The sequence below is a fragment of the Mucilaginibacter sp. GW822-FHT03E02 genome (assembly GCF_058801545.1).
The window spans coordinates 4439240-4496910 of the sequence record NZ_JBXANJ010000001.1 but is presented as its reverse complement, the minus strand read 5'-3'; the positions used below and the strand labels follow the sequence as shown (position 1 = coordinate 4496910).

Annotated in this window: 56 protein-coding genes and 1 pseudogene (2 of these 57 running past the window's edge); 19 read left to right on the top strand and 38 right to left on the bottom strand. The window is 43.9% G+C overall.

Features of this window, described 5'->3' with window-relative positions:
- A protein-coding gene (locus tag AC1RM2_RS18775; protein ID WP_492986701.1) for a glycoside hydrolase family 43 protein crosses the window boundary here: on the bottom strand, positions 1-114 show its 5' end (the start). The gene continues 996 nt to the left of window position 1, outside the view; 114 of the gene's 1110 nt are visible here — the first part of the coding sequence; the start codon lies at positions 112-114; its stop codon lies beyond the left edge, outside the window.
- Positions 115-137: 23 nt separating this feature from the next.
- Positions 138-2321: an alpha-glucuronidase family glycosyl hydrolase gene (locus AC1RM2_RS18770; protein WP_492986700.1), complete on the bottom strand. Its 2184-nt coding sequence runs from the start codon at positions 2319-2321 to the stop codon at positions 138-140.
- 344 nt (positions 2322-2665) lie between these two features.
- On the opposite strand from AC1RM2_RS18770, the gene AC1RM2_RS18765 reads away from it, so the two are divergent.
- A complete protein-coding gene (locus AC1RM2_RS18765; RefSeq protein WP_492986699.1) occupies positions 2666-3727 on the top strand; it encodes a LacI family DNA-binding transcriptional regulator in 1062 nt (353 codons plus the stop codon).
- Between the two features lie 6 nt (positions 3728-3733).
- Positions 3734-4480, top strand: coding sequence for an SDR family NAD(P)-dependent oxidoreductase (locus tag AC1RM2_RS18760; protein ID WP_492986698.1), 747 nt, complete (start codon positions 3734-3736; stop codon positions 4478-4480).
- 100 nt (positions 4481-4580) lie between these two features.
- Here the strand turns inward: AC1RM2_RS18760 and AC1RM2_RS18755 are convergent, their stop codons facing one another.
- The 12 genes from AC1RM2_RS18755 to AC1RM2_RS18700 all read right to left on the bottom strand — a co-directional run bounded on the left by AC1RM2_RS18755 (position 4581) and on the right by AC1RM2_RS18700 (position 18810).
- Positions 4581-5378 (bottom strand): polysaccharide deacetylase family protein, encoded by a 798-nt coding sequence (locus AC1RM2_RS18755; protein WP_492986697.1) that lies wholly within the window; start codon positions 5376-5378, stop codon positions 4581-4583.
- A gap of 24 nt (positions 5379-5402) precedes the next feature.
- Positions 5403-6932 carry a glucuronyl esterase domain-containing protein gene (locus AC1RM2_RS18750; protein WP_492986696.1) on the bottom strand — a complete coding sequence of 510 codons (1530 nt, stop codon included), beginning with the start codon at positions 6930-6932 and terminating at the stop codon, positions 5403-5405.
- Positions 6933-6953: 21 nt separating this feature from the next.
- On the bottom strand, positions 6954-8894 hold the full coding sequence (locus tag AC1RM2_RS18745) for a sialate O-acetylesterase (RefSeq protein WP_492986695.1): 1941 nt from the start codon (positions 8892-8894) through the stop codon (positions 6954-6956).
- Between the two features lie 362 nt (positions 8895-9256).
- The gene (locus AC1RM2_RS18740; RefSeq protein WP_492986694.1) at positions 9257-10018 is read right to left on the bottom strand and encodes a tetratricopeptide repeat protein; all 762 of its coding nucleotides are present in this window, start codon (positions 10016-10018) and stop codon (positions 9257-9259) included.
- A gap of 1 nt (position 10019) precedes the next feature.
- Positions 10020-11852 carry a BatD family protein gene (locus AC1RM2_RS18735; RefSeq protein WP_492986693.1) on the bottom strand — a complete coding sequence of 611 codons (1833 nt, stop codon included), beginning with the start codon at positions 11850-11852 and terminating at the stop codon, positions 10020-10022.
- Between the two features lie 18 nt (positions 11853-11870).
- On the bottom strand, positions 11871-12647 hold the full coding sequence (locus AC1RM2_RS18730) for a tetratricopeptide repeat protein (protein ID WP_492986692.1): 777 nt from the start codon (positions 12645-12647) through the stop codon (positions 11871-11873).
- A complete protein-coding gene (locus AC1RM2_RS18725; RefSeq protein WP_492986691.1) occupies positions 12644-13690 on the bottom strand; it encodes a vWA domain-containing protein in 1047 nt (348 codons plus the stop codon). Before AC1RM2_RS18725 ends, AC1RM2_RS18730 begins: the two co-directional genes overlap by 4 nt.
- Positions 13691-13693: 3 nt before the next feature.
- Positions 13694-14695, bottom strand: a complete 1002-nt coding sequence (locus tag AC1RM2_RS18720; RefSeq protein ID WP_492986690.1) for a vWA domain-containing protein — start codon at positions 14693-14695, stop codon at positions 13694-13696.
- Complete coding sequence (locus AC1RM2_RS18715) at positions 14692-15648, bottom strand: hypothetical protein (RefSeq protein WP_492986689.1); 957 nt, start codon at positions 15646-15648, stop codon at positions 14692-14694. Before AC1RM2_RS18715 ends, AC1RM2_RS18720 begins: the two co-directional genes overlap by 4 nt.
- Complete coding sequence (locus AC1RM2_RS18710) at positions 15645-16520, bottom strand: DUF58 domain-containing protein (RefSeq protein ID WP_090641767.1); 876 nt, start codon at positions 16518-16520, stop codon at positions 15645-15647. The genes AC1RM2_RS18715 and AC1RM2_RS18710 overlap by 4 nt, the downstream gene beginning before the upstream one ends.
- A gap of 350 nt (positions 16521-16870) precedes the next feature.
- Positions 16871-17926: an AAA family ATPase gene (locus tag AC1RM2_RS18705; RefSeq protein WP_147053654.1), complete on the bottom strand. Its 1056-nt coding sequence runs from the start codon at positions 17924-17926 to the stop codon at positions 16871-16873.
- Positions 17927-18264: 338 nt separating this feature from the next.
- On the bottom strand, positions 18265-18810 hold the full coding sequence (locus AC1RM2_RS18700; RefSeq protein ID WP_492986688.1) for a YciE/YciF ferroxidase family protein: 546 nt from the start codon (positions 18808-18810) through the stop codon (positions 18265-18267).
- 285 nt (positions 18811-19095) lie between these two features.
- Between AC1RM2_RS18700 and AC1RM2_RS18695 the strand changes: the two genes are divergently transcribed.
- The 5 genes from AC1RM2_RS18695 to AC1RM2_RS18675 all read left to right on the top strand — a co-directional run bounded on the left by AC1RM2_RS18695 (position 19096) and on the right by AC1RM2_RS18675 (position 23007).
- Positions 19096-19914 (top strand): alpha/beta fold hydrolase, encoded by an 819-nt coding sequence (locus AC1RM2_RS18695; RefSeq protein WP_492986687.1) that lies wholly within the window; start codon positions 19096-19098, stop codon positions 19912-19914.
- Positions 19911-20534 carry a 1-acyl-sn-glycerol-3-phosphate acyltransferase gene (locus AC1RM2_RS18690; protein WP_492986686.1) on the top strand — a complete coding sequence of 208 codons (624 nt, stop codon included), beginning with the start codon at positions 19911-19913 and terminating at the stop codon, positions 20532-20534. Before AC1RM2_RS18695 ends, AC1RM2_RS18690 begins: the two co-directional genes overlap by 4 nt.
- 64 nt (positions 20535-20598) lie before the next feature.
- Positions 20599-21264, top strand: a complete 666-nt coding sequence (locus AC1RM2_RS18685) for a 1-acyl-sn-glycerol-3-phosphate acyltransferase (RefSeq protein ID WP_492986685.1) — start codon at positions 20599-20601, stop codon at positions 21262-21264.
- A gap of 1 nt (position 21265) precedes the next feature.
- Complete coding sequence (locus tag AC1RM2_RS18680; protein ID WP_492986684.1) at positions 21266-22354, top strand: glycosyltransferase family 2 protein; 1089 nt, start codon at positions 21266-21268, stop codon at positions 22352-22354.
- Complete coding sequence (locus tag AC1RM2_RS18675) at positions 22351-23007, top strand: carotenoid biosynthesis protein (RefSeq protein ID WP_492986683.1); 657 nt, start codon at positions 22351-22353, stop codon at positions 23005-23007. The genes AC1RM2_RS18680 and AC1RM2_RS18675 overlap by 4 nt, the downstream gene beginning before the upstream one ends.
- A gap of 11 nt (positions 23008-23018) precedes the next feature.
- Here the strand turns inward: AC1RM2_RS18675 and AC1RM2_RS18670 are convergent, their stop codons facing one another.
- The 3 genes from AC1RM2_RS18670 to folP form a co-directional block, all read right to left on the bottom strand.
- Positions 23019-23522: a GtrA family protein gene (locus AC1RM2_RS18670; protein ID WP_492986682.1), complete on the bottom strand. Its 504-nt coding sequence runs from the start codon at positions 23520-23522 to the stop codon at positions 23019-23021.
- Positions 23523-23748: 226 nt separating this feature from the next.
- On the bottom strand, positions 23749-24240 hold the full coding sequence (locus AC1RM2_RS18665; RefSeq protein ID WP_492986681.1) for a GNAT family N-acetyltransferase: 492 nt from the start codon (positions 24238-24240) through the stop codon (positions 23749-23751).
- Between the two features lie 9 nt (positions 24241-24249).
- Positions 24250-25101: a dihydropteroate synthase gene (folP, locus tag AC1RM2_RS18660; protein WP_492986680.1), complete on the bottom strand. Its 852-nt coding sequence runs from the start codon at positions 25099-25101 to the stop codon at positions 24250-24252.
- A gap of 164 nt (positions 25102-25265) precedes the next feature.
- Here folP and AC1RM2_RS18655 point away from each other — a divergent pair, with 164 nt between their 5' ends.
- The 5 genes from AC1RM2_RS18655 (at position 25266) to AC1RM2_RS18635 (ending at position 29672) form a co-directional block, all read left to right on the top strand.
- Complete coding sequence (locus AC1RM2_RS18655) at positions 25266-25748, top strand: DUF1599 domain-containing protein (RefSeq protein WP_147053663.1); 483 nt, start codon at positions 25266-25268, stop codon at positions 25746-25748.
- Positions 25745-26896 carry a BT_3928 family protein gene (locus AC1RM2_RS18650; RefSeq protein WP_492986679.1) on the top strand — a complete coding sequence of 384 codons (1152 nt, stop codon included), beginning with the start codon at positions 25745-25747 and terminating at the stop codon, positions 26894-26896. The genes AC1RM2_RS18655 and AC1RM2_RS18650 overlap by 4 nt, the downstream gene beginning before the upstream one ends.
- Positions 26897-26898: 2 nt before the next feature.
- Positions 26899-27957 (top strand): ABC transporter permease, encoded by a 1059-nt coding sequence (locus tag AC1RM2_RS18645; RefSeq protein WP_492986678.1) that lies wholly within the window; start codon positions 26899-26901, stop codon positions 27955-27957.
- A gap of 152 nt (positions 27958-28109) precedes the next feature.
- Positions 28110-28622: a shikimate kinase gene (locus AC1RM2_RS18640; RefSeq protein WP_492986677.1), complete on the top strand. Its 513-nt coding sequence runs from the start codon at positions 28110-28112 to the stop codon at positions 28620-28622.
- A gap of 216 nt (positions 28623-28838) precedes the next feature.
- Positions 28839-29672 carry a maleylpyruvate isomerase N-terminal domain-containing protein gene (locus AC1RM2_RS18635; RefSeq protein ID WP_492986676.1) on the top strand — a complete coding sequence of 278 codons (834 nt, stop codon included), beginning with the start codon at positions 28839-28841 and terminating at the stop codon, positions 29670-29672.
- A gap of 74 nt (positions 29673-29746) precedes the next feature.
- Here AC1RM2_RS18635 and AC1RM2_RS18630 read toward each other — a convergent pair whose 3' ends face one another.
- A complete protein-coding gene (locus tag AC1RM2_RS18630; RefSeq protein ID WP_147053668.1) occupies positions 29747-29932 on the bottom strand; it encodes a hypothetical protein in 186 nt (61 codons plus the stop codon).
- Between the two features lie 91 nt (positions 29933-30023).
- Here AC1RM2_RS18630 and AC1RM2_RS18625 point away from each other — a divergent pair, with 91 nt between their 5' ends.
- Positions 30024-30962 (top strand): SPFH domain-containing protein, encoded by a 939-nt coding sequence (locus AC1RM2_RS18625; protein WP_477383997.1) that lies wholly within the window; start codon positions 30024-30026, stop codon positions 30960-30962.
- Between the two features lie 21 nt (positions 30963-30983).
- On the top strand, positions 30984-31535 hold the full coding sequence (locus AC1RM2_RS18620; protein WP_492986675.1) for a DUF922 domain-containing protein: 552 nt from the start codon (positions 30984-30986) through the stop codon (positions 31533-31535).
- A 91-nt stretch (positions 31536-31626) separates the two neighbouring features.
- Here the strand turns inward: AC1RM2_RS18620 and AC1RM2_RS18615 are convergent, their stop codons facing one another.
- The 7 genes from AC1RM2_RS18615 to AC1RM2_RS18585 all read right to left on the bottom strand — a co-directional run bounded on the left by AC1RM2_RS18615 (position 31627) and on the right by AC1RM2_RS18585 (position 40618).
- The gene (locus tag AC1RM2_RS18615) at positions 31627-34086 is read right to left on the bottom strand and encodes a PIG-L family deacetylase (protein ID WP_492986674.1); all 2460 of its coding nucleotides are present in this window, start codon (positions 34084-34086) and stop codon (positions 31627-31629) included.
- Positions 34087-34176: 90 nt separating this feature from the next.
- Positions 34177-35526 carry an exosortase N gene (gene xrtN / locus AC1RM2_RS18610; RefSeq protein WP_492986673.1) on the bottom strand — a complete coding sequence of 450 codons (1350 nt, stop codon included), beginning with the start codon at positions 35524-35526 and terminating at the stop codon, positions 34177-34179.
- Positions 35507-38005, bottom strand: a complete 2499-nt coding sequence (locus tag AC1RM2_RS18605; protein ID WP_492986672.1) for an XrtN system VIT domain-containing protein — start codon at positions 38003-38005, stop codon at positions 35507-35509. The genes xrtN and AC1RM2_RS18605 overlap by 20 nt, the downstream gene beginning before the upstream one ends.
- A 50-nt stretch (positions 38006-38055) precedes the next feature.
- Positions 38056-38358: a winged helix-turn-helix domain-containing protein gene (locus AC1RM2_RS18600; protein WP_090641804.1), complete on the bottom strand. Its 303-nt coding sequence runs from the start codon at positions 38356-38358 to the stop codon at positions 38056-38058.
- Positions 38355-38960, bottom strand: a complete 606-nt coding sequence (locus tag AC1RM2_RS18595; protein ID WP_492986671.1) for a hypothetical protein — start codon at positions 38958-38960, stop codon at positions 38355-38357. Before AC1RM2_RS18595 ends, AC1RM2_RS18600 begins: the two co-directional genes overlap by 4 nt.
- 153 nt (positions 38961-39113) lie before the next feature.
- Positions 39114-39572, bottom strand: a complete 459-nt coding sequence (locus tag AC1RM2_RS18590; RefSeq protein WP_492986670.1) for a GNAT family N-acetyltransferase — start codon at positions 39570-39572, stop codon at positions 39114-39116.
- Positions 39573-39643: 71 nt separating this feature from the next.
- Complete coding sequence (locus AC1RM2_RS18585; RefSeq protein ID WP_492986669.1) at positions 39644-40618, bottom strand: YeiH family protein; 975 nt, start codon at positions 40616-40618, stop codon at positions 39644-39646.
- 146 nt (positions 40619-40764) lie between these two features.
- Between AC1RM2_RS18585 and AC1RM2_RS18580 the strand changes: the two genes are divergently transcribed.
- On the top strand, positions 40765-41103 hold the full coding sequence (locus tag AC1RM2_RS18580) for a hypothetical protein (RefSeq protein ID WP_492986668.1): 339 nt from the start codon (positions 40765-40767) through the stop codon (positions 41101-41103).
- Positions 41104-41313: 210 nt separating this feature from the next.
- Here the strand turns inward: AC1RM2_RS18580 and AC1RM2_RS18575 are convergent, their stop codons facing one another.
- Positions 41314-42360: a hypothetical protein gene (locus AC1RM2_RS18575; RefSeq protein ID WP_492986667.1), complete on the bottom strand. Its 1047-nt coding sequence runs from the start codon at positions 42358-42360 to the stop codon at positions 41314-41316.
- A gap of 169 nt (positions 42361-42529) precedes the next feature.
- Here AC1RM2_RS18575 and AC1RM2_RS18570 point away from each other — a divergent pair, with 169 nt between their 5' ends.
- Positions 42530-42946 carry an acyl-CoA thioesterase gene (locus AC1RM2_RS18570; protein ID WP_492986666.1) on the top strand — a complete coding sequence of 139 codons (417 nt, stop codon included), beginning with the start codon at positions 42530-42532 and terminating at the stop codon, positions 42944-42946.
- A 185-nt stretch (positions 42947-43131) separates the two neighbouring features.
- Here the strand turns inward: AC1RM2_RS18570 and AC1RM2_RS18565 are convergent, their stop codons facing one another.
- Both AC1RM2_RS18565 and AC1RM2_RS18560 read right to left on the bottom strand, forming a co-directional pair.
- Complete coding sequence (locus tag AC1RM2_RS18565) at positions 43132-44280, bottom strand: AI-2E family transporter (RefSeq protein ID WP_492986665.1); 1149 nt, start codon at positions 44278-44280, stop codon at positions 43132-43134.
- A 291-nt stretch (positions 44281-44571) separates the two neighbouring features.
- A complete protein-coding gene (locus tag AC1RM2_RS18560; RefSeq protein WP_492986664.1) occupies positions 44572-46080 on the bottom strand; it encodes a hypothetical protein in 1509 nt (502 codons plus the stop codon).
- A 131-nt stretch (positions 46081-46211) separates the two neighbouring features.
- Here AC1RM2_RS18560 and yiaA point away from each other — a divergent pair, with 131 nt between their 5' ends.
- A complete protein-coding gene (gene yiaA, locus AC1RM2_RS18555) occupies positions 46212-46682 on the top strand; it encodes an inner membrane protein YiaA (protein ID WP_492986663.1) in 471 nt (156 codons plus the stop codon).
- A gap of 282 nt (positions 46683-46964) precedes the next feature.
- On the opposite strand, the gene AC1RM2_RS18550 is transcribed toward yiaA, so the two are convergent.
- The 3 genes from AC1RM2_RS18550 to AC1RM2_RS18540 all read right to left on the bottom strand — a co-directional run bounded on the left by AC1RM2_RS18550 (position 46965) and on the right by AC1RM2_RS18540 (position 50822).
- Complete coding sequence (locus AC1RM2_RS18550) at positions 46965-47723, bottom strand: hypothetical protein (RefSeq protein WP_492986662.1); 759 nt, start codon at positions 47721-47723, stop codon at positions 46965-46967.
- A 249-nt stretch (positions 47724-47972) separates the two neighbouring features.
- Entirely contained in the window at positions 47973-50027 is a 2055-nt protein-coding gene (locus AC1RM2_RS18545) for a Kelch repeat-containing protein (RefSeq protein WP_492986661.1), read from the bottom strand.
- 387 nt (positions 50028-50414) lie between these two features.
- The gene (locus tag AC1RM2_RS18540; protein ID WP_492986660.1) at positions 50415-50822 is read right to left on the bottom strand and encodes an EthD family reductase; all 408 of its coding nucleotides are present in this window, start codon (positions 50820-50822) and stop codon (positions 50415-50417) included.
- A gap of 349 nt (positions 50823-51171) precedes the next feature.
- Here AC1RM2_RS18540 and AC1RM2_RS18535 point away from each other — a divergent pair, with 349 nt between their 5' ends.
- Positions 51172-51651, top strand: a complete 480-nt coding sequence (locus AC1RM2_RS18535) for a transposase (protein WP_492986659.1) — start codon at positions 51172-51174, stop codon at positions 51649-51651.
- Positions 51652-51775: 124 nt separating this feature from the next.
- Entirely contained in the window at positions 51776-52234 is a 459-nt protein-coding gene (locus AC1RM2_RS18530; RefSeq protein ID WP_492986658.1) for a hypothetical protein, read from the top strand.
- A 246-nt stretch (positions 52235-52480) separates the two neighbouring features.
- Here AC1RM2_RS18530 and AC1RM2_RS18525 read toward each other — a convergent pair.
- The 7 genes and pseudogenes from AC1RM2_RS18525 to AC1RM2_RS18495 all read right to left on the bottom strand — a co-directional run.
- Positions 52481-52648: pseudogene (locus tag AC1RM2_RS18525) on the bottom strand (IS256 family transposase); the annotation flags it as partial.
- Between the two features lie 174 nt (positions 52649-52822).
- Complete coding sequence (locus AC1RM2_RS18520) at positions 52823-53809, bottom strand: toll/interleukin-1 receptor domain-containing protein (protein ID WP_492986657.1); 987 nt, start codon at positions 53807-53809, stop codon at positions 52823-52825.
- 58 nt (positions 53810-53867) lie between these two features.
- Positions 53868-54425, bottom strand: coding sequence for a TIR domain-containing protein (locus AC1RM2_RS18515; RefSeq protein ID WP_492986656.1), 558 nt, complete (start codon positions 54423-54425; stop codon positions 53868-53870).
- A 20-nt stretch (positions 54426-54445) separates the two neighbouring features.
- Positions 54446-55321 (bottom strand): macro domain-containing protein, encoded by an 876-nt coding sequence (locus AC1RM2_RS18510; RefSeq protein ID WP_492986655.1) that lies wholly within the window; start codon positions 55319-55321, stop codon positions 54446-54448.
- A gap of 53 nt (positions 55322-55374) precedes the next feature.
- On the bottom strand, positions 55375-56013 hold the full coding sequence (locus AC1RM2_RS18505) for a ribonuclease H1 domain-containing protein (protein ID WP_492986654.1): 639 nt from the start codon (positions 56011-56013) through the stop codon (positions 55375-55377).
- Complete coding sequence (locus AC1RM2_RS18500) at positions 56013-56744, bottom strand: TIR domain-containing protein (protein ID WP_492986653.1); 732 nt, start codon at positions 56742-56744, stop codon at positions 56013-56015. The genes AC1RM2_RS18505 and AC1RM2_RS18500 overlap by 1 nt, the downstream gene beginning before the upstream one ends.
- An 891-nt stretch (positions 56745-57635) precedes the next feature.
- Positions 57636-57671, bottom strand: partial view of a M13 family metallopeptidase gene (locus AC1RM2_RS18495; RefSeq protein ID WP_492986652.1) — the 3' portion only. The gene runs 1983 nt beyond the window's last position; only the last 36 of its 2019 coding nucleotides appear in the window; its start codon lies beyond the right edge, outside the window — the gene reads right to left on this strand; it ends in the stop codon at positions 57636-57638.

Here is a 57671-nt window from a genome sequence, read left to right as displayed (position 1 = left end):
TTTGCTGCTGTCTGCATCGGCGGCCTTTTTTGTGGGAGGGTCGCATGCACTTAACATGCCTGCGGCTATAAAAAGCGTAGTAATTAATTTTACGGTGGTAAATTGCTTGCTCATTGGCGTTTGGTTTATGGTGATGATTAATTGGTCATATAATTGTTGCCCCCGATACCCGGCACATAATAAAACTTCATTTCTTTATAGTAAGATAGCGGATGCTCCGGCTTAGGATATACGGCCCCGACAGGCATTTTTGAAAAGGCTTGAAAATATAAAACGCAGGCATCGCGCCAGGTAGTGGCTTCCGTTAGCTGAACTTTCATCAACTGCTGGACCTGGGCAAAACGCTCCGCATCTACTTTTCCCTGCATTTTATCCCAGGTTAAACCCATTTGCTTAACAGAATCGGCACCCATGTAGTAATGGTGAACCATCTCGTCCCATAATGACTTGCCAGAACGCATTTTATAAGTCCAGCTTAAATGGTGGAACCATAAAAGGTATTCATCGGGGCAGGTTTGCAGGTTTTCCCAATGCGATTGTACTGGCTGCGTATATTGCGACAGTGCATTGCTGCCTGTGCCTGTACGGTTAAAGCCAATCCCGGCCGAATCGGCCCTGTGGTAATAAGTGGCATTCCAATCGGGCCGGCCGGCATTATCAACCCATGGGCCGGGGCCATAATGGGTAGAAACACCCATAATGTGGTGCAAACCAAGCGGAGTCATATAATTAACTGTATTCTCCCTTGATTGTAGCATGACTTTTTTTATGGGTGATACAAAGCCAGCATCATTTGTAAAAGTCATTTTTAGCCAATCCTCGGCAATAGCGGCCGGTGATTGATCGGGGTTCCAGGCCATACGGCCAAAGGCGTACCAGTTGGCCTGTGCAAAGGGATGACCGCACCAGTTTAAATCTGTGCCAATATTGGCCACGCCGGCCATACCTGTTATTAGTTTTTTATTGAAATTACCCTGAAGGATACGCGATACGGTTGAACCCTTGCCCCGCGTATACGTATCTGATTGCAGGGCTTCGGCAAATAACGGCGCTTCATAAACCAAATGTGTCGAAAAGCCAAGGTACTCCTGTGTTAGCTGGAATTCCATCATCAACGCGGTATTGGGCATAGCACCAAATAAGGGGTGGAAAGGCTCCCTCGGCTGAAAATCAATCGGTCCGTTTTTTACCTGGATGATTACATTATCTTTAAACTTCCCATCAAAGGGCTTAAATTCATTATAAGCCTGTTTCGACCGGTCATCGGGCACGTTATTATCGTATACAAAAGCCCGCCACATAACAATGCCATGGTGTGGTGCCAGTGCATCGGCCAGCATATTGGCGCCATCGGCATGGGTGCGGCCGTAGGTTTGGGGCCCAGGCTGCCCTTCGGAGTTTGCCTTCACCAAAAAACCGCCAAAATCGGGAATGCAACGGTAGATTTCGTCGGCCTTATCGGCCCACCATTTTCTCACATCGTCATTAAGCGGATCGGCTGTTTTCAGGTGGCCTAATTCTACCGGACTGCTGAATTTTACCGATAAATAAATTTTAATACCGTACGCACTGAAAACATTGGCCAGCGCCTGAATTTTAATTAAATACTGAGGCGAGAGTATTAACGCGTCGGCATTTACATTATTGATAACCGAGCCGTTGATACCTACTGAGGCATTAGCGCGCGCGTAATCAATATACCGCTGGTCTATAATACCGGGCAGCTTGTGCCAGTTCCAGATAGACGAACCTGCGTAGCCACGCTCTACAGTGCGGTTCAGGTTATCCCAATGATCCAATACCCGGTACATTATGCGCGGGCGATCTGCAATATTAAGATTATTGATAGACTGCCGCGTTTGCAGCAGCTTTAAAAAATTGAAAACACCATACAACACGCCAACATGGGTTTTGGCTGTAATTAGGATACATTTTTGCTGATTAATAAGCGCTGTTTTTATAAGATACCCTTCGCTGCCCAAGCTGTCAGGAACCTGAACGGATAACCCTTTCAAGGATTGTGGTGTACCAATGATGATTGTTTGCCCGGCTGTTATATTTTTAGTATCGGCAGGAAGTATCGACAACATACCCTCCATACCCTTTAACAGCTCGGCTTTAGCTGCCTTTAGCTGATCAGATTCCGCCGGAAAAATCATATACTTCAATTGCTGTTTATAAACCGCTGCAGCCTGCCGATTGGCTATTTTGCTATATTCCAACCAAAGCTTATACCCATCATCAGCCGAGGCATTTGTTGCCGCTCCCAATAAAAGCAGCGCCAGCAAACACATATTTTTCTTTATAGAATATTTGGCCATGGCGTTATTAATTCAGCATCGGTGAACCTTTTTTCTGTAATAAAAAACAATAAAATGATGTATTAAAGTTTATGAAAGAACAGCGGTAGCACCTGCTCTATCCACAATGGTTTATAATGATTTAAATCTTATGCAATCGATTGCAAATATATAAACCTTTATTTATATTTAACAATTCAAAACCAATTATTCAATTATTGCTGAAATCATTTTGGTCAATCCCAGGTAATAGAACATAAATCGATGCAATCGATTGCCCTAAATTAGCTAAATAAGCATTTAATTTTTACATTTATCCATTAAATAATCCGGCAACCATCGTATGGTACGGCTACACAATTAATTTGAGCGCTTTAATTAAAACCATGCCCGGCAGCGACAAAGAGATCACCATTTATGATATAGCTAAAAAGCTCAATGTTTCGGCTGCCACAGTAAGCCGCGCACTCCAGGATCATCCGAGGGTAAACAAGAATACCAAAAAGACGATTGTTAAAGCGGCCGAAGAAATGGGCTACCGTTCCAACTCCTTCGCGAGCAACTTACGCCGCAAAAACAGCAATATTATTGGCGTTATAGTACCCCGGCTGAACAGCAGTTTCATGTCGGACGTGATAGCCGGCATGGAAAAGGTTGTAAATGATAACAATTATAACCTCATCATCAGCCAGTCGCTGGAAACCATGAAGAAGGAGATCGGCAACGCAAAAGCTATGCTGAACAACCGGGTAGACGGCTTGCTGGTATCGCTTGCTTATGATACTACCGGTGTTGAGCATTTTGAACCGTTTATAAAACGCCGCATTCCGGTAATTTTCTTCGACAGGGTATTTGAGCATGACCATTACCCGCAAATTTGCATTGATAACTACAAAGCGGCCTACGAAGTTACCAGCCATCTTATTGAACAGGGTTGTAAAAGGGTGGCACATATTACTGCCAACGTTTTAAGAAATGTTTACTCGGAAAGGTTACGGGGGTATAAAGCCGCGCTGGAAAAACACGGTATTGAATTCGATGAAAGTTTACTGTTCATTAATGATCTTAGCGCCAAAGCCTCTGCCATAACCGCCGAAGAAATGCTAAAAATGGGTCCGCTGCCTGATGGCATATTCTGCGCCAATGACGCAAGCGCGGTAAGCTGTATACAGGTACTCAAAAAAGCAGGAATAAAAATACCCGGAGATATTGCCGTTGCAGGCTTTAACAATGACCCGGGAGCGTGTGTAATTGAACCCAATTTAACCACCATTAACTACAAGGGATTTGAAATGGGCGAAGTTGCCGCCAATTTGCTCATCAATCATTTGGTAAACAAAAACGACCTGCAGCAAACCCACAGCCTGATATTAAGATCGGAGTTGATTATAAGGGAATCATCGGCCAGGAAAAGTAATGACCGCTAACAGATAATGGAATCAAAAACAAAACTCGCCATAGTTACAGGAGGCGCGTCGGGCCTGGGATTAGCCACGGCAAAAAAATTTATTGAACAAGGCATCAGGACAATCATTATTGGCCGTGATGAGCAGAAACTGGCCAATGTGGCTCATGAACTTGGCGAACTTTGCAGTTATAAACCGTATGATTTGAGCCAAACCGCCGGGATACCGGCTTTAGTAGCATCAATTGTGCAGGAGTTTGGTGCACCCGATATCCTGGTGAATAACGCCGGCATCAACCATAAAAAGGCGTTCGCCGAGGTTACGGACGAGGATTTTCTGCAAATTATACAAACAAACCTGGTGGCCGTATTTGCCCTGAGCCGCGAAGTTGTAAAAACTATGCTGAAGGTAGGCAGCGGCAGCATTGTTAACGTAAGTTCAATGGCGGCACAGTACGGCATTCCTTATGTGATAGCTTATACCGCATCAAAAACCGCTATTGAAGGCATGACCCGCGCCATGGCCACCGAGCTTTCGCCACAGGGCATCCGGGTTAATTGCGTGGCGCCGGGCTTTATTGCTACAGATATGTCGGCAAAAGCATTGGATAATGATCCCGCGAGGAAACAAAAAGTTTTAGGCCGCACCCCCATGGGCAAGCTGGGCGAACCTGCCGACATTGCCGAGGCCATTTATTATTTAGCCACAGATAGCGCCAAATATGTAACAGGCGTAATATTGCAGGTGGATGGCGGGAATTCGATTGGGTTTTAAATTATTTTTACCTTGCTGCCTTCGCCCCTGTTATTCAAGTTTGTTATATCATCTACATCAGCACACATTTGCAAACCTGCCCAATTGGGCAGCAGACTTATCATTTTTGCTGGCCGGTTTTGATGTACGTGGCAACATCAACCATTGGCGCAACCCAAATCTCCTTTTGATGTTGTTTAAGGTAGTGCAGCAACTTACTGTGCGCATCCAGGCTAACGTTTAGGTTATGCCCGCCCCCAACACCATGAAATAAAAACACCAGCAAAGTGCGCGATTGCATGGCCTGTTTAACCAGGTTAATCAAATAGTCGGCAGATTGGCCGTTAATCATGAAACTATCAATGTTATCCAGGTTTACCTGTTTTACTGTTTGCAGCCCTGTGCTAACGCCGCGTGCGCCTGCAAAATCGTTTTTAAGGTAATCGTAAAAATACTTATCTCCTATTTTAAGATCACCACAGGGGAATGCAAAGGTACGCGTCGTTTTGCCGTCAATAGCTTTAAGCAGGGTATTGGTTGCTTTTATTTCTTTAACGGCACGCTCAAGCGAGTATTTGCTAAGATCGGTTTCGGCGGTTACAAAGCTGCGGCCCGGCAAACTGCCATCGCAGGGATGATAAAGGGAATGATTGCCCAACTCGTGGCCACGCGCCGCTGCTTTTCGCCATTCCGCCATCCGGTTTACCACAACCGGCGATGAGCCGATGAGGTAAAATGTACCTTTCAATTTCAACGAGTCGAGCGCGGGCAGTACGTTGTCAAGGTCAACATCAATTGCGTCATCATAGGTTAAAACAACTGCGCACTGTTTATTATTCCACAAGGGCTTGTCCTGAGATTTGGAAGTAAGCGCAAGCAGTAATAAAGCTGATATGATAATGTATTTAACTGGTTTCATTTAATATTCCGTTTTTTGATTTAGTTATTTAGCTATGGGATTGCCGGCTTTCTCCTGTTCCATCATTTTTTTGGCCCATGCAATAAAGTATTTTACGTTGGGGGCATCGGTATGGCCGCCGTCGTGCTGCCGCCAGGCCAATGCCCCGTCCAGCATCCCGGTGTTAACGGGCGGCATTTTTTCTGTTTTATAATCGTTTGTTACGCCGATATCTTTTACCCCCAGTAATTTAAAAACCGACCCGGCGGCAACTGTAGCCATATAACTCCCCTGCTGATCCAGCCACTTGGCGTCGCCCTGTTCTGGAATGCCGTAGCTGATAAATGTAAGCCTTGGCGCGCAAAGGGCTATCAGTTCATGCGCATCTACGGGTAAGTCTTTTGCTGTTTTAGCACCGAAGGTGGCGTCGCTGGCCCCGTATTTCATAAAATTACCTGCCATCCAATAATACTCGCCGCCGGTTAAACTTTCAACCGCTTCGCCAAAATTGCGGCGGTGCAGCTTGGCGCCACCCTCACCAGACGAACCGATAAGCCCCATGGCAAAGCGCTGCTCAAAAGCCAGCGTAACCAATGCGGCTTTGCCATAGCGCGATACCCCTTCAATACCCACATGTTTGGCATCAACGGCGGGCTCGGTCTCCAGGTAATCCAAAGCCCTTGCTGCGCCCCATGACCAGGCGCGTAAGGCACCCCAATCGTCGGGCTTACGGGGCTGCCCTTTATTTACCAGGCCAATTATACCCTTGGTAAGCCCTTCGGCATTATCTACCTGTATCGATGAAGGATCAATCAGCACATAACCCCAGCCATTGGCTATCAGCTGCATGGCCGTAGGCGGATCGCCTTTTATTACCGGGAAGCCACCCGGCCCAAACGGCGATTGCTCGGGCACCGGATTATAAGCCGGATATTGCTCAAAAATTACTTTCAGCTCCGGGTGTTCTTTTACAAGTAACTCTTTCAAAGCGCTGTTTATCTTTTCCAGGTCAGCAGGCGATGGTTGCGCCGGCGCCGGAAGCGCACTGCGGGCAAACATCATTAGTACCGGAACAGGTCCCTTGGCAAAGGCCGGCAGCACCAGTGTCATTTCAATGTTGACGTTGATTGAGGGGCAGGCGGTATTATCAACATGACCTATCAGTTGTTTGGCTATCACAGGATAAAAACCCACACGTTCTTTATCGGTTACCTTAACCGTCCAGGTTACTTTGGGTACATTAGCCGGGATCCTGCCGTAAACTTCACGCTCCATATCCTCTATGATTTCGGGGCGGCGTTGTTTCCACCACATATCGGCAGTGGCCACTTTCTTACCGTTTTTAAGAGTAAGCGCATCCGGCAAATCGGGGAAAGGATTGGCCAAAGCCTCATCATAGTTAGCGTGGTTGGGGGCATTCTCATCACCACTTGGGCCGTTACGCAATGTTTTAATACCCAACTGTTTCATCATATCCTGATGATCCTGCTCGGCCGTAAAATTTACCGGGGCCGGGCTTTGGCCACTAACTACTACCGGTAATGCGAGTAAAAAGAAGAAAATGGCAGTTTTCATTTTTACGGGTTTTATAGTGAATTATGGTTTATCAGTACGAAAAGGCGATGCAGGCAAACCTTCTTTGTTATACAGGTTGGCCTCATCGGGATTATCGGCCCAGGCATACCTTACATATAATGGCGCAGGTACCTTATCGCTCCATACCAGCACTTTATCACCCTTAATAACGGCAGTGGCCCAAACAAACTTTTTATCGGCACCGGCTATAGCAAATTGCGATAGGTCATCCCCATTTTTAGCAACAAGCCCGGTGCCTGTATACTTAAATGTAAGTTCAATTTTATTACCATCTACCCGTGCCGATTGATAAACCGGGCCGCAAGGGATTATATCGCTATTACCATAAGCTACATTTTGGGCAGCTATGGCCAGGCGCTCACCTACCGTTTTTTTATTAAGCGGATGAATATCGTTCCACTCGCCCGCATCAATAGATACAGCCATACCTGTACCTGGCAAGGCAAGCGCCTCCAGTTGGCCCTCCCGTAATTCGGCCCAGTCACTTTCTGCCGGTGCATATTGCGCCTCGTTGAAATTAGGGAGCTGGGCATATACAAACGGAAGGTTGCCCTGTTGCCATTTATCGCGCCAGTCGGCAATAAGGGCTTTTAATAAAACGCCGTATGCTTTTGCGCTGTTAACGCTACTTTCGCCCTGGTACCAGGCCATGCCTTTGATGGTGTAATTAATAACCGGCGCAACCATGGTATTATAAAGGCCGGTGGGTTCATTTTGGGCAATAAATTCGGCAACGGGCTTAACCGGCTCAAACACCTGCCCTACCTTATACTGCCAATCGCCGCGCAGGTCGATGGTGTCTGCCGCCACGCCCAGGTAATATCTTTTATCGGGCACAAAACCGCCTTTGCCTGCAGTGTTTACCACCCGCACAATTATTATGTTTTTGCCCGGCTTCAGCACACCCGCCGGTACATTATAACGCCGGGGCGGATACTGGTAGGTAATGCTGCCTACAAGCCTGCCGTTAACATAAGTTTGATCGGCATCAATTATCCTCCCTAAAAACAATTTAGCTGCTTTGCCATCAAAAGATGCCGGAAGATTAACTTCTTTCCGAAACCACATCACGCCATTCAGGCCTTTAATGCCCTGGTCCGCCCAGTAACCAGGTAGCCAGTAGTGGTGCCAGTTATGCGGCACATAGGCGGTATCGTACCATGGTTTAATTTCTGTTAATCCTTTATCAATTCCGAAGGCGGATGTATTCAGCGGATTATTAGGCGGCAAATGCTTCTTCATGACACTATCTATAAAAACGGTATCGCCAAATTGCTTTACCCTGTCATTATAGGGTTTGATGTTCATGAGTCTCTGTCCACTAATCCAGGCTTCTATGGGTGTGCCCCCTACGCTTGAGTTAATGATGCCTATTGGCACATGGTATTTTTGATAAAGCCGTTTGGCAAAAAACCACGACGTAGCGCCAAAACCCAGCACCGTTTCCCGATCGGCCTTTACCCATTTCCCGGGCAACAGGTTGGTGTGTTGCTTGGTTACATCGACCTCGGTTTTCACAAAAAAGTTCCTGATTTGCGGGTAATTGGCAGTAGCTATCTCATCGGGGTATTTTTCCTTTACCCGCTCCATTTGTAATGCCATATTTGATTGGCCCGAACAAAACCAAACATCGCCAACTAAAATATCGCTGATGGCGATATGATTGTTGCCTTGTATATCCATTGTGTAGGGTCCGCCGGCAGGCATTGCCGGTAAAACCACTTTCCACGAGCCATTTTTATCGGTAACCGCACGAAAAACCTTATGCTGAAATTCAATGCTGATCTTTTCGCCTACCTCTGCCCATCCCCAGATATTCACATGTGTATTGCGCTGCAGCACCATGCCGTTTGCAACCAGCTGCGGCAGCCGCACCAAAGCATAAGTGGGCAGTATAAAACTGGTGCACAGCGCGATAAGCAATAGCTTCACTGATTTCATAATTTGCGGGAACTTTTAGTCTGGAGGTTTACTTTTACGAAGTAACAAATAAAAAAAGATTTGCGCAATCGATTGCACAAATCTTTTTTCAAAACCGGCTTGCACATTAATACATGGTGATTTTGCACGTAGCCAGGGAATAGCAGTAGGCATTGGCTTAACGGTAATTGACTCGGTTTACAAAAGATGTTGAAAAGATACCGAGGTTGAATCAGATATTCTTGCTACGGTGAAATCGACGACAAACAATTGACCATCAATAATATTTATCAACAAACTTTTCAGGAACGGGCGGGGCCTGCAATAATGCCTTGTGCTTAAAAAGTACAAGTGACTAATATGATATGCGTTTACCTGAAGGTCTATATCTCCCTTACATCAGCAGCACCAACCCAGCCTTCGTTGCCGTTGGCCAATTTAATTTTTATCCAGCTGGCGTTTTTATCAAGAATATTAACCTTGGTACCCTCGTGCAGTACAAAGCCATTTTTCGCGGTGTTAGAGGGTGCGTTTTTAACGTTTACCGATGAATTGAAGATAATACCATCATGATGGGCATCAAAGTAGGCTGCCTGCCTCCCCGAAATAAAAATGGTACCGATACCCAGCAGCAACAGCAAGATAGCCGAGTAAAACGATATCTTTTTTACGATCACAGAGCCCGAAAACCTGTAAAGGATAAGTAAGCCTGAAGCCCCTATAAAAAGCAGCACACTGAAAACTGCAAGTGTATTGGCTGGTAAAGCAAGTATAAAGCCAGTCCACCATTTGGTGATAAAGAACTCGGGAACTGCCTCAATTTTATCGGTAGTTTTTGAATTGGCAAACTGGATGTTTATACGGATATCTTCGTCGCCCGGCGATAGCCTGTGTGCTTTTTCATAATATAACAATGCGGGTGCTATATCGCCATTTTTATAATAAGCATTACCCAGATTAAAGTAAAGGCTGGCCGATTGATAGCCATCATCAACCATTTTTTGATAGGTTGCTGCAGCTTCTTTATAATTTGCTTTTTGGTACAGGTTATTACCTTTTTTAAACAAAGCCAGGCCCGCATCATTGCTAAAAGCCAGCAATGGCGCTACAATCAACAGCAACAGGTATATCAGGCGCTTTAGCATGTTATATTTTATCTTCAATGTTATTGATCATATTTTTTGCCTTCTCAAACACCTCCTGCTCCGATATGCCCGAAACCGGGGCAAAGCGGGCCATATCGCAAAGGTCTAATGTTTCCAGCAATTCGTTTATAGTTGGCTCGTCCAATTCCCGGGCCTTCAGTTCGGTAGCAATTTTTTCGCGGTTCAGGTCGGCGGCGGCAATATTCAGCTTGTCGCTTAGGTAGCCGTACAGCCCTTTAAACACATTTTCGTAAAATACCGGCTTATTATTTGCCGATAGCTGCGCTTTTGCGCTGGCCAGGTGTTTGGCAGCAATTTTGCCGGCCTTGCGGCTTTTTACCTTCACCACGTCGCTGTTGTTCATCTCGTACACCTTGCCAAATACCAAGGCTCCGGCAAATGCCAGCGGCCCCAGCAACAGCAGAAAATAATACAGACCGGATCCGTAAAAACCTTCTTCATCTTTGCTGATATCGCTTCCATCTGTTTTAATGTAGCGGATATCTTTATTCAGCAATTTAACATCCTGCTTATCGGCGCCAATGGAGGTAACGTTATTTTCGGTAGCGCCTTTGGCCACGTTAATAGTAAAGCCTTTGGTTTGCTGGCTTACATATTTGCCCGCTGCTAAATCGTAGTACGAAAACTTGATGGGGTCGATATTGAATTTGCCGCCATGGCGCGGGATCAACAGGTAAGTATACACACGGGTACCCGACTCGCCGTTTTCATTATCAGTTATGGTATCGGTTACCTTAGGGTCGTACTTATCAAAATCAAGCGGAAATTCGGGGGCCATTGGTTTCAGCAGTTTCAGGTTGCCCTTGCCACTTAGTATAATTTTGTAGTTGAGTGGCTCGTTGGATTTAAGATCTGTTTTATCAACCGATGTGCTTATCGAAAAACGGCCAACCGCGCCGCTAAAGCTTGCTGGCTTGCCGCTTTCGGGCAATGGTTTTACGTGGATAACCACGGGGCTGCTTTTTATTTTATATTTAACATCATTATAGCTGCCACCGCCAAAAAAGTTATCAAAAGGATCGGCCGATTGTACGGTTTCCCTTACTATAAAATCCATGATCATCGGGTCGATAGTGATGTTGCCGGCACGTTCGGGGAAAAGGATATTTTGCTTTATCTCGGTAACATTATATTTTATCCCTTTTACGGTTTCAATACGCCATTGAACAGCATTGGGATTATTAACGCTTTTAATTTCCTGGCTGTAAAAACCATTCTGGTCCGACATTTTCTCCAGTTCGCTGCCAACCAGTGCCACCCGGGTGTAAAGGCGGTAGCTTAAAGTAAGCTGCTCGCCTATGTAGGCATTGGTTTTATTTACATCGGCCCTTATAAAAAGGTCTCTATTGATATTTTTTGAGTGGCCGGCCACAATGCCCTGGCCCTGCACCTGCTGTTGTTGCTGTTGTTGCCTGGCAGCATTGGCTTGCGCTGCCGATGTGCCCTTTACCACTTTAATTTTAATTGGACTGGTGCTTAGCTGCTTACCGTTTACTACAATTGTTGCCGGGCCTATAGTGTAAGTACCTTCTTTTACGGCTACAAGGTCATAGCTGTAAGCCATACTTGCTGATGAAGCTCCGTTGATGATGGTCATGCTTTGGGAAACATTTGGCCCCGATTCCACTAAAAAGCCATTAAAGTTTGGCGGTACAAACCTTTCGCCGTTGCTGTTTATGGTAAATGTTACCTCGAATTGCTCGGTAGTGCCCACTTCGGTTTTATTAACAGAGGAGGTGAATTTTACACCCTGCGCAAAAAGCACGGTTGTACAAAACAGCAGGAACAACAATATGTAGTACTTTAACTTCATGTGCTATAAATATAAGGCTTACCAGTCTTTGGAGATATTGGTTCTGGCGCCTTTTAACTTTTTATTTTTCAGTTTGTCCTGCGTTGCTTTCTCGTCGTTTTTCAGGGCTTCCAGCATACGCTCGGCATCATCTTTTGATACATTGTTGGGCTGCGGCTGTTGTTGCTGCTGGTCCTGCGGATCTTTATTATCAGGCTTGTTCTTATCCTTATTGTCTTTGTCCTTTTTATCCTGATCTTTCTTGTCCTGGTCTTTTTTATCTTTATCCTTATTATCCTTATTCTTGTCGTCCTTATTTTTATCCTTGTTCTTGTCTTTATCTTTATTCTTATCGTTTTTGTTTTGGTTCTTTTTATCGTCCTGCTGCTTCTTTAGCATTTTTTGGGCGTATGACAAGTTGTAACGGGTTTGCTCATCATTAGGATTATTAAGCAACGATTTTTTGTAGGCGGCAATACTCTCTTCCAGTTTTTTGTTTTCCAACAGGGAGTTGCCTATGTTATGGTAAGCATTGGCCAATACCCGCTTGTCTTTTGATGTTGCTGCTATTTTGGTAAACTGCTGTTGTGCATCGTCAAACTTTTTTTGTTTGTATAAGGCATCGCCCAGGTTAAAATTACCTTCAACCGTTTTGTTGTTGGATTTAGCCAGTGCTTTACGATAGTTATCCTCGGCCTCTTTATAATTTTTAGCCTGGTAAAGCTGGTTGCCTTTCCTGATGTCTCGTTTTTCCTGCTGGGCAAAAAGGAATGAAGCCTGCAGTACTAATAATACAACTATAATTAATTGCTTCATGGCTTTTTAACTTCAAATAATTTAATCCCGCTTAAACGCATGTTTTTACGGTTTGATATAAAAAACTCAATCAACAGCAATACAAACGCAATGGCCAAAAAGAACTGGAAACGATCTTCAAAATCCTTGAACGACCGGCTATCAACTGTTTTGCGCTGCATTCTGTTAATCTGGTCCATAACAATGCCCAGGCCACTGTTGGAGTTATTGGCGCGTACATAAACGCCGCCGCCTGCGGCCGAAATCTCTCTGCACATATCCTCGCTCAACTTAGTTACTACCTGCTGGCCGGTCTCGTGGTCAACCCGGAACCCGGTTTGGTGCCCCTGCTCATCATACATTGGTATGGGGGCGCCATTGGCCGAACCAACGCCTACCACATGAACCGATACATCTTTTGATTTGGCTGCGGCAGCAGCCTCAACAGCATTATCCTCGTGGTTCTCGCCATCGGTAATAACAATCATAGCCTTGCCGGTACCGTTTTTAAAATCAAACGATTGCATGCCCAGTTCAATGGCTGCGCCAATGGCTGTACCCTGCGTTGGTACCATTTCGGTATTAATGGTACTCAGAAAAAGTTTGGCTGCCGAGTAGTCTGTGGTTATAGGCAACTGCACATAGGCCTGGCCGGCAAATACAATAATGCCAATACGGTCATCATGCATCCGGTCAATCAATTGGGCAATGGCTTGTTTGGCGTTCTCCAGGCGGCTTGGGGCCAAATCCTGGGCCAGCATACTATTTGATACATCCAGCAGGATCATCAAATCGGCGCCTTTGCGTTTTACTTCCTCGGTTCTTGAACCAATTTGCGGGTCGGCTATACCGATGATGAGCATGGCGTAGGCCAGCAAAAAGAAAATAAACTTAAGCCATGGCCTTGACAACGATACCTGCGGCATCATCATCATCACCACCTTTTTATCTCCTAATGACGAGATGGCTTTCTTTTTCCAGATGCTTACCGCCAAAAACGCGATGATAAACACCGGGATGATTACCAGCCCCCATAAATATTCTATATGTGCAAAACGTAGCATCTGTTAGGTTAAAGCCCCTTTAAACAGGGTGTTTTTTAATATAAATTCCAACGACAGGAAAGCCAGCGCTATAATTGCCCAGGGTAAAAACAGTTCTGTTTTTTTGTGATACTGGGTAACATCAATTTTGGCTTTTTCCAGCTTATCAATCTGTTCGTAAATATTTTTCAGTGTTTCGTTATTGGTAGCCCTGAAGTATTTACCACCGGTTAGGCTTGCAATTTTTGATAACGTACCCTCGTCAATTACCACAGGCATTTTTTGGTATTGTATACCTACCGGTGTTTGTACCGGGTAAGGCGCAAAACCATTGGTACCCAACCCCACCGTATACACCCTCACACCAAACTGGCGGGCAATTTCGGCGGCGGTTATTGGCGGTATCGAACCTGCGTTGTTTGATCCGTCTGTGAGCAATATAATTACCTTACTTTTTGCCTGGCTGGTTCGCAGGCGGTTAACTGCGGTTGCCAGTCCCATACCAATGGCCGTACCATCGGTTATCATACCGTTACGTACATCGGCAAAAAGGTTTATCAATACGCTGTGGTCAATTGTTAACGGGCATTGCGTAAAGCTCTCGCCGCTAAATATCACCAGGCCTATGCGGTCGTCCGGGCGGCCCTTTATAAAATCGATGGCAATTTGTTTACCGGCTTCAAGGCGATTGGGTTTAAAATCTTCGGCAAGCATACTGCCCGAAATATCTGAAGCAATGATGATATCAATCCCCTCGGTAGTACTGTTTTGCCAGCTTAATGACGATTGAGGCCTGGCCAGCGCAACAATCATAGCCGATAAGGCCAATGACCGTAGCACAATACCACTATGCCTGAATTTTGGCAGCATGCTTTTTTTAAGCGTAAAGCCCCGCAGGGTAGGCACATTAAGGTTGCCGTGCAGCTGCCGCTGTTTCCAAATATACCAGCCAACCATGAGCGGTATGCTGATGAACAGCCAGAAAAATCCCGGGTGGGCAAATTCTATTCCTTTAAACCAGCTCATTTACCCTCCTCTTGTTTATCGGCCAGTGGCTGGTATGCCTGCTGGGTTTTGTTTACAAAGCTGATGGCATTATCCATACTTTGTTCGTTTTCAAAATGCAGCGGTTTTTCCTTGGCAAATTTTACCAAATCGGCAAGTATCAATACCTGGCGCAGCAGGTTTTTGTTATCTTCTGTAATATCCAGCGTGCGCAGGCTTGCAAAAATCTCATCGGATGTTTGCTCATGGGTTTTAATGCCATAGCGCTTCTCTAAATATTCGCGCAGTATTTCACTCAGCTCAATATGGTATACTTTAACATCCTGCTCATAAAGTTTTTTACCGCGCAACTCCTGCAGTTTTTGCATGGCGATGATGTGCGGCGGTACTTTGGGTTTCGGCGGCTCAACTACCACTATCTTTTTAGGCCTGCTTACAAAATAGTAAATAATGCCCGCAATAATCAGCAGTACCAAAAAGCCAATGGTAACCCATTGCCAATTATCACGCAGCCAATCAAAAAACGAATAATTGACTACAAGCGGCTGTTTAATATCATAAAATGCCTTGGTGGTATCAACAGCAACGGTTTGCACGGTGAGTGTTAATGGTTGCGTATAAACCGGGCCAATTGTGGTTTTAAACGCATAGGACGGGATTACATAGGCCCCACTATCAAACGCCGTAATGTTGTAGGCGCGATGAATGGTTTCAATACTTTGATCCTGCTTGTCAAAAACAGTATCGGCTTTACTGCTTACAATCTGAATTTTACCGGCAATGGAATCAACCAGCGCCGGAAACTCTATTTTATCCTTTATGCTATGCCTGATGCTTAGGTTAAGCTTGGTTTGCTGGCCAATTAAAATGGTGGCCTTATCCAATTTTGCTTCGGCCTGCGGGGCCTGTGCAAAAGCGGAATAAAAAGTACCTGTAAGCAGCAATACCAGGAAATATTTAAAACACTTGATCATCTCCTGCCTTCCCGTTTTTTAAATAGTGTCATTAATGGTTTTACGTATGATTCGTGTGTGCCGATGCTGGTAAAATCAACACCGCATTTTTTAAAAGTGTCGCCCATGGCGATGGTGCGGTTGCGGGCCTCGAGGCTGAATGCGTAGCGCACCTCCTCATCAGCAGTATTTATCCACACCACCTCGCCGGTTTCTTCGTCCTTCATCGGGATAAGGCCCAGGTTAGGGAATACCTCTTCGTGTTTATCAAACAGCCTCACAGCAATGATATCGTGTTTTTTGTTGGCTATTTTCAGCTCGTTTTCAAACGCCGGGCTTATAAAATCCGACAGGATAAAGGCGGTACATTTCTTTTTAATAACGCTGGTAAAGTACTTTAACGCCACACCCACATTGGTGCCTTTGTTTTCGGGCTTAAAATCAATCAGTTCCCTGATGATCATCAATATGTGCGACCGTCCTTTTTTTGGCGGAATGAATTTTTCTATCTTATCGCTAAAGAATATCACCCCAACTTTATCATTGTTCTGGATGGCCGAAAATGCAAGCACGGCGCAAAGCTCGGTAGCCAGGTCCTGCTTTTGCTGACCCTGGGTGCCAAAGTTTTCAGATCCGCTCACATCCATCAGCAGCATTACTGTAAGCTCGCGCTCTTCGTCAAACACTTTTACGTAAGGGTGGTTAAAACGCGCGGTAACGTTCCAGTCGATGGTACGTATCTCGTCGCCAAGCTGGTACTCACGCACCTCGCTAAAGGCCATACCCCGCCCCTTGAACGCCGAATGATATTCGCCCGAGAATAAGTGGTTACTTAAACCCCTGGTTTTTATCTCAATCTTCCTTACTTTTTTTAAAAGATCCTTGGTTTCCATAAGAAGCGAAGCCCCCAGCCCCCTCTAAATCTCCCCCGGTAGGGGAGACTTTTGGATGCATGTTTTTTAAACTCTGTTATAAATTATAGTAATATTTTTCGTTACCAAAAGTCGTTTCATCAGCGTAATTCCTGAACGCTGGCTACGACTCACCCCGGCTACGCTTCGCTGGCCGCCCCTCTCTCCGGCTGCGCCGCATAGAGGGTAAGCCCATTTTTTTGTTTTTTCACCCTCTTTGCGCGAAAGCGGAGAGAGGGTGGTCGGGCGTAGCCTCGACCGGGTGAGTCGTTGCCGCCATGCTATAAACGTCGTGCACCCTCAGAGGCCCGGATTGTCGGCATATAGGCCCCTTACGGTACCTCTATCGCATTCAGTATCCCGGTAATAATATTTTCGCTGGTGATGTTTTCTGCTTCGGCCTCGTAGCTTAAGCCAATACGGTGGCGCATAACATCATGGCAAATGGCGCGCACATCCTCGGGTATTACGTAGCCGCGGCGTTTAATAAAGGCATAGGCCTTTGCTGCCAGCGCCAGACTGATACTTGCCCTTGGCGATGCGCCAAAAGTGATGAGGTTTTTATAGTGCGCCAGTTTATACTGCTCGGGGAAACGGGTAGCGAAAACAATATCGATGATGTATTGCTCAATCTTCTCGTCCATGTAAACTTCACGAACTATTTTACGGGCACGCACAATCTCTTCGGGTTTAATAACCGGCGATGGTTTTGGCATACCGCCCGGTAATATGCTGGAACGGATAATTCTTTTTTCTTCTTCACGCTCAGGATAAGTAATTACCACTTTCAGCATAAAGCGGTCAACCTGTGCTTCGGGCAGCGGGTAAGTACCTTCCTGCTCAATAGGGTTTTGGGTAGCCAGTACCAAAAACGGGTTTGGCAGCGGGAAGGTGTTATCGCCAATGGTTACCTGGCGCTCCTGCATGGCCTCTAAAAGCGCGCTTTGCACTTTGGCAGGCGCACGGTTAATTTCATCGGCCAAAATAAAGTTGGAGAATAATGGCCCTTTACGAACAATGAATTCTTCTTTCTTTTGGTTGTAGATCATGGTACCCACCAAATCGGCAGGTAATAAATCGGGCGTAAACTGGATGCGGCTGTAATCGGCCTGAATACATTTGGCCAGCGTATTGATAGCCAAAGTTTTTGCCAGCCCCGGAACACCTTCCAGCAAAATATGCCCATCGGCCAATAAACCGATCAGCAAACGTTCAACCATATATTTTTGCCCCACGATCACTTTATCCATCTCCATCTTAAGCAGATCGATAAAAGCGCTTTCGCGTTGTATCATTTCATTAAGCGCCCTGATATCTGTTGAATACGATGTGCTGCCGGTAACAGCCCCCGATGAAACATTTTCTGTACTACTTTTAAATTCTTCCATGAACCCTTTTTTATTTCGAGAGCAAACTTAAACACACAAACTTTTTTCTGCTAAAAAAATTCCACGTTTAATTGTTAAAATTTGTTAAATCTTTAAGTGTTAGCTGTAAATATAGGTTTTTTATCGGGTTGGGTTGCGTGGCGCGTGTTGCGGGTTGCCATGTTCGGGATTGTAGAGCGACGGACTTACTCTTCAAAAGACGCCGCTTATTTAACCTGGCACACATTTGCCCGCATTGTAAAACTTAAAAGCCCGCAAAGCAGGCTTCAATTTAAACCACAAAACGCCATTGTTTTACATCGCAATGGCGTTTTGTGTTATCAGTTAGCAAGAGGTTGTTAAGCCTTTTCTGTTTTTGATTTTTGGTTAATTCCGGCTTCGGCTATTTTGGTAAGTAAGCTGTCGCAGTTCTTTTCTTCCTGTAAGGTCGAGTCCAAAAGCTCGGCGGCTTCATTATAGCCTAATACGGTAGCTAATGTTTTAAGGGTTCCGTATGAGGCAATTTCGTAATGCTCAATTTTTTGGGCAGCCGAAATGATACCTACGTCGCGGGTTATGCTGCCTTTTTCGGTTTCGGCAATTATTTCTTCGCCTTCTTTAATTAAACCGGCCATCGCCTCGCATTTTACGGCCACTGCCTTTTCGTCTATCGATGCAAAAGCATCTTCCAGGCGGGTAATTTGCCTCTCGGTCTCACTTAAGTGGTTTTCAATAGCGGCACGCAATTCATCAGATGTTGCTGCTTTTGCCATTTTGGGTAAAGCCTTTGTCAAATGCTTTTCGGCCCAGTAGATGTCTTTCAGTTCATCTATAAATAATTCATTCAATGCCGAGTCCTGTACATCCAATGTTTGCTCAGGAGCCTTTGTTTTGGTAATTGCCATAGTAAATGTTTGTTAAGTTATGTGCCGATTTAAATACAAAGGCAATGCCAAGTTTAGTTATTTATCAATAATATTAATTACAATGAAATATTTTAACGTAAAAGCAGCGTTTTAAACAATACCTGTATAGTTTTGAAAATTACTGGTGTATGTAAATTAGTACCCTATGTAATTATGAAGCGTCAGCAACTAAACCCCGGCATTTTGTGCTATTGCACTAACTCGTAATTTGTGGTGTAAAACAGGAATCACATATATTCCTGTATAATTGTTATTATTGCGGCAATGGGTTTTTTACAACTACCCGGTTTGGGTAAAGTACATTTTCATGAATATGGTACCGGCCCAAAACCGTTACTGGCATTCCATGGTTATGGGATGACGGGGAGGCAATTTCACGTGCTCGAAAAATCGTTGTTAACCAAATACCACGTGTACGGCTTTGATCATTTTTTTCATGGCGAGAGCCGTTTAGATGGCTGGACAGATAAACAGATCCGCGCAGGCATGACGAAAGAAATGATGTACAATTATTTGCAGGAGTGGTTTAAAATTTATGGCGAGCAGCGCATTTCCGTATTGGGTTATTCACTGGGCGCCAGCCTTGCGCTTACCCTGGTTGAGGAATACGCCCATTTAATTGACGAAATAATACTGATGGCGCCCGACGGGCTTACCCCCCGTACCGGCTTTCATATGATAACACACAACCTGTTCGGCAAATCTATTTTTCGCGTGGCCACTAAAAGCAGCTGGCTGGCCCCGTTTTTATTAAAGGTTGTAAAAGCGGTTGGGGTAATTGATGAAAGCCTTTACCAGATAGCCTACAACGAAATTGATACCCCAAAAAAAAGGCTTGATACTTATTATACCTTAAATTTGATAAAGCTGCTAAACCCCGATGTACCAAAAATAGCAGCGCTTGTTAACCAGTATAAAATAAAATGCACGCTGATATTTGGTACAGACGACCATCTTTTCCCCAAATCAGTAGCTAAAGATTTTATAGCAACTGCGGAAAATATTGAAATCCATCAAGTTAAAATGGGGCATTGGCTGGTTACCAAAGCATTGGACGAATATTTAACAGGTGAAAACAGATGATAAAGGCCAAAAAATCCGACTCGTTAAGCGCACTATACCTGCGGGGTATAAGCTGGTGGCTGGGCCGCAATTTTAAGGAAATTAACATCGTGCCTTTTGAGGCAAAGCCCGGGCATTCGGTGTTGATGCTGTGTAACCATTTTAGCTGGTGGGAGTCGTTTTTATCAAATTATGTGGCTGTTAAAGGCATAAAACGGCGGTGGCATTTAATGATGCATCACGATCATGCCCTTAAATATACTTACCTGCGTTATGTAGGTATGTTTTCAATAATCAGGGGCGCGCGCCAAAGCGACTCGTCATTAACTTACGCGGCCGGGTTGTTGGACGATGCCCGTAACCTGGTTATGATGTGCCCGCAGGGCGAGATACGATCAAATCATGAAACTCATATTGAGATACAAAAAGGCACCTATAAGCTCATACAGCAAATTAAAGGCCCATGCCAGGTGGTGTACAACTGCACACTGATCGATTATTTTGAAAGCTTAAAGCCCCGGGCATACGTTCACCTTTTTGATTGTGGCATAGCCGGTGAGTTTACTTTTGACGAGTTAAAACAACGCGTAAACGATTTTCACCGGCAGGCACTTTTAAACCAGATAAATATGAAACATTAATTTGAGTCGGGAGTCTTGAGTCCGAAAGTCCGGAAGTCGGAAAGTTAAATCAAATTTTGGTAGCTTGGTTCAAAACACTCACAACTCGCCACTCACAACTCACCAAAAAGTGATCTACAATAAAAAGAATATTTTTATAAACCGCATTATCCATTATTACGTAAAGTGGATAGTAGCACGGCAGTTTCATGAGGTGTTGTTTAATGATGTCGAAATTGATAAAAACAAATCGATGCTGCTGATAGCCAATCATTTTAGTTTTTGGGATGGGTTAATATTATATTGCGTAACCGAAAAATTGTTAAAAAAGCGATACCATGTAATGGTTGAGGAAAAAACGGTACATATGCTGCACTATCTTAAATTTGCGGGGGCGTTTTCGGTCACCAAAAAATCGAGGGATATCATCCAGTCGCTTGATTATGCAGCCCGGCTTTTGGATGATTCGCAAAACTTAGTACTCATTTTTCCGCAGGGAAAACTGTTTTCAAATTATGTGGAGGATGTGCGTTTTGATAAAGGCGTATTCCGGATTATGCAAAAAGCACAAGGAAAATACCAATTGCTATTTGCTTCAACATTTATTCAGTACTTTAAACATAAAAAGAGCACGGCGACCGTTTATTTGAAAAGAGATAACAATAACTATACAAACATCGCCGGTTTAAAAGAGGCCTATCAGCAACATTACAGCAGTTCAAAACTGCTTCAAACGCAATTTGATATATAAAGTGACCGTAATTATATTAATCACCCTTTTCTTCATTATCCTGCGTTTTACAGTAACCCTGTTCAACTTTATATCCGATCCTAAATTACGGCGTGTAGCTAAACACTATACCGATAAGGTATCCATCCTGATCCCTGCCCGCAACGAGGCCGGCAATATATTAACCCTTCTGCGATCCATCCGTCAGCAGGATTATCAACACTATGAAGTACTGGTGCTTGACGATGGCTCGACAGATGATACCTATGCGGTGTGTGCAAAATTTGCCCAAACGCATCCTCAATTTAAAGTAATCAAAGGAGCGGAGTTACCTGCCGGCTGGATAGGCAAAAATTTTGCCTGTCATCAGCTTGCCTTACAGGCCGACGGCGATTACCTGCTTTTTTTGGATGCCGATGAGCAGGTACAGCCCGGTTTAATAAACAGTGCTGTACACCGTATGCACACCAGCAGCCTGGGCCTGTTAAGCCTGTTTGCTAACCAGCAAATGCAAACTTTAGGCGAAAACCTGGTGGTGCCGCTGATGCATTTTATTTTATTGAACCTTTTGCCTGTGCGGTTGATATCGCTGGTAAAAAATCCGTCTGTTGCAGCAGCCAGCGGGCAGTTTATGCTGTTTGATGCCCCTATTTATCACCAACAGCAATGGCACAAAGCGGTAAAAGATAAAGTGGTAGAGGATGTAGAAATTATGCGGCTTATAAAAGCCAAGGCTTATAACGGCGAGGCCCTGCTGGCCAACGGCATGATCAGTTGTCGCATGTACAAAAGCTATACCGAAGCACTGGCCGGCTTTAGTAAAAATTTCCTGGCGGCGTTTAACTATAGCATCCTGGGCTTTTTGATGTACCTGCTGCTGGTTATCATTTTTCCGCTGCTGTTGATCATGACGCTGAACCTGCCCCTCATCCTGTTTATGGGCGGCCTCATCATCCTTACGCGGATAATGATCTCGTTTACATCGGGACAAAATGCTTTGTATAACGTATTATTGCATCCGCTGCAAATGACCAATATGATGATTGTCGCTTTTATATCCATCCAAAAATATCTCACCAAAACCACCGTATGGAAGGGGCGTAGGATTTGAACACGCAATTATCAACCGGCAGCGTAAAAACCGAGCGTATTGCCATTATTATCATCATACTTTTTCACGCGGTAGGCACTGTTGGTTTTAACGTTTCGGGTATCGATACTAAATTTCTGGATCTGGTTCCCTGGCATTTATTGCTCATGGCGGGCGTTATCATCTGCAGTCATAACCGTCCCGATGCTAAATTCGGATTGTTTACCTTGCTGCTGTTTACGTTGGGTTTTGTTGCCGAGCTTATTGGGGTGCATACCGGCTGGCTATTTGGCAGCTATGCGTATGGCGAAACGCTGGGCGTTAAATTATTGGGTGTTCCGCTGATGATTGGTATCAACTGGTTTTTGCTTATTTATGCTACCGGGGTACTTATGCAGCGCAGCCGCATCAAAAATATTTACGTCCGCATTTTTGCCGGGGCATTGGTGCTGGTTTTACTTGATATCTTCATTGAACCCGTAGCTATCCATTTTGATTATTGGCATTGGGCAGGCGATACCATCCCCATAAAAAATTATGCGTGCTGGTTTGCTGTAAGCGGGTTGATGCTTTTTATATTCGAGAAATTTAAATTCCCGCCTCAAAGTAAAGCCGGTCCGGTTTTGCTGGCTATGGAATTTATATTTTTTCTGATCTTGGGCTTGCTGAATTGATACGGCACTGCTTAGGCCGCTGCCTTTTTAGTTTTAAAGAAAAAATGCGTTTGGCTGAAATAGCTGAAACAGGCAATAAATACCGTAGCTATAATTTTTGATGGTGTTGGATAGATGCCCAGCCAATCAACAAGAATTTTCAGGAATATTACGTTTAAAACTATGCAGATGGCGTTTACCAAAACAAAGCGCGAAAGCTGCCCCCTTTTGCTCAGGCCCGATTCTTTAAAAACAATATACCTGTTCAGGTAAAATCCGGTACAAAAAGATATGCTGAAAGATAACGCCAGCGACGCGATGTGCGGGCTTAAAGTATACGCCCCGATATGCAGGTTTTGCTTTTTAAAAATGAAGTTATAACAAAACGAAAACAGTGTTATATCAAACACTACATTGCCCCCGCCACATGCCGCGTAACGGAAGGTATGTAAGGGCATCCATTTTTTAAAGGGCTTGTAAAACAGATCAATAATATAAAAAATAGTGCGCCTTATAAAATCGTGTACCTTTCTCATAGATTATAGGCAAAGGTAAAATAATTAAAATAAAGTTGGGCAAGGTGGTTTGTTTACTAAAAACGCAGTACTGATGGATGGCGGCTTCGGCCTTCTATTTCTCCCGCGAGGTTAGCGCAGCCTAACTCGTGGGTAAAACTGGTTGAAGCCTTTGGCTTCAGTTCAACCGAAAGCTGAAACCATGTTAACCGCGGGTTGGAAACCCAGCGGTAGTCGGGAAGATATCTTATTCCAATTTTGATTTCAACATGCCAATATCATCCCAAACAATCCAGTGCGGGTTTAAAAAAATGCCCCAATATTTCAGGTAAAATTGTTGATATGGGTTTTCCGGAGCTATGCCCACACACAAACTTTTGGCTTTAAGGTTCATAGCCCAACTTATGGCCTCCTTTAAAAGTGCCGTGCCAATCCCACGGCGCTGATATTCTTTCAACACATAAAACGATTGAATTTCGGCATCCTTATCATAGCGGCTTGTAAGGTGTACCGCCAGGTACCCTACCATCCTATCCTGATCAATAGCCTTAAATATAACCCTTTGCGGCCTGGCGCTGGCGGGCGATTGTTTTGCAAAATAAGTTTTCCACCGGTAAGTCCTTGTTTCAAAGTCGATATCGCGCGGCTCCATCAATTCGGGAAACGATTGTAATTTACTTTCAATCTCCACATGGGTTATCGCCTCAATATCTGCCGTTGTAGCTACCTGGATTTCCATACGAAATATTTACTGGCAAGCCTCCCAAATCCTCACCGCCTCAACAGCCTCTTTTACATCATGTACCCGCAAAATATTGGCGCCTTTACTCAGTGCGATGGTATTTAAAACGGTTGTGCCATTTAATGCATCCGCAGCGGTGCCTCCCAATAAACCGTAAACCATTTTTTTGCGCGAGATGCCGGTTAATAACGGCAGCTCCAAAATATCAAAATCCTGCATCCGCTTCATCAGCGTAAAATTATGCTGCTGCTTTTTGGCAAAACCGAAGCCGGGATCGATAATCACGTCATGTACGCCCAGTTGTTTTAGCTGTTGATATTTACTTACAAAATAATCCAGCACCTCGTTAAAAACATCATCGTACTGCGCCATTTGCACCATGGTTTGGGGGGTGCCCTTCATGTGCATTAAAATATAGGGTACCTGCAGGCGGGCCACCGTGTTAAACATACCGGCATCCAGCGTGCCGCCCGATATATCATTAATCATATGCGCTCCCGCTTTAACTGCGGCTTCGGCAACCCGTGAACGGAAAGTATCTACTGATAAAATGGCATCCGGGAAAGTGGCGACAATGGCCTCAATAACAGGTAACAGCCTGTCAGTTTCTTCGGCAACGTTAATATCGACAGCGCCTGGGCGCGACGAATAAGCCCCGATATCTAAAAACGTAGCGCCATCGGCCAGCATCTTTCCGGCCTGTTGCAAAGCTTCCTCAACAGAAGGTTTACGGCTGGTGGCATAAAAAGAATCGGGCGTAATATTGATTATGCCCATTACCTTCGGCGTAGCCAGGTTGATAAGTTTCCCTCCTGCATTCAGGGTTATCTTTTTACGAAAAAATGTATCTTTAGCCACTTTGTTTGTTGTAATATTGACAGGGGTTAATGTGGTAAAGTTAATAACTTTATAGCGGTAGCATATCCCCGTAATTAGAACGCTCCAACTTTAAAATATTCAGACCATTGGCTAACACATCAGCAGAATACGACGCGGTAATAAACAATTGTAAGGGCCTTTTCATGAAAAAGACCCGCGACTATGGTACCGCCTGGCGCATCCTTCGTTTGCAATCTATCACCGACCAGATTTTTATTAAAGCACAACGCATCCGTACACTCGAAGAAAAAAAGATTTCGAAAGTGGGCGACGATATTACCGGCGAGTACATTGGCATTGTAAACTACTGCGTTATAGCCATGATGCAGCTGGATAGCTCGCCCGAAACCCCGCAGGAACTGGCAGTTGACCATGTTGAACGCATGTTTGACGATAGGGTGCTGGAAACCAAAGAGCTCATGTTTGCCAAAAATCACGATTACGGCGAGGCCTGGCGCGATATGCGCATCAGCTCATTAACCGATCTGATACTCATGAAACTGCTGCGCGTTAAACAAATTGAAGACAACCAGGGCCTTACCGAAGCATCTGAAGGGGTAAAAGCCAATTACCAGGACATGCTGAATTACGCGGTATTTGCCCTTATAAAACTTGGAGTAAAATGAAGAACGCTTTGATTTGGTTTTGCAGGATAGCGGTAGGCTTACTGTTCATATTTTCCGGATTGATAAAAGCCAACGACCCATTGGGCTTTTCTTATAAACTGGTTGAGTATTTCGAGGTTTTCCATATCACGTTCCTGAATGATCTGTCGTTAACCATAGCCATTTTGCTTTGCGCGCTGGAGATGATCCTGGGTTTTGCCCTGCTTATTGGCGTGCGGCCGGTAAAAGTAGCCTGGGGTTTATTGCTGCTCATTATCTTTTTCGGCTTTTTAACTTTCTACTCGGCCTTTTTTAAAGTGGTACAAACCTGCGGCTGCTTTGGCGATGCTATACCGCTTACCCCATGGCAATCGTTTAGCAAGGATATGGTTTTACTGGTTTTGGTTGCGGTAATATTTGTAAACCGGGCTAAAATAAAACCCTTATTTAGCGCAAATGCCGGCGATAAATGGCTTGTCGGCGCGGCCCTTGTATCGGTGGGATTTGGCTTGTACACCTATAACTTTTTGCCGGTAATTGACTTTTTGCCTTATAAAATTGGTGCCAATATTTTGGCCGAAATGGATACCCCTCCCAATGCGCCTAAAGATATTTTTGTGCTTACTTATCATCTAAAAAATAAGAAGACTAAGGAAACCAAGGTAATGACCGATAAGGAATACCTGAGCACCGGCATCTGGAAAGATGCTAACTGGGAGGTTGTTGGCGACCCTGAAAACCGCCTGGTAAAAAAAGGTTACGAACCCAAAATTCGCGACCTGTCTATCCAGGATGCCCAACGCAATGATTTTACCAAAGAGCTGCTGGCAAGCCCTTTTTACAGTATCATCATTGTAGCTTATGATCTGGATAAAACCGACGAAGATGCGATAAACAAATTGAATGCCCTGGCCATCAACGCTACCCAAAACTTTAATATCCGCACCATGCTGCTTACCGCAAATTCGCCGCAAAGCGCGCAGGCGTTCGTAAAAAAGCACCGGATGATCAGCGAGGTTTTTTATGCCGATGGCGTACCGCTTAAAACCATGACCCGTTCTAACCCGGGGGTAATCCTGTTAAAGAATGGCTTTGTCATCAATAAATGGCACTACCATTCGGTGCCTAAATATGACGACCTGGCGAAAACGTATTTCCAAAAACAATAACTATGATCAGCTACCTCATCCGCAAATTATTTTACGGGCTGGCAGTAATGCTGGGGGTGGTGCTGGTAGTTTTCTTTTTGTTTAATATTTTACCGGTTGATCCCGCCCGCATGACGCAGGGGCAACGGGCCGATGTGCAATCGTTACAGGCCGTACGCAAGGAATTTGGGTTAGATAAGCCAAAGCCGGTACAATTCCTATATTACATCAATGATCTTTCGCCCGTAGGCATCCACCTGAATACTGCCGAAGAACAGCAACGTTACCACTACGTAAAACTATTTGCTATAAGCGATGCCAAAGTGCTTGGGCTAAAATGGCCTTACCTGCGTCGATCATACCAAACCCGTAAGGATGTGGCAAGTTTGCTGCTGGAGGTTATCCCTAATACTATGGTATTGGCTACCACGGCCATGATCTTCGCTATTGTAATCGGCGTATTTTTAGGCGTGCTGAGTGCCGTTCATAAAGATACCTGGATTGATAAGCTGGCAATAGGCTTTTCAACTTTGGGCATCTCTGCACCGGCTTTTTTCGCGGGTATCATCATCGCCTGGATATTTGGTTTTGAGCTGAGTAAATACACCGGCCTCAACATGTCGGGCAGTTTGTTTAGTTACGACCCTTTCCGGGGCGAGGTGATGACGCTTAAAAACCTGGTGCTGCCCATGATCACCCTCGGCTTGCGTCCGCTGGCTATTATTGTCCAGCTCACCCGTAATGCCATGCTCGATGTTTTAGGGCAGGATTATATCCGTACGGCAAAAGCCAAAGGATTAAGCAACAATACCATCATTTATAAACATGCGCTAAAAAACGCGCTAAACCCGGTAATAACCGCCATTGCCAACTGGTTTGCATCGCTGCTGGCCGGTTCATTTTTTGTAGAATACATTTTTGGCTATAACGGCCTGGGCAAAGCCACGGTTGATGCGCTGGAAATGTCGGATTTTCCGGTGGTAATGGGTTCAATCCTCTTTATTGCCTTTATATTTGTGGTGATTAGTATCCTGGTAGATATAATTTACGTTTGGATAGATCCGAGGGTAAAATTAAGCTGATAGTGGAGCAAGGACTTTGGACAAAGGACTTTTTAGGTCGGTGTTTTTTAGAGAAAAAGATCATGAGCAAAGCGCAAGGATCTTTTTATTCAATAATCTGCACATTTGCACATCTGAAATTTGCACATCTATTTTTTAGGAGAAAAAATATTATGAAGTACTTTTTAGTCGGGTTTATGGGTTGTGGTAAAACAACCTGGAGCCGTAAGCTGGCTGCCAAATTAGGTTACGAATTTATTGATCTTGACCACGCGCTGGAAGAGAATGTGGGCATGAGCATAGCCGAATATTTTTCGAGTTTTGGTGAAGATACCTTCCGCCAGATGGAATCAGATCTGCTGAAGCAAACCGAATATCCCGAAAACGTAGTGGTATCAACCGGCGGCGGCCTGCCCTGTTTTTTTGATAATATGGACTGGATGAATGCCAACGGCAAAACCCTATACGTAAAACTATCGCCCAAAACACTGGCCGACAGGCTGGAAAACAGTAAAACCGTTCGCCCGGTACTTCAAGGCAAAAAAGGCGATGACCTGGTTGAATTTATAACCGGCAAACTGGCCGAGCGGGAAAGCTTTTATTTGAAAGCACACCACCATGTAGATGGTATCGACATGTCGGTTGAAAAACTGGAAGGTGCTTTGGGTTTGAGCGAAGTGGTATAGAAGAAATATAGACCTCATGACTGATAATAAACGTGCCCGGGGGATGTGTGATTCCTTCCTTGGGGAAGGGAAGGTAGGGGTTTATGAGCTTTCGGGACTACATGGCGTAGAAACCCCTACCTGCCTTTGCGCTCATTTTCCAGCCACACCCCTCCCATGGAAGGGAATTAAAAACGATATGCTAAATGGTTTTATCACACCAATAAATTTATCACCATGGAAAACCGCGTTGAAGTAAGGCATCTTTTTAAACCATTGGATGGAAAACTGATGGAACTGCTGGAGTCATTAACCCCGGCAGATTGGGATAAGCAAACCGTGGCCAAAGCCTGGAAAGTGAAAGATGTGGTATCGCATCTGCTGGATGGTAACATCCGCGCCTTATCCATTCAGCGCGATAAATATTTTGGCGACCTGGCGCCTGCCAACAACAACTATCACGACCTGGTTGACTGGCTGAACAAACTCAATGCCGATTGGGTGAACGCTACCAAAAGAATAAGCCCTGATATATTGCTCCTGCTGCATAAAACAACCGGGCGGTTAGCATCTGCCTATTATGAATCGTTGAACCCTAATGACACCGCCATATTTTCTGTTGGCTGGGCGGGCGAACAGGAAAGCCTTAACTGGATGCACCTTGCCCGCGAGTACACCGAAAAATGGCATCACCAGCAGCAAATAAGGGAAGCTACCGGCCGCGATGGGATCATGACGCGCGAGTTTTTTTATCCTTTTATCGATACTTTTTTCAAAGGATTACCCCATACTTTTAAAAATACGGGAGCCCCGGTAAATACCCTCATAAAAATCACCATCACATCCGGAATTGGCGGTAACTGGTACCTTAAGAAAATAAAAGACGGATGGCATTTATTGAAAGAGGCCGATACCGAAAGCTTTGCCGCTACCGTAAAAATCCCGCCGGATATCGCCTGGAAATTGTTTTCTAAAAGCATCCGCCCGGACGATGTAAAAACGCGGATTGAAATAACCGGAAATGCGACGCTTGCCGGGCAGGTGCTTCAAATGGTATCGGTGATGGCTTAGCGGAAAGTCATGAGTCAGAAGTCTTAAGTCAAGATATTGGCTCAGAACTCAAGACTCAGGACTTAAGACTATAATCAGGCCTCGTCTTTAGTATTGCGCACCAGGCTGATACCTGTAAAGAAAAATAAAATAGCAATTATACCTACCACAATTAGTGTGGTAACCTGGCTACTGTGGTTTATAACCCCAATACCTGCATAAATTAAGCCGATGATACCGAGTACGGTAAGTATGGCTCCGAAAGTACGTTTTAAGTTCATGATAGTGTATGCTGTTTAAATAAGCTTTTTTATAAAAACAAATAGCACACCAATAATTTACCTATATTTATTTAATTAATAATAAGCCCTTATGACAGGTTCAATCATCACATTAATTATTGTATTTATCTTTTTGGTAATCATATTATCATCCTTTGTGTCTGTAAAACAGGGCACAATAGTGGTAATTACCGTATTTGGCAAGTATCGCCGCATACTTACGCCAGGACTTAATTTTAAGCTGCCGTTTATCGAAAACATTTATTCCAAAATCTCTATCCAGAACCGATCGGTGGAACTGGAATTCCAGGCGGTAACATTTGATCAGGCTAACGTTTACTTTAAGGCCATGCTCTTGTACTCCGTATTGGACCAGCAGGAAGAGACCATCAAAAACGTAGCTTTTAAATTTGTTGACGAACGTAACCTGATGCAGGCGCTTATCCGCACCGTTGAAGGTTCAATCCGTGCTTTTGTGGCTACCAAACGCCAGAGCGAGGTTTTGATACTGCGCCGCGATATTGTGGAGCACGTAAAGGAACAGTTGGATGTGATACTGGAAGGCTGGGGCTACCACCTGCAGGATTTGCAGCTGAACGACATTACTTTTGATGATGTGATCATGAAATCGATGAGCCAGGTAGTAGCATCAAACAACCTGAAAGCCGCAGCCGAAAACGAAGGCCAGGCCTTGCTGATCACCAAAACCAAAGCTGCGGAAGCAGAGGGTAACGCCATCAAAATTTCGGCCCAGGCCGAGCGCGAGGCTGCACAGCTGCGCGGCCAGGGTATAGCCTTATTCCGCGAGGAAGTTGCCCGCGGTATGACGGTTGCCGCCAAAGAAATGGCCGGCGCCAACATGGATACTTCGGTAATATTGTTTACCATGTGGACAGAATCTATCAAACACTTCTCTGAAAACTCAAAAGGTAACGTAATTTTCCTGGATGGATCAACCGACGCCATGCAGCATACATTAAAAGAAATGATGGCCTTAAACCTTTTACATACCGACGACGTCAAAAAGTGAAAGTTTTAACCCCTGCACTTAATGGAAGTACGATTAGTGAAGTTGATTGGCGCAGCCGCCATATGTTTAATGACGATAACCGCCAGCGCGCAGCAGTACCAGCGTTATCATCCCCTAACTATAAATGATTTTTTGGGCACCCCACGGGCAAATGCCGGTGGGGTTGTAGCCTATACCAACTGTACCATCGATTTTAAATACGAGGCCAGTAACCGCAGCGGATCCTATATCCTTACGGCAACCGTAAACCTGCTGCTTAATAACTACAAATCATGGCTCGACAGGAGCCGCGTCACCTCGCAGGAGCTGCTTGCCGAAATACTGAAGCACGAACAAGGCCATTACCTGATTGCTTACCTGGAGCAGCAGGAATTGCTACGGCAAATAAGCAAAACCCGTTTCAGCTACAATTACCGCAATGAAGCCATGGCGCTTTTTAACCGCATAGACGCCAAATACAAGCAGCTTAACTCCAATTACGACGAAGATACCCAGCACATGACCAACCGCCAGCAACAACACAGCTGGGATTTATATTTCCAAAAACGGCTGGAGTTTGAACCGGAGGAGTAGTATTTAAGTTCAAAGTCTTAAGTAGAAAGTTCTAAGCCAAAAAATAAGAAATCCACCTTTAAATCAGGACTTAAGACTTTCGACTTGAGACTCAATTCCCCGGCTTACTCAGTAAATTCACAAACAGACGATACGCCCCTGGTACACCGGCGGGCAGTTCCCTGAAAAAGGCCAGCGAGGTATAAACAAACCTGCCCTTGCCATAATCGCCAACTATGAGCGATCCGTTAAGGGGCGATTCTCCTTTATCATTCATTTGGAAGATGGATTTGTATTTGGGGTCCGCGTCGCTTACAAAGTATAGGCCGCGTTCCTGTATCCAGCCTTTAAAGTCATCCTGGGTTATTTTGTTGGGGTAGTTGAGTACAGGGTTTGGCTGATCTAATACGGTTACAACCGCATCCTCATCTGTAACCCTTCTGTTAACTACGGTAAAAGGATACGGGCCAATTTGTTTGGTTACCAGGCCCGAGTTATTGTTGTATTGTACTACCAGGTTGCCGCCATTTTTTACATACTCCATCAGCTTAGGCTGCTCAAAAGCAAGGCGCTCGTTTACGTTGTAGGCACGCACCCCGGTAATAATGGCATCATAGGTTGATAAATCGCCATTCATGATCTCATTCTCTGATAGCATGTGCACATCATAACCTACCTGTCGTAGGGCCTCGGGCATCAAATCGCCGGCGCCGGCAATGTAGCCTAATTTTTTGCCCGCGGTTTTAAGATCCAGGCTTACCAGTTTGGCCTGCGCCTGCGGGAACAGGGCTATATTGGGCACGTGATCGTATTTGATCTCTTTGATCTCGTAGTTATACATACGTGAATCCATATCAACCGTAACGCCCGCCTCGGCAACACCGTTTTGGGCATTGGCAGATGGGGTTATAATAAAACGCTCAGTCCATTCATCCCCTTTGTTCTTATTGGTAAAATCAACCTTTTCGGGGATCGATTTCCAGCCTGCGGGCAATCTTAAGGTGATACTGCCTATGCCCACCTTTTTAAAGCTTTTGAGGTTTACCTGTACGGTTTGCGGCGTTGGGCCATATGATATAAACACATGACTGGCAATATTAGCGGTAACCGGCGGCGTAATTTCCAGTGGCTGGTAAACCTCGCCCCTTACAGGGTCTACATATTTATAAACCAGGCGGCGCTCAAAACTTACCGGTTTGCCTTGGATGATGAATTGAAAATTAACTTTCAGCATATCCGGGTTTTCGGGATTGCCAGCTGCTGTATCCGCAATAGTATAAATACCAATAGGATGCGGAGCTGCCAGCCAATAAGGCTCACTCATTTTATAAGCAACAGCTGAACCATTAAAAGTTTGCTGCTGGTTGGCAGGTATCACTTTCGAATTTAAACTGGTGGTGTTATACATATCCCCAATCGAATTGATCTTTACTTTATCATTATACCTGCTTACAACCAGGGCGTTAAATTTAATGGTATCGTAAATGGCGTAAGTTGGCATCGTAGCATAAGCCTCAAACCACAAGCCCGCGCAGGCAGCTATTAAATCACCCAGTTCTTTTGTCTTTTGTGTGCGCCAGTATACGTCTGATATCTTTTCAACTTTACCCAGTAATGCTACTAACGGCGTAACCGATTTTTCGGGCGCTTCCGCATCAAAATTCCGCCTGATCACTTTTATCGATTCGTCAATATCCGCGCCGTCTTTAACACGCTTCCAGCCGGTTTCTACCCCATCCATCAGGTCGGTTTGCGGGGCATCGCCCAAAATAGTTTTAAAAAATTCAAACGACTCGCCTCTTTGCTTAGCCGAGCCAAAGCCCTGGGTTTTATGGTTGCTGCGGCTTTCGGCGGCTATTTCGCCGTAGCTTTTACCCAGGGTAGTATTGTATACGCCAACATCAATCTTAAACTGATCGGCAGCGGTGGTATTGGTACTGCCAAAGTTAAAGGTGTTCCACATCAGGCGTTTGGCCTGCCATGGTTTTACATATTTTAATTGTTCGGGATACCTGGCTGGGTCGGCGGCGGCGCTAAAAGCCTCCTGGGCCAATATTGCCGACGAGGTATGATGTCCGTGGCCGCCTTCGCCTGTAGTAGGGAAGCGGCAAATGATCACATCGGGCCTAAACTTGCGGATAACCCAAACCACATCGCCCAAAACTTTTTCTTTATCCCAAATTTTCAATGTTTCTTCGGGCCCCTTGGAAAAACCAAAGTCGTTGGCACGGGTGAAGAATTGCTCAGCACCATCAACTCTACGGGCGGCCAGCAGCTCCTGTGTGCGGATAAGCCCCAGCAATTCGCTTTGCTCGTTACCTATTAAATTTTGTCCGCCATCACCACGGGTAACCGACAAATATCCCGTACGATAATGTTTTTCCTGCGCCAGGTAGGCCAGCAGGCGGGTATTTTCATCATCGGGATGGGCGGCCACATACAATACGCTGCCCAGGGTATTTAGCTTTTTAAGATTTTGCTGAATGCTCCCGATATCCGTAGGCGGCGAAGTTTGGGCGGTTACACAGGTATAAAGGAATAATAAGGCTATAACAAAGGAGGTGCGCTTCATGAAAACAAATATATTGAAAGATACCTATTTACAATTTTCTGTATCAATAATATAACAATAGGCCGACTTTTAGTGACCCACAGCTATTTTTTATTTTATCCCCGGCAACCCCGCAACCGCCTTTAGCAATCCAGCCTCGCTTGTGGCATTTACGTTCACCAGGTAAAATGGCTTGCTGCCCTGGGCTGCTGCCCATCGCCATTCAAACTGGTTGATGGTTTTCAGGCTGCCATTATCAAACCACCAGGCCGAGTAAATCTTATCCGCGCCTTTGGTAAGGATACCCGCATATACCAAGCGCCCGGCTATGGTTTGCTTGCGGATGCTGGTAAAATTGTACCCACTGCCCTGCCAGCAAATCATGGGGTTATGTTCGGGGCCGTAAAAGGGTGTGGGCTTCAGGTAAACCAGTTGGCCGGGTTTATCAAACTTGATAACGCCGCTTTCCAGCAGTTGCTTTTTGTAACCGCTTAGCGTTACCGCATCGGTCTCTTTATTACTCAGTACATCCATGTTTTTTAAATTGAACGAGATGACGATGAATACCCCGGCAAATAGCAAATGAATAAAAGGATACCTTAGCTCATCGGGCACCAGCCGGATCAGTTGCTTTTGACGCGGGTGTTTCTCCACTTTTGCCGATTTTTCCAGGTAAAAATTACTCAGCCACAGCAGCGGGAGTATCACATATACCAGCAGGCAAATAATGCCTGTTACATCATGAAAAACACTGGCGGGCGGTATTTTAAACAATACCAGCAGCATAATACGGCATAAGTTGGCTGCAATATTCAGCAAAAAGGTAAACGCCAACAGGAGCACAATTTTAATAAAACCAGGCTGATTGACCGTTTGGCGCTGGCAATGGGCTATTATAAACAGGCATATAATAAATGACATACTCAGCATATGCAAGCCCGCACAGGCCTGGTCTACCGAAAACTCGGCGCCGTTTAACTCAATAATATTGCCCGATGCATGTGCGGCAATTCCACCCTGGCTTAAAATACCGGCAACTACCTCGCTCAACCAGATCCTGATGGGGAAGCTGATAGCATTGCTGATATACATAAACAGCGGCGAAACCAGCAAAAGCAGGAAAAACAAAACCAGGCTCACTTTCCCTTTAAAATTCTCAAAAAACAATAATATGGCAAACAACAAGGCAACAAACAGCGTGGTTTTAACCGGGAAAACAAACGCGATAACACCAAATATCATTGAGGGTAAAAAATACCGCATGGAATATTCCCCTGCCTTTACACGGCATATATAGGGGGCAAGCGCTATCCCCATTAACAGATCGGCATTCCATAAAAAATAAATGGAAAGTAATCTAATGGCCATAACGAGATAAACCAGGCAGCAGCCGTTTATCAGCAAACGGCTGTTGCCCCAGGCCCAGCCCGCAAAGGGTAGCTTAAATATCCTGCTTAGCATATTTGGCGCGGTATACTAAAAAGTTAATCACCGCAAGCGCTATCAGCACCAACAGCCACTCGCCCGGTTCGGGAACAGCCCCTGATGATTTCATAGAGGCATTTTTAAGGCTATCCTTATTTTCATTGATGCCGAAACGATCGTAATCTGCCTGGGTTTCCAGCACAATGAGGCTGGATACCGGCGAGGCAATGTAGGCCTGTTCGGCCTCCCTGATGATATCCGGCTGCACATAGGTTTTATCAAAATAGTGCGGAGCAACCTTTTTCATAGTATCGTTATAGGCAAACAAACGCAACAAATGATCGGGGGCATTCCCTTTCAGGGTATCGGTAGTTTGGGTAATGATAAGGCCCGATTGATCCAGCACCACATGCCCGGCATCTTCCTGCGATTGAATAAACCGGTGCTGGTTAAGTTTATCTAACAAGGCCGGTAACTCGCCACTATCATAAACAAACACCCGCATTTCTTTTAAAGCTTTTAGGTAAGGGGTTATTTTGGTGCCGATATTAAACATCCGCACAGGTTTTGCGGTTGCGAGGTACATGGTGAGCCGCCGCTGAAATTCCGAGTCGTCCAGGTCGCCAAGATTGGGTGATATATCGGGACATTTGGTAATTAGTAAGGCCTTTTCGGCATCTTTAACCTCGTTAACCGGGAACAGGCTAAAATTCAGTTTCTGCGCCCTGGCAAATACTTCGGCCTTGTTTTCTTCCGTCACTTGTTTTAGTTCCCCATCATAGTAATACACCTTTTTTGTTTTGATAGCCTGCCATAGGCTATCAAATTCGGTCATATTCCAGGAGCTGTTCAAATCAAGGTACACGGCCGCCGGGTCGAAAGCGGCGTACTGTGGCTTATAATTTTCCAGCTTGTAGCCCGCCCCGGCAAAGGTAAAGGGCGCGTTCGCCAGCGGCGGTGCAGCAAAAACAATCTCGTCATCGGCGCGGTATTTTCTGTCGGCTGTAAAAACTCCTTCGCTCAATTCGTCAAAACCGGGCAGGCTAAACAGCGATGGCTTTTTTGAAAAGGCAACCTGCATGGTTTCATCGGCGCCGGTAGCCGGCGGCCCATCAAAATAAATACTTTCGTAAACCAGCTGCGTGCCCTGCTGCCTGAGCGGACTGGTAACGCCTATCCTGAACTTGCGGGCCTCGGTTGAGGTAACCGGGAAAACGCGTACACTCACAGTGTTGCCTTCCTGCCAGTGAATTACCGATGGATCGTGCCGCTCCACTCCAACCACTGTTTTATAGGCCGAATCGGCCCTGGCCTTGGTAGTTAACCGTGACTTTGCTTCCTTGCCATCTATCCATAATGATAACGAACTCACAACCGAGCCTTCGGGCAGGTGAAAGGTATAAATGGCCTCTTTGCTGGGCCACCAGGCGCGGGCTTCACTGCTTTTTATAAACAAGGTTTTTTCGGTATAAGCCAGCCGGTATTCGGGGAATATTTTAACGTTGGTTACTACCGATGCAGTTTTCAGTTTATCGCCGCTCCATAACCTGTCCTGCGCCTTGTGCCGGGCATCATACATGGCCTCTAATATTTTAATGCGTTCGTGCTCCTCTAAATTGGTTTGGCCGCAAAACAGGCTGGCCAACACCACAAGTGGATCGTGCTTTAAAGGTTCATCGAAAGATGCTTTATGAAAATCGGTATTCCATAACCAGTTTTCCTGCAGGTTTACAGTTTTGTAAACCAGGTTGGCTTTAATAATGCGCTCGGCTATGCTGTTTTTAGGAATATTTTGGCTGATAACCACCCACGATGGCAATTTACCTTCGGCCAAAGTATTGTGGTTAACGGCCAGGTTAACCTGTTTGTTGATGCTGTGCCATTGCCATATAAACAGGGCGCAAACTAAAACCGGGACAAACACACCCGCGGCAAGCGCCATTTTTAACGACCGGCTGCCTGCCACATTCCGTTTAATGACGACAAAAGTAACCACAGCCAATGCTACCGGCGCAAAAACATGCAACGAGATGCCGATGGCTATGGCGGCTATGAGGCCAATAATATACATGGAGGTAAGGTAAAGGCTGTAATAAACAAATAGTAAAAAAGCCGCTCCAAGCAAAAACATTACAACGTGTTTCCCCACGGCAGTCAGCTGTTCCATAAACAAGGCCATTATTAAAGCTATGCACGACAGGCAAATAACTATACAAAGCCAGGGCACCGAAATATCAAACACATTCATGCTGCGGTTTAAAGCAAATGCGCTGATAAACCAAAGCATAAAAAGCAGTACCCAGTAAGCCAGCCGCTTCGGCCGTTCAAACACTACAACAAAAAAATAGGTCACAGAAAATAAATAGTTGATAAAAAAGGCGCCAAAGGCAGTACCATCATTCAGTTCAAACAAGCTGGTTTCGGTAATACCAAACAGTGCTGCCGAGGCCAGTATCAGCACCAGCCCGGTTTTAATCACCCTATCTTCGGATAAAATTGCTTTAAGGATTTTCATTTTTATTAATTTAAAAGAACTTTGAAATACAAAGTATATGGATAAAAAAATTACAGCTTTTGCTGTTTTATTAAATTTTCGAGGGCAAGCAGGTGCAGCCTGAATGCTGCGCGGCCTTTCTCGGATGCAAGGTATTTGGTGTTGGGCTTGCGCCCAATAAAACTTTTTTGCACCTGGATGTACTCTTCCTTTTCCAGCGCTTTCAGGTGCGATGCCAGGTTACCATCGGTAAGGTTAAGCAGCTCCTTAAGTGCATTAAAATCATAACTTTCATTGGCAACCAGTACGCTCATAATTTGCAGGCGTATCCGGTTTTCAAAAGCTTTATCAAATTGTTCTAACGAGATCTTCACTTATCGTATTTAAAATGCATTACCGTACCGTAAATAATGTGGAGCAAACCAAAACCTACCGTCCAGAAAATTAAACCGTAGCCAGGCATCAATGCACAAAGCAAACCTAATAAAATCTCCAATATCCCCAAGCCTTTTACACCAGAATAGGTGTAATGACTTCCTGCAACCAGCGCCAGGCCGTAAAATATCAGGGTAGCCGGGGCAACAACACCATAATAACCACGATATATGAGTATAAATGTGAATAAACCACCCGCAACCAGCGGTATAGCCATATTGATAAGCAAGCGCTTGCTGCCGGTATTCCAAAAGGGTTGTCCGTTCTTTTTAGCTTTGCGAATGGAGAGCCAGATGCCGGTGCCAATTGAAAGCACCAATACAGCGAAAGCCACCATAATCAACTGAATGATTACTTCTGTATCATTGCGTAAAAGCCCCTGGCTTTCATGCGTTAATATTTCCCAACCTAAAAATGCGCCAATGAGCGCGTAAATACCTGCCATTACGCCCGACAGGCCGCTCAGCGAAATAAATTTGGCCGACCGCTCCATCAGGTCCCGGATAGAGCTTAATTCTGCATGAATGTCTTGATCTTTCATTAAAAGCACTTTGTTTTTCAAAGCTACGTATTAAAATCAAAAATGCAAGAGGTGGGAAAATATTTTTTTTAGAAAAAGGAAACTTTTCTTAAAGACAGCCTATGCGGATGCTTTTGATGAGCCAGTTATTAATAACAGCTCAAAAAAGAATGGCTACATAGGCTTGGCTTCCAACACCATCTCCATATGCTCAATACCGTCTTCGTCGTACACCTCACCTTCCGAAACAAAACCGAGCGACTGGTAAAACGCAAGCGCATAAGTTTGCGCCCCAATGCGGATGGCCACCGGGCCAAACAGCTCATGGCAGCTTTGAATAGCAAGCTCCATAATCTTGCGCCCAAGGCCGGTACCCCGGGAAGCAGGCGACGTAACTACCCGGCCTATCGAAACTTCGGGGTACGATATGCCTGCAGGCACCAGCCGGCTGTAAGCCGCCAGCTTATCATTAGCATACAATAAAAGATGGTAGCATTGCTGGTCTTTATTATCCTGATCCAAAAACACGCAGTTTTGTTCTACAACAAATACTTCGCTGCGCATGCGGAGCAAATCATATAGTTCATTAACGCTGAGTCGGCTGAAAAGCTTTATTTGATGAGTTAAATTCATGGGGGATATGGATAGCACAAAGTTAGCATCATCAACCCCAATAATTAAAACTACAACAGCACTTTATTATTTTAAGCCAGGTGTATAACTGCATACAAAGCAGTTACCGAAATAATAACCCATAGGGCAACGCCCTGAAGCAGCGGCCTGAAGCCAACGGATGCAAGCACTTTTCCGGATAATCCAGCGCCAATCAGGAATAGCGTGAGTGTTAACCCTGCCTTGGCAATAATAACCATATAAGGGCCAACCAGCTTTGTAGCCGGCATATAGGTATTGGCAACCATTGCCAGCACAAACAAGGCAATAAAATAGGGTATCCCGATTTTCTTCGACTGGTTTTTAAAAATAAAAGTTGATATAAAAGCTACCGGTATAATCCATAAGGCCCTGGCCAGTTTCACCGTGGTGGCCACTTCCAGCGCATGGTTGCCATATTTTCCCGCAGCCCCAACCACCGAACTGGTGTCATGTATCGCGATAGCGCACCATAGGCCGAATTGCGTTTGGGAAAGGTTAAAGTGATGCCCTATTACCGGGAACACAAACAGGGCTATCGAATTGAGAATGAATACGCAGCCTAATGCAACGGATATTTCCTTCTCCCCCGCTTTAATCACCGGCGATATAGCCGCAATGGCGCTTCCGCCGCATATGGCGGTACCCGAGGATATCTGGTACGATGTTTTCATTTCAATATTTAACCATTTCCCTATAAAATGCCCGAATATAAACGTGCTGGCGATAGATGCTATGGTGAATAATACACCCTCCCTTCCGGCCTGTAAGGCACTATGCACATTCATACCAAAGCCTAAGCCTACTACAGAAATTTGCAGGAGCAGATGCGTGGCTTTATGATTCAGGTACAAATAAGGATGCCCGGTAAACTGGGCTACAACCAGGCCCATGATTAATGCCACGGCCGGGCTTATATAGGGTGTAATACAAAGGAGGATACAGGTTATAAAAATGGCTTTCCGGATATTTTCATTGGTGTTTAATAGTATTCCGGCAGGCGCAATTGATGGTGAAGTTGTATTCATTATTCGTTTTTTTACGCCGCAAAACTCCACAATCAACTATGCAAATTTTCATCACATTATGCAATGTTCGATAACTAAAAGTGATAGTGCCTCAGTTCCGAATTCTTTCTGTTTTTATATGGCTTTCTTTTCATTAGTTTTATCTTATGTTTAATTGGCTCAAAAGAAAAAAGCCCATCCACAAGAACTGGAGTTTTGGAGATATCGCGGATTTTGATATAATTGAAAACCATGACTCTCTCCAATATCTTAATAAAGATGGCACCCGAGTGATATACTTTTCAGTGCTTCACGTTAGTGGCCGTGATGTTTTCTTTACTGATTCTTCCATCAGTAAACCAACAATTTTGAAAGATGCCAATGGTTGGCAGTTCAAAGGGGCAAGGAAATCGAAAAATCAAATACTTGTATGTGTTATTTCTGTAAGCAAACAAGATGATATTGAGTGGGCAAAAATATTTTTTGATTCTATCGCTCCGCGTTAACAATCAAACTGAGATACTACCCTAAAAGTTATCTAAGACAAGGAACTAAAGTGGAAAGCACGGTCCCTCCTTTTCCCTGCACCCGCTCATTCGTATAACATTTCCTTTTATTAAAAACCTGTGTACACACCACAGCTTCTTCCTGCGGGGAAACGCACTACTTAGATATGAGATTTGAGACTGTTGAAGCAAGAACTTATTTTATTACCATCACTTCCTGTAAACAACAAACGGCAGCGGCCGGCTGATTTTAGTTTTTGTCCAGGTTGCAATTATCGAATCGGCAGTTACCCTGCCTGCGATGTGCGGCTTGATTTTAAGGCCATCGCTTTCTTCCTCTACATTTATTCGCCCGTTTAAAAAATCGCCGCTAACGGTAATGCCCCGGCCATATTTTTGGTAGCAATAAATGCCTTCGCATGTCTTTTTATCTGGCCATAGCACAAATAATATGGCGGACTTGTCGATTTTACCGGTAAAAAGCTGGTGCAGGGATTTTGATTTGTATTGGGCTACCGGGCCGGTTTTTAACCCGAAAATGCATTTTCCGTAATCACTCAGGTATTTACTAAATGAAGGGAGGTTAAATTGAATCACCATATCCCAACCTTTTTGACGTTTCGACAGGCGGTTTTCGCCGTCTAAAATGATGGAGTGGCCTTTGATATAAAAATCTTCGGCAATGTCGTCTTTCAAATTGTCGATGACTTCTTGCCATACACTGTCCTGCACGCCGGCGTCATGGATTTGTTTTTTAAACGCGCTTACACTTTTCTTAATAGCCTGGCTTTTAAACTGTTTAAATCCGGCTGGGGTAAACAGGTCTGGCAGTTGTACCAGGTCGCCATTGCCGGGGTTAAAGTTATAATAACGAAGCCAGGAGGCAGTGGTCATTCCGCTGCTCGCTTCATTAAAACCAAGGCTCAGTACCTTGCTGTTATTGGTATATACCCCATAAGTCATCTCCGTTTTGCCGCCGTAAATAGTGCCGTTGTCATAGTTAACGCGCTCGAATATGGTTTTGGTTTGATACCCATTCAGCATTTCCAGTTCGGATAGCTGCAATAGCTGGTTTATTTTTTCAGTGGGTAACGCGTGTGCCGAATCGCTATAAAACACTGGGAAGTGAAGTTCGCGCGCAAACGACTCATATTTAACAGGTTTAACAGCAAAATACTGATTTTGAGCGATGGCGCTTTCAGGCGCAATTGTGCAAAGCAACAGGGTGATGAACAAAAGCCCGGATAAAGGTTTCATGTTTACTATTCCCGGTAAAAGGCCGTGAAATATGATTTAAATATAATCAAATTTAAACGGCGCAAATTGGCCCGAATAAATTTTTCACCTGATAATATTCTTCAATTGGGGCGGACACCATACAACAGATTGCCATATATTTGCGGGCTACCTGTTAAAATCAACTACCATGGAATACTCAAAAACTTACGTCGCCAAAGACGAGCACATAGATGTACAGCAAATTATGGATGGCCTATACTACCCGTTTTATATGGAATACTGCCGCCATGATTATATCAGGGAAGTGCTGGGTTTTGATTTTGAAACCGAGGCCAACAATGGTGTTTATATGGTGCTATCCAACTACAGCATCAGTTTTTTACGGTCGTTAAAAAAGGGGGATGAATTTACAGTTACCTGCACTTTATATACCGACAAGGCCGGCTTGCCCAAACTGCACTTTAAACAATCCATCATTTTTAATAATAAGGTAATGACCAAAGCCATATTCACCGGCACTTGCGTACCCGCCACCGGCGGCCGCCCCTACCTGCCCGCATCGGTATTGGAAAAAATTAAAGATGCGCCGGTATTAGAAGATTGAGCAGATAGGAGATTAGTTAAGAAATTAAGACCGGTTTAATATCGGACAACGAATGTCCAATATCGAATAATGAAGAAAAAACTTCGGTGTTGGACATTCGAAATTTAGTGTTCGATATTATTTGCCCTTCTGTTTTTCTTAACTCAATCGGTCATTTTTTTAAAGTCCTCCCTACCGGGGAGGATTTAGGTGGGGCCCACCGATGGTTCCACATCCTCAATAATGGCCTTCTTCTTTTTCACCCTGGTGCCTTTGGCCAGGTGGTTTTGTTCCTTTTCGTCATCGCCCAGGATAATGCCCCAGGGTTGCAGGCTTTCTACCCTGTCGAAAATAATTTTTAGCACCGCTATGCTGGGGATTGACAGGAACATGCCCGGTATGCCCCATATCATTTCGCCCACTACCACGCCAAGCACGGTAATCAAAGCGTTAATTCTTACTTTGGAGCCAACAACAATCGGCAGTAATACATTGCTGTCAATTAAATGGGTAACAACCAGCGTAACCATCACCCATATAACTTTACTACTATCCGGCGATGTGCCCAGCGTAACCACGGCGCTAACTACCAGCGCGCTAAAAATACCTACGTAAGGGATAATATTAAACACCCCTGTAATCAAACCCAGCAAAATGGCGTACTGCACACCCATAAAGCTGAATGCCACGCTCACGCCTGTTGCTATAATACTCATTTCAATAAGCAAACCAATGATGTACTTGCGGATAATGCGCTGCACCTGTTCAATCACCTCATGCACCGTAGCTTTATTTTCGTCCAAAAAAACAGATACCAGGAATTTCATGATCAGCCGGCGGTATAGCAAAAAGAAAAACGTATAAATAAAAGTAAACACCAAAAACAGCAGGATAGACGATAACGACAGCACCGTTGCCCCCAATACCGCGGGATCTGGCGACATTACCTTGCTGGCCGCCGAATTGACCACCCTGAGCTGTTTACCGCGGGTTACGTGGAAAGTATCCTGCACCCAGCCCCTGAACTCCCACATCGATTGGTTTATTTGTGCCTGGAACCGAGGCCAATCCTTTGCCAAATCGGCAATTTGTGAGGCGATGACATAGATTAATAACCCTATCAGCGATAACAGCAGCACCACAGCCATCATGGAGGCGGCGCTTCGCGGCAAACGCAGCCACTTCTCTAAAAAGGCGGCCACCGGCAGCAGCAAAATCGAGAACAGGCACGAAAATATCAACGGCGAGAGAATCTCTTTGCCAATGATCACCAGGTAACCAATGGCAAACAGGCTGAACAATACGCAGGCCAGTTTAATATAAAACGGAAGTTTAGTAAGGGTTTTCAGGTCCATGGTTAAGGCAGGCACATGTGGTGCATTGGCGTAAAGTTATAAAATAACGGGCATCTCCGTGCAGCCATTATTTTTCACAATAGCAATGCCTGCGGCCCGGGCTATGCATACGCCTGCAGGCATTCCGCGCAGGGCCGGTACCCGTTTCTATCCCTATTGCGAACATTCCGGGATGCTAAAAAGCGAAAGAACACCCACGCATATGCAAGTCCGTTGCAGCCCCTGTAGAGGCACATCACATGCGCCTCCCGCCAGTCTGATTTGCATGGGGGAGACGCATGTGATGCGTCTCTACAAAACACCGTGATCTTTGGCCCCCTTTACCAAACCCAGCACCACTTCATAAGCTGTTTTTTTCTCCCGACGTGCTATCAGCCAGGCTATAAAGCTTAGCGTGAAAATGTCATTATTTTCTGCCTTGCCGGCCAGGGTTAAAACCTGCTCCCGGTACGTGGGTTCAAAAACCACATCAGGCTTTTGCAGGTACTTTTCTACCAACTTCAGGAATATCAGTACCCGCTCTTCCGAAGTTTTCAGCAGGTACTTCTTATACCGCCGCCTAAAACTGGTTAGCCGCGACATGGCAACGTCGATGTTGGAGAACTGTGCATGCACCAGAATTTCCATCAGGTTTTTGCGGATGGTCCACAACATGCCCATCTTTTTTTCGTACCAGGCATCGGTGCGTGTTAGTAACATGAGCTGTTTTAAACTTTGCTGGTTGTTGCACAGGGCCAAAAACATGGCCAGGCATATGCGTACATCTTCTATATCTTCCGGCTTGCTCCGGTTGTTGGTTTTCGCGAGCGATTCCTGTAGCATCCCAATGGCGTCGTTGGCAAAGCCTGTAAAGAACAGGTTAAGGCCGTGGAGTAACTGGTAGCGTAAATAAAATACCGCATGGTAACGGCTATCCGTTTCCATTAAATCCATCATCTGCTTTAAATAGGATGCACTCCTGGCAAAATCCTTTCGCCGCAGGTGAAAGTTGGCCAAAAAGTACAGGATAGAGATATGGTAAAAAAGGTACGACTGCTTTTTACCCGCCTGGCCCTGCATAAACTGATCCGTCCGCTTAACGTAGCGCTCTATCAATCCATAATTTTGCTGTATCGCCGCGTATTCATTGGCGATAAAAAGGATCTGGTAGATGGATTTATAGGTCATCAGGTCCTGGGCCGAGATTTTGTATTTCCTGATGGTGGTGATCACCAGGCTGGTCAAATTCACTATCTTCCCTTGCAGGTGTATCGCCTGTAGTTCCTGCCTCAAAAAGGCGTAGGCTATATTCAGCTTGGCTTCGCGCTGCATGTGCAACTGGTTTTGGGTAAAGCGCGCGGTGAGGGCATCCAGGTCTTCGGCTCCCTCCAGATGGGCATATTGCAGCTTCAATAGCAAAAGCTCATTCAATAAATTAAATTGCTCCAGGTGATTGGCCAGCCTTTCGGCCTTATCCAGGCATTTGAAGGCTACCTTATGCACATCGTTTTCTAACAAAAAACGCCCTACCACCACCAGGCGCAAAGCATCGTAAGTTTCGGCATGGCTGCTCTCGAAGGTTTTTTGCGATAAAAACAGTAGCAAATTATCCTGCAGCCTTTTGCGTAAGGCATGGTAGGCATCTTTATTTTTTTCGGGTTTATATAGTTTGTTTATGCCAGCTATATCGTCAGTTTCTATCAAATCAAGTAAGGCCAGGTTTTTTACATCGTCCCTTTTGTTTTTGCGCTGCAGAAACTGCCTGAAGAGTGTTTTATCGGTATTATTGAGCAGGTTAACTAACTCCGATAGTGAATCCATATAGTTCTGTTAATGCTTGTAAATGTACATTAAATACAATTATATCGTCAGTAATTTACATAATATGATTTTTGCAGGCCGGTTTTACATCGCACATTTGCTTCCATATTAACAACCAAAACAAAACAAACATGGAACCGCTACAAAACAAAACAGACGAAAATTCAGCCTTTGGAAAATATGGCGACAAGATTAAAAGAAACCCGTTAAAACCAACCGCCGCCTTTATAGGAGCCTCGTGGTTTGCCTTATTGGTGGGCGTAATAGGCTACTGCGTAGGCTTATGGAATGCAACTATCCAGCTGAACGAAAAAGGCTATTATTTCACCATTCTTTTATTTGGCTTATTCGCCGTTATCTCGGTACAAAAAAGCGTAAGGGACAGGGCCGAAGGGCTGGCCGTTACCGACCTGTACTACGGCCTCAGCTGGTTTGCCACCATCGCCGCAATGGTTTTATTAACCATCGGCCTGTGGAATACCGACCTGGCCCGAAGCGAGAAAGGCTTCTACGCCATGGCATTTTGCCTCAGCATGTTCTCGGCCATTGCCGTCCAAAAAAACACCCGCGACGCCAAACTGATAGATGACAAAGAACTGTAACGTAGCGGTTACCACCCCGCAGCGCCCTTGTTTTAACGAGGCCTGCGGGGTTTTTAAATGAATTTAATATCGAACACTGAATATCCAATTTCGAATAACGAACCGAAAATTTCGGTGTTGGACATTCGATATTCAGTGTTCGATATTATTTTTCACTTCTGTTTTTCTTAACTTAATGACATTGGGCCTTGTGCGTGGGGCCGGTACTCACTTCTATCCCTATTGCGACAGAGAGGGGGCATCCTCCCGCATGCAGGCGCGCAACACTTGCGTCAAGGGGTGTCATTTTCTATATTTATAGTATTTGCACAATTTGCTAAGCGGATCGAATTGCAGGTACCCACCTTCTGTGCCTATGTAAATGTGGCGGGCATCGCCGGCAGCTATTGAATTTAGGCTAAAACCCAGGTTAAGGGTATTATCAAATATAAGTTCTTTTTTAAAAATAATCTCTTTCTGCAAGTTGTGTATTCTGTAAACATAATTCCAGGATACTGCCAAAATATCTTCATTTACCATGCATAATCCCAAAGGGAATTCATCAAACTCAAAGATTTTTAAATAGCTATATTCATCATTTTTCCAAACGAGTTTATAAAGAGCGCCCTGCGGTATACTTTCCAGGGAAATTGTGTCATGTTTTACAGGAGCAGAAGTATCAATGAAATACACGTCATCCTTATAATTAAATACAAACGGAAAGTTACCACGTTTTATAACCGTCATTCTATCAGCATCATCAAAAAACTTTAATTGTCCCCAAAATTCCCCTTCGTCAGTTCCTACTATCCTGCCATTTTCTACACGGAGTTCAACCTCCGTATCCCGGTCGTTTGTATCGTAATATTTTATTTTTAACTTGTCTCCTTTTATGGCAACTTTAAAACCAAAAGTGCCTTTTAAAAATTCATTCCATTCATCAGAACCGGGCCTGGGCAATGTAGTTTCTGTAAAGTCGGCCAGCGGGTACCTCTGTGCTTTCAGGTCACAAGGCAAAATAACAACAATCAAAAAAAACAGGATGGTTTTAGTTATCGTCATTTAAAGCTTTCAGGTATAATTGCTGATACTAACATACTAAAATAATCGTAAAAAATCCTTTTATTTAATACAAATAAGGGCAATACCTGCGGTCCGGGCTATGCGTTCATACGCCTGCAGGCCTTAAGCGCGGGGCCGGTACCCACTTCTATCCCTATTGCGGAGGAAAGGTTAGAATAGACTGGACATGCTTTACAATTTCTTGTTTAGCCTGTGGTCGGTACCATTTGCTTTGCAAAAGAAATACTATCAATTTAGCTGGCTACCATAAGCCTGGAGCAACTGAAAGGTGCCGGTGCCGCTTCCCATACAACCTATGTATACATTGCCATTATTGATAAAAGAAAACCCATAATCAATGCCAGTTGCACCTAAAGGCCATATGCCAATTGTTTCATTCATCTTTGTCCAGGTGTTGGCAGTTGCATTGTATTTATAATAATCACGGTAAGGCGAGCCGCCAACCGGGATACCTCCTGCTACATAGCCGTAACCGTTAATTGTAAAAGGAATAGCATTGCTGCGTGCATCCGGAAAGTCGGCAATCTTTGTCCACGAATTAGCTGCAGGTGCATAGCTGTAATAACTGTACATTCCGGTGTTGCTTGCGCCACCCCCAACATAAGCTGTATTACCAAGCGTAAACGATGTTGCATTAACTCTTACGCCATCACTAAACTGTGCAGGGTAATCGGCAACCCTTTTCCATACGTTTTGTGCAATATTGTATTCGTAAAATGAGTTGTCGGGGTCGTTGTTGTTGCTGTTACTGCTGTACAAAAAGCCCAGGCCAAGGTATATTTTGGTGCCTATTGAAAATATGGTAGCTGCGTGCCTTGGGTTGGTGGTGAAGTTGGCTTTCTTTGTCCAGCTACCGCTTGCTGCATCGTACTCCCAAAAACTGCTTGAACTGCTTGAATTGGCAAATAAGTATGCTTTGCCACCTACAGCTGTAACCAACCCGGTCTCGAAACCAAAGGGCATACTGATGCGCTGCCATGAAAAATCGGCCGGGTTAAGCCGCCATAGATACTTTGTCTGGTAATCATTATCCAATGCTGCCACTACATAGCTAACATTATTAATGGTAAACGCACCTACCGTGTAACCAAGCGAAAACGGCAGGCTGTTATTCACTACCACCCATTTATCATTAATTTTTAAATCAACATTATAGGCAACAATATCGTCCAGCACTTTTACTTTTATAGTGGCCTTTCGCCTTGGGTAACCGCCGTTTGGTATTTCGGCCGTTAACTTAGTGGTGTTTCCGGAAACAGAACCGGCGGCCGTTGTTTCGAAGATAACGCCATTTCGATAACCATCGGGGTGAAAATATTTTCCTTCAATAGTAACAACATCACCAACATAGCCAGATAGTGTAGCTTTTGTGATCTGGGGCTTTGTTATTTGAAACACACCAGCGCCGGTTGTACTTTGAAATTGGGCAGTAACAGTTACCTTACTTGCACTATGTTCCAAATCATCGGGCACTATCACTTGTAACTGCTTTTTGCCTGCACTTTGTATAGTAGCTTTAATATTACCGAATTTAACTTCAGTGGTTCCGGTTACACTTCTGAAGTGATCGCCGTTTATAACAACCACATCCCTAAAAGTACCGCTTAATGTAAAGTTGGTTATGACCGGTGCAAACAGCGAAAATTTATCGCTAAGGGTATCTGTCTGGCTGTTGGCGCTCAGCGTTATCAGTGGTTTAGCGTTTGTTAAATAAGGTGTCACCACTACTTGCAGTACGCTGTCGCTTTTAGGTATAAGATCAGCAGGTTGCTGATCAAATTTTACGGTGATAGGTTGTCCGGTAAAGTATTTGCCTGTTATCGTGAGCGTGTCGCCAATATCAGCCTTAAGAGGATATATGGAGTTGATTTTGACTTTTCTTGATCCGCTGGCGACAAAATATTTTTTATTATAAAGCTTATACCGAAAAGTCGAATCCACTTCATAAGCCGCGTAATAATATTTTTTATCCTTAATTATACCTCCGTTAATATCAACGGTGAAGTTGCCGGTTAAAGGAATTTGTTTGAGTAAAACTATATTTAATGGTGTTTTTAAAAGGCTGTCTGTCGAGATGACGAAACCCAATTGCTTTAACCCCAAAGGCAGTTTATTTATCCTGCCTTTTAACGTAACACCGCCATCCGGATAAACAGTAGCATCAACAGTTTCAATATCGGGCTTGTTGCTATCGGGATTAGGCGTATCCTGTTTATCCTTTTTACAGCCGGCAAACAACAGGATAACAAGTATGTAAAAGAATGGGATGTTTAGTACTTTCATTAAATGAGTGATAAGGTTTTCAAAAACTAAAAATATGTAAATATTTTGAAAGTTGGCTGTATTATGCTTCTCAAATCTGTTTAAACGGAAAAAGAGCTGCTATGGCTTAAAAACAATCTATCCATCCCGGATATATTATAACATCCGGGATTTGCGTGGCGTATGCTTAGCATGGCGTTTGCCTGTCAGTGGGGCTGAAGGAAAATATTTACGTATTAAAAATCTTGATTCCTGATTCTTGTCTCTTGATTCTTTTCCCGGGCAATACTTGCGGTCCGGGCTATGCGTTCATACGCCTGCAGGCCTTAAGCGCGGGGCCGGTACCCACTTCTATCCCTATTGCGGAGAAGGGCAGCAAGCTGATACCATTTTATAAAAATGGTATGTTTACTTTATCACCTCACTTACCAAAATGACGGGAGTAATATTGGTATAATTTGAAAAATCAGCACGAATGGCGTCTCTGTTTGGCGCGATAGCAGTTTGATAGTCGCTTAGGCTTTTTATATAAAATGTGCCAATAGCCATAAAGGGCAGCGGTTGGTTTGGGATACCACTGGCCATCCCTTTTTCGATGGTGTATTTAACCAAATTCGATCCTAAAAACCGCGCTACCATTGGCATGTGCTTCAATTCATAATATTCCATATTAAAGGTTTTGCCTTCGGCATAAGGGTACATGACAGCTACTTTAATTAAGCCTTTTTCAACAATAGTTACGTTCTGCTTTTCCTGGCTAAATACAGTAAAAGAAATGGTTAAAAGAAGAAATGATAAAATTAGCCTTAATTTCATAATTGGTTTATTTAACTGAAAGTGTTCAATTGAATATACAAATATTAACATATTGTATTTATTCACAAAACGTTATGCCGACTAAAGTTAAAGGTTTTTACACATCCTTGGCGCAAGTGTTGTGCGGCTGCATGCGGGAGGATCACTTGTGACTTTTGTAAGCCATGCAAATTGCACGCAAAAGGTCAGCTACGGTACCTGCCCCAGCACAAGACATGTACTTAAAAATTGAATTTGGTTGTTGCTTTTATAGCAAGCATCATCTATTTTTAATGCATGAGCACAAAATATAAATTCGCTGATCCCGAGGGGATTTACTTTGTAACATTTGCTGTTGTAGAATGGGTTGATGTTTTTACCGCCAGTTTTACCGGGATATTTTAATAGAAAGCTTTCGGCATTGCATCAGAGAAAAGGGACCATTCATGGCTACGTGATTATGAGCAACCATGTGCATTTAATTATAAGTAGTAAAGGAAAACAAAGCTTATCAGCAATTATGCGGGATATGAAAAAGTTTTCTTCGATAAAAATTATTCAGGAAATAATTGGTAATCTTTCAGAAAGCAGACGGGATTGGATGCTTCGCATATTTGCAGATGCCGGTAAAGCAAATGGTAACAACACCCATTATCAATTTTGGGAGCAGGAAAACCATCCAATTGAATTACATCCAAATTCTAATCTCTTTTCGCAAAAATTAGAATACATTCATCAAAACCCTGTTAAAGCAGGTCTGGTTGCTGAAGCTGCCGACTATCTTTACAGCAGTGCCAGTAATTACGAGGAAAAAGGCGGTATTTTGATGGAAGTTGAGTGCTGTTACTAAATCGAGGGATTTCGTAAGAAAGTCACAAGTGATCCTCCAACTTGCAGCCGCACAACACTTGCGCCAAAGGGGGAAACTCCACAGAAAGATAAAGAAAAACCAAGCCCAAAGGTAAAGGAGAATAATGATGAACGTTTTAAGCATTAGTAAAAAAAATTTTATAGTCATATCGGCTTTGGCTGTAGTATTTTGTATTTCATCATGCAGAAAAAATGATAATAAGATAATTTATTTTATTCCCAAAGGTTACAAAGGTTGGGTAAATATTATTTACACCGACACAGCTAAAAGCGTGCAGCCATTTCGTTTTAACAATGGTTATGTCTACATGATTACAGGTGATCCTTCAGATTTTAAGATACCTTACGATAAGAGCTTTGGTGACTGGTATGAGATAGATTATTATTATGATAAGAATAGTATAATTGAAATAAACAACAAGATTCATTTTGATGAAACAATAGGATCCCCTGGTAATAGTGGAGGCCCAAAACATACAGTCGACGCTTATTCATTTTTTATTAGTGATAGTACTGAATTTAATAAAGATCCTGAGAATCCAATATTTGAAAGATATAAGTGAGGTCGTGGCGGTAGTGTATCAGTCCCATTGTCAGCGATTTAACAATTGACAGTCAGGTTCCGTACCTGGCGCAAGTATGAGGGGGTAACCGTGAGCGGCGGGTACTTGTGCCTAAATACTTTATTGCGCCATAGCAAGAGCGTTAGCTAAAGAGTCTTTGTGTTTCTTCGGGGTCTGTAAAATAAACTGTGTCACGCCCGGTCAGGCTCCCGGCCCATGGGCCGGGAGCCTGACCGGGCGTGACTGCTACATCAAATCTAATATCATTCTTCCGGGAAACCAAATGGCCAGTTTCTGAGCGGTCATGGCCCAGTTTGAAAGTGGCATGGTCCATTTTTGTTTGATGTTGCTATGGGCCAGATAGATCAGTTTCAACAAGGTCATATCCGAAGTAAATCCCTCCTTGGCGCAAGTCTTGAACGCCGAAATGGGGACAGGGTGACTTGTGCGTTTGCAGGATATAAAAGGCACACTAACGCCGGGACATGAGTATTGGCGGGTGTGAGGATTACGAAATGATTAGTTGTTTTACAAAGGCACAAGTGAGCCACCCGCAGGCTGCCGCACAACACTTGCGCCAAGGGGGGGTTATGAATTGTAGTTGAGCATCCTATCGGTACTATCCTTTGGATCATACGGTTTATCTAATTTAACAATTTTCCATTTTGTATTAGGTTTAAATACTGTAGTAGCAGGAATAAGATCCGATATTTCACGAATAATCACATGTTTATTAGTTCGCGGATCCACTATAACCCATTGTATTAAATACTTAAAAGCACCAACATGCTCACTAATCATAAAATAAAGGTTATTTGTTAAACTTTGAAAAGTATCGCTCTGTCTAACATCAATGAAGAGATTTTTATTCTTAAACTTTGGAAAGTCGATGTCAAATTGTACAGAGTATGTAGTATCTTCTGGTGCCGGTTGTGCTTTAGAATCGTCAATCTTGATATTTAGATTATCGCCAGCAATAGTATAGGTCGGCTTCTCTAATACTTCAAGGAACCTTTTATCTATGTGATTTTTGAAATTCTCAATTATTTTTTCGACCGCCTCATTAGGTTCGTTTATTTTCTCTTCATTCGCAAAAGTAATTTTAGAAATTTCGCTCACAAGATTTTCTATTACAAACCTCGAAAGTTCTTCGTCAAAAGTGATTGCAAAAAGATTCAATAGTTTAGAAAAAAATTCGACTATAGAGCGGTAATCGTTAAGTTGATAACATTGATATAAACCCAAAGGCGGCAGAATATCGTTCCTATTTACCCCGATACAAACAGGAATTATTTCACAATCCTCCAATGCTTGTCCGATGCCGGCTTCATAATACAACCAGGGTCTGTTAATGCTGTTAGGGGTCAATAAAGTGACCACAGCTTTGCTTTGGTTAATTATCGAAAGGATGTCGTTAAACCATATGCCGCCAGGTTTGAGTCCACCTACTCCACTTGCATCAGATGAAAACCAAGGACTGATTTGACCAAGGGTTATGCGTCTTAAAGCATTTGAGAACAACTCAGCTACTGCCTTATCTCCTCTGTAATGACTTATAAAAAATTTATGTGCCATATTTTAAATTGTATCGACAAATTCAGATGATTTTTTATTTTCTTATTGTAAGGCTTGATTACTTAACACTTATGCCAAAGCTTGCATAAGCTTCTTTTCCGTAAATGCCTAACGCTCCGCCTAAAGGATACTTATCATGTGAAAATTGGCCAATAGCATTGTTTATTACCTGTTTCTTAAATGGAATATGAATCGCACTCAACGTTTGATTATCAATCCTCCTTTTTAACGCGGAAGGCCAGCTATATGAAAGTTGGTTGGGAGCTTGAATGTATTCGTAGCCTATATAGGTAACTATTAGGGGGAGTTTACAGATGTCTACCGCATATTCAATTTCAAATGGTATCCAATCATCATCTTGCTTTGTGGTTTCGCCAATGATTAACACCATATGTTTACTATTTTTTAGCCTTTCCCTTAAACTTCTCTTAAGGGTTTCCTTAGAGCTGCTATCTCTTACAGCAGATGTTTTATCATGGCTGTTGATCATTGTGAAACAATCATCTTGCCTATCAGCCCAAGCTTTAAGCAAGTTATAATATTTTATATCAGAGTCGAGAGGATAGTTCGTTCCGTTTGCGTGAAACGCTACGTAGGTTCCGTTCCTGTATGCCATAAGGTTTATTTTGATTTAGTTTAAGGTAAATAATGATTAAGCAAATCTTTGACTTCGAATAAATTAATGCCGTACTCTTTGGCATCCTTTGGATGGATTACAATTACTAATTTATTGCTGAATATCTGGTCTTCTGATGCCCGAATGAATGATTGCGCAATTCGGGCAATAAGACGCTTTCGATTGGTTGTTATTCTCCCTCTCCCTGTACCGATCAAAGGTATCACTAAGGGATCGTTTTCGCCTTTTGCGATTACAAATTCCCATAATCGATCCATGGACTCAATAATATTTTCAAAGGTTGTTTTCGCCGTATTATCGTAGCTCAGGTCTGACATAGCTAAAAGATAGAACACGTCATTGCCAATATCTACGCGGACGGTTGTTCCCATAGGATATTTCTTGTTTTTGCCAGTAATTTTATTGAAGATTTCAAAGGGGATATTCACAAGCTGCTCATCTATTGCCTGGTCCATTACACCAATGCGCTGCGGATAGAAACTATTTGTAAACTGCCCTTGCAAACTGTTAGCGGCGATTACACCGTTTGCGATATCTGTATCAAAAGTTGTATTTGTACTGATTACTTTTTGCCCCTTAAATCTAAACAGATTGCCGATAACAACTTCAATGTTTAAGTCTCTTCCCGCTAATTTATAAGTAATTTTCGAAATCGGCCGTCTCGTAACAATTACGATAATGATTGAAATTAGAATTAATACAATAAAGGTGTAGGACGGTAATGTGTCTGATGCAATTACCTTGAAGAAGTTGGCCATTTCGATTAAAAGCCAAAATCCGCCTAATGCTGCTAAAAAACTCTTTACGCTATCAATAGAAAATAATGCATATGTCCAATAAGATTTAGTGCGAATAGACTGCCAAAAATACTCCATGATGTATTAAAGTGATTAGGTTTTTTTGATAAAAATACGTATAAAATTTGGTGTTATTTTCTTCCAAAATCGGCGGGATTTTCACCCCAAGCCGCGGTTTCCCATTTGAGAATTGGAATTTGATATTCATTTTTTAGCAACCAATCTTCAGCCCTGCGTACTATACCAATAATTTGATTGTTTGCATCTATATGAGCAATTTTTGTTGACGCTTTCTTCTTATTGATCCAAGCAATAGCCGTTTTACTATCTGAGTAAACCGCTTTAAATGAGGAGTTATTTTGGCAAATTGTTAATGCATGAACTATTGCAAGAAACTCCGCAATATTGTTGGTCCCGGCGCTAAACGGCCCAGCCTGGAACAGTTTATCCTTTTGAGGATAGGTCACTCCTTGATATTCTGTTGCGTTGGTTGCAGTATTCCAAGCGCCGTCAACACAAATGCTATTCTCAATCGGATTGCCGATTTGAAGTAATTCTAAATCTGTTAGGCTTGTTTGAAATTGATTGACGCCAATATATTCCTTGCTGTCACGCTTAAAGGCATTGTCTGCTTCTTCTTTGGTAGGGAAGCTTTTATAAAGAGCATTCTCAAATCCATTTACCTGTATTTGACATTCCTCCCACGAAGAATAAACTCCAGGTTTACGCCCAATCCAAACAGTATAAAATTTTTGTTTGTTTATTGCCATTATTGTGCAGCTTCCAAAGCTTTTTTATGATTGATATTAAAACCAGCGTTTTCCAGTCGTTCAACTAATTTTAAGACAGTCTCTTTAACATGATTTTGATAAGATAGGTAGATTATTCCATCAGTATCAGATGGACGTTCAAGGCTTCCTTTAACCAATATGATTGTATTGGCACGACCGAGTTTGGAAATTAACATGCCCGTTTCCAAAATTACATTTTGACGGGCTCTATCTTTAATGCCAGTTTCACCTTCTTTTTTCGAATAGCCCCTATCATCGGGAGTTAAAAGTACAATTCCAACTCCTGCCGATCCATTTTGCCCAACTTGCTTTTCTAATGCTTCAATGATTGTCATTCCCTGGCCACTTGATTTGGCAAGTATGAACGGTTGAATGCCAAGTTTACCCAAAACTAACTCTAATTGGTCCCTGCTGGTTTCATCATGTCCATAAACTACAAAAAGTCCTGGATTTGTATCCACATCCTCTGCTACCACAACGGCTGCTCTTTCTTCAGGCTTATTTAAACTTTTAATTAACCCATCGATTTTTAATTTGGAAGGCCCTTTTCCTTGACTTAGCAAGGTGCCTGTACTTTGGTACCAAGTTAAAATTCCACCATCTTGAGTAGTGAATTTATCTGTCCCACCATTCGATGACCAATTTCCATTGATGCCATGCTCCGCTAATAACGTTTTTAACGTCGAAAGATCTCCGTAGAATTTTATCATTATCTTTTATTTATTTATAATTGTTCAATAAGTAATCCCAATAATATCAAATGAGTAATTTAGTTTTTTGGGTGCAATCGTATTTATTTGATAGTCAATATTTTTGCCAGTTTGAAGAAAAAAAACGTGTAGCGGCTAAAAAAATAATTATTATTATTATTTTATTGCGTTTGATATTGTTTTTGCATGTGTTTTTTACTTAAACTGATATTTATTTCTTTTCGTAACGGGTGAATTAACCGAGAGGTAAGTGCAACGAAATCAGCTTTTCTCTTAATGGATGACAAAAAGGCAGAAATCCGGCATCCCACACGCCTACATTTCATGACTCTTGCAATTTTCTTTCTCGCCTAGCTACCGCAATGGCTTTTGAACGCTATCGCAAGGGTCCCCATTATGGTCCGCATGCTAAGTAATGAATATGCAAATCCCGGATGTTTAATCGCATCCGGGATTTGCATATTCAGCCGGTGGTCGGTGTTATGCCCCGTCCATTTAGCCTCTCGGAAGGCCAAAGACAATCATCAAATTGGTTCCCAACAAAGGCTATTTTAAAACGCAAACCCTGGCTGCTACGTTGGTAACACCGGCCAGAAGCTAAAAAATCCCGGATGTATGATAACATCGGGGATTTCTTGTTTAACGGTTTTCGCGTTAGTGATTGAACCGGATACCGGCCTCGCGCCTAATGCCCTGTGCGCGTATGAGGGGAAAGCACGGCCCGTTTCTACCAACGGGAACGCCCATGATATTAGTTTGGTTGAGGGCTTGTACAAGCGAGGGGAGGTAGGGATTAACGCCTGATTTAACCCCTACCTCCCCTTCCCCAAGGAAGGAATCGCACAGTCCCCTGCGCTTTTATTTTTCTTCCGGACAACAATGGAGGCCCCCCTACCAAATCTTAACCCGCTGCTCTTCTGCCTTGTA

Coding starts and splice junctions, on each gene's coding strand:
- AC1RM2_RS18770 (WP_492986700.1), bottom strand. CDS start 2,321: ATGGCCAAATATTCTATAAAGAAAAATATGTGTTTGCTGGCGCTGCTT.
- AC1RM2_RS18760 (WP_492986698.1), top strand. CDS start 3,734: ATGGAATCAAAAACAAAACTCGCCATAGTTACAGGAGGCGCGTCGGGC.
- AC1RM2_RS18755 (WP_492986697.1), bottom strand. CDS start 5,378: ATGAAACCAGTTAAATACATTATCATATCAGCTTTATTACTGCTTGCG.
- AC1RM2_RS18750 (WP_492986696.1), bottom strand. CDS start 6,932: ATGAAAACTGCCATTTTCTTCTTTTTACTCGCATTACCGGTAGTAGTT.
- AC1RM2_RS18745 (WP_492986695.1), bottom strand. CDS start 8,894: ATGAAATCAGTGAAGCTATTGCTTATCGCGCTGTGCACCAGTTTTATA.
- AC1RM2_RS18740 (WP_492986694.1), bottom strand. CDS start 10,018: ATGCTAAAGCGCCTGATATACCTGTTGCTGTTGATTGTAGCGCCATTG.
- AC1RM2_RS18735 (WP_492986693.1), bottom strand. CDS start 11,852: ATGAAGTTAAAGTACTACATATTGTTGTTCCTGCTGTTTTGTACAACC.
- AC1RM2_RS18730 (WP_492986692.1), bottom strand. CDS start 12,647: ATGAAGCAATTAATTATAGTTGTATTATTAGTACTGCAGGCTTCATTC.
- AC1RM2_RS18725 (WP_492986691.1), bottom strand. CDS start 13,690: ATGCTACGTTTTGCACATATAGAATATTTATGGGGGCTGGTAATCATC.
- AC1RM2_RS18720 (WP_492986690.1), bottom strand. CDS start 14,695: ATGAGCTGGTTTAAAGGAATAGAATTTGCCCACCCGGGATTTTTCTGG.
- AC1RM2_RS18715 (WP_492986689.1), bottom strand. CDS start 15,648: ATGATCAAGTGTTTTAAATATTTCCTGGTATTGCTGCTTACAGGTACT.
- AC1RM2_RS18710 (WP_090641767.1), bottom strand. CDS start 16,520: ATGGAAACCAAGGATCTTTTAAAAAAAGTAAGGAAGATTGAGATAAAA.
- AC1RM2_RS18705 (WP_147053654.1), bottom strand. CDS start 17,926: ATGGAAGAATTTAAAAGTAGTACAGAAAATGTTTCATCGGGGGCTGTT.
- AC1RM2_RS18700 (WP_492986688.1), bottom strand. CDS start 18,810: ATGGCAATTACCAAAACAAAGGCTCCTGAGCAAACATTGGATGTACAG.
- AC1RM2_RS18695 (WP_492986687.1), top strand. CDS start 19,096: ATGGGTTTTTTACAACTACCCGGTTTGGGTAAAGTACATTTTCATGAA.
- AC1RM2_RS18690 (WP_492986686.1), top strand. CDS start 19,911: ATGATAAAGGCCAAAAAATCCGACTCGTTAAGCGCACTATACCTGCGG.
- AC1RM2_RS18670 (WP_492986682.1), bottom strand. CDS start 23,522: ATGAGAAAGGTACACGATTTTATAAGGCGCACTATTTTTTATATTATT.
- AC1RM2_RS18665 (WP_492986681.1), bottom strand. CDS start 24,240: ATGGAAATCCAGGTAGCTACAACGGCAGATATTGAGGCGATAACCCAT.
- AC1RM2_RS18655 (WP_147053663.1), top strand. CDS start 25,266: ATGAAAAAGACCCGCGACTATGGTACCGCCTGGCGCATCCTTCGTTTG.
- AC1RM2_RS18650 (WP_492986679.1), top strand. CDS start 25,745: ATGAAGAACGCTTTGATTTGGTTTTGCAGGATAGCGGTAGGCTTACTG.
- AC1RM2_RS18645 (WP_492986678.1), top strand. CDS start 26,899: ATGATCAGCTACCTCATCCGCAAATTATTTTACGGGCTGGCAGTAATG.
- AC1RM2_RS18640 (WP_492986677.1), top strand. CDS start 28,110: ATGAAGTACTTTTTAGTCGGGTTTATGGGTTGTGGTAAAACAACCTGG.
- AC1RM2_RS18635 (WP_492986676.1), top strand. CDS start 28,839: ATGGAAAACCGCGTTGAAGTAAGGCATCTTTTTAAACCATTGGATGGA.
- AC1RM2_RS18630 (WP_147053668.1), bottom strand. CDS start 29,932: ATGAACTTAAAACGTACTTTCGGAGCCATACTTACCGTACTCGGTATC.
- AC1RM2_RS18625 (WP_477383997.1), top strand. CDS start 30,024: ATGACAGGTTCAATCATCACATTAATTATTGTATTTATCTTTTTGGTA.
- AC1RM2_RS18620 (WP_492986675.1), top strand. CDS start 30,984: ATGGAAGTACGATTAGTGAAGTTGATTGGCGCAGCCGCCATATGTTTA.
- AC1RM2_RS18615 (WP_492986674.1), bottom strand. CDS start 34,086: ATGAAGCGCACCTCCTTTGTTATAGCCTTATTATTCCTTTATACCTGT.
- xrtN (WP_492986673.1), bottom strand. CDS start 35,526: ATGCTAAGCAGGATATTTAAGCTACCCTTTGCGGGCTGGGCCTGGGGC.
- AC1RM2_RS18605 (WP_492986672.1), bottom strand. CDS start 38,005: ATGAAAATCCTTAAAGCAATTTTATCCGAAGATAGGGTGATTAAAACC.
- AC1RM2_RS18595 (WP_492986671.1), bottom strand. CDS start 38,960: ATGAAAGATCAAGACATTCATGCAGAATTAAGCTCTATCCGGGACCTG.
- AC1RM2_RS18590 (WP_492986670.1), bottom strand. CDS start 39,572: ATGAATTTAACTCATCAAATAAAGCTTTTCAGCCGACTCAGCGTTAAT.
- AC1RM2_RS18585 (WP_492986669.1), bottom strand. CDS start 40,618: ATGAATACAACTTCACCATCAATTGCGCCTGCCGGAATACTATTAAAC.
- AC1RM2_RS18580 (WP_492986668.1), top strand. CDS start 40,765: ATGTTTAATTGGCTCAAAAGAAAAAAGCCCATCCACAAGAACTGGAGT.
- AC1RM2_RS18575 (WP_492986667.1), bottom strand. CDS start 42,360: ATGAAACCTTTATCCGGGCTTTTGTTCATCACCCTGTTGCTTTGCACA.
- AC1RM2_RS18570 (WP_492986666.1), top strand. CDS start 42,530: ATGGAATACTCAAAAACTTACGTCGCCAAAGACGAGCACATAGATGTA.
- AC1RM2_RS18565 (WP_492986665.1), bottom strand. CDS start 44,280: ATGGACCTGAAAACCCTTACTAAACTTCCGTTTTATATTAAACTGGCC.
- AC1RM2_RS18560 (WP_492986664.1), bottom strand. CDS start 46,080: ATGGATTCACTATCGGAGTTAGTTAACCTGCTCAATAATACCGATAAA.
- yiaA (WP_492986663.1), top strand. CDS start 46,212: ATGGAACCGCTACAAAACAAAACAGACGAAAATTCAGCCTTTGGAAAA.
- AC1RM2_RS18550 (WP_492986662.1), bottom strand. CDS start 47,723: ATGACGATAACTAAAACCATCCTGTTTTTTTTGATTGTTGTTATTTTG.
- AC1RM2_RS18545 (WP_492986661.1), bottom strand. CDS start 50,027: ATGAAAGTACTAAACATCCCATTCTTTTACATACTTGTTATCCTGTTG.
- AC1RM2_RS18540 (WP_492986660.1), bottom strand. CDS start 50,822: ATGAAATTAAGGCTAATTTTATCATTTCTTCTTTTAACCATTTCTTTT.
- AC1RM2_RS18535 (WP_492986659.1), top strand. CDS start 51,172: ATGTTTTTACCGCCAGTTTTACCGGGATATTTTAATAGAAAGCTTTCG.
- AC1RM2_RS18530 (WP_492986658.1), top strand. CDS start 51,776: ATGATGAACGTTTTAAGCATTAGTAAAAAAAATTTTATAGTCATATCG.
- AC1RM2_RS18520 (WP_492986657.1), bottom strand. CDS start 53,809: ATGGCACATAAATTTTTTATAAGTCATTACAGAGGAGATAAGGCAGTA.
- AC1RM2_RS18515 (WP_492986656.1), bottom strand. CDS start 54,425: ATGGCATACAGGAACGGAACCTACGTAGCGTTTCACGCAAACGGAACG.
- AC1RM2_RS18510 (WP_492986655.1), bottom strand. CDS start 55,321: ATGGAGTATTTTTGGCAGTCTATTCGCACTAAATCTTATTGGACATAT.
- AC1RM2_RS18505 (WP_492986654.1), bottom strand. CDS start 56,013: ATGGCAATAAACAAACAAAAATTTTATACTGTTTGGATTGGGCGTAAA.
- AC1RM2_RS18500 (WP_492986653.1), bottom strand. CDS start 56,744: ATGATAAAATTCTACGGAGATCTTTCGACGTTAAAAACGTTATTAGCG.